Here is a 55,650-nt window from a genome sequence, read left to right on the forward strand (position 1 = left end):
GCTGAGTTACCGGATCAGGCTGGAGCAGGGGCCTCGGTAAAGTTCCTGCAGGCCGGACAGGGGCCGTATTCGATCTCATTCGAGTTTCAAACCTGCCGGACCACGGCGCCGATCACATTGACGAGGAGGCGCGCGGCGGTCAGCGCCGACAGGCCGTCAATGTCGGCTGGCGGATAGAACTCCACAAGATCGAATCCGGCGATCCTCGCCCACTTGCCCAAGCCGGCAATGAGATTGATGACCTGGGTGTAGGTGAGGCCGCCGGGAGTACGCGGTGCTACGCCCGGCATGATGCTGGGATCGAGGCTGTCAAGGTCCAGGGTGACGACGACCCGCGCTCCCTCCGGGATGTGCCTGAGCGCCGCTTCGACACCCAGGGTGTGGACCTCGCGCGCGGTGACGAAACGGCTGCCATAGTGCCGCGCCGCTTCGATCTCCGTGAGGCGTGCGCTGCCGACGCTGCGCAGTCCGACCTGCACCATGCCGGCGACGTGCGCCATCTCGCTCGCCCGGCGCATCGGGCTGGAGTAGCCGTAGCGTTCGCCATGCACCTCGTCGCGCCAGTCGATATGGGCGTCGATCTGCAGGATCCAGACAGGCCCGTGATCCACGAAGCCGGCGAGGAAGGGAATGACCACGGAATCGTCCCCGCCGAGCAGGATGGGGACGGCCGGCAATGACAGGACCTCGCGCGTCTTCGCCTCGATCCGGGCGCGGTTGCCGGCATTGTCATGCATGGTGGTCAGGATGTCGCCGGCGTCGACGCAGCAGATCGGCCTGCCGTCGAACAGCGGGCCGCCGAGATCGAAATCCCAATGCTCAATGAGCGCGGCATCACCCTGGCTTGCAACACGGATGGCATCGGCGGCCAAGGCATGGCTGGCACTGTCTTTGTCGGGATAGGTGCTGCCGTGACCAGCTCCGAAGATCACTGCGCGGGGCGCCGTGCCATCGGCGAGGCGATCGGGCAAGCCCAGAAAGGAAGATCGAGTGGTCATTTCTGATCGCCTTCAGTCCCGCCGACGCATGATGAGCGGATTGGGGCAGGGTAGTTGCTTTGTATGCCGGATTCCATCGTCGAAATCTTGATCCCATGCTGGGCCTGCATTGGGTTCATTCCCGGCGTTCCGCGCCGGGTGACCCTTTCGATCTTCCCTTGACCGCCGTTTGCCACGGAACCTTCCAGCGCGAGCATCGTAAACGACGAGAGGTATTGGAAGCCCAATGCGCTCGTCTTCGAACGCTCTATCGAGGAGGCAAAGTTGCGACACCGCCAAGTGAAAGTTGACGGAAATGCCATTTTCTATCGCGAGGATGGTCCGACCGACGCACCTACATGCCGGCCGCATCGGCCCGAGCCTACAAACGCGACCTGCCGGGAGCAGAACTCCATCTCGTGGAGGGCGCCGGCCACTGGCTTCTGGAAACCCATTTCGATGACGTGCTTCCGCTGGTGCGTGACTTCCTCGCGCGCGTCCATCGCTCAGCACAAGATTTGTGAAGAGGTGCAAAGGAGAAAGATCGATGACGACAACGCCGACAGTCGCGCGCATTTGGCGCGGCCGCACCCGGCCTGATGTGGGCGACGCTTACGAAGTCTATTTGAGGGCCGAGGGCATTCCGCCGCTTGAGAAGACCGCGCTGGGCGTCCAGCTGTTTCGCGAGGATCGCGAAGGGGAAAGCTGGTTCACCACCATCTCGTACTGGCCCGACCACGAATCGATGACGGCTTTCACCAAGGGCGAGCCAACCAAGGTCCATCATCTCGACCGCGATCCGGAGTTCCTGATCGAGCTGCCGGAGCGCATCCAGATCCATCGCATCCTGCTCGACCGGCGGAGGCTCCGCTGATCCATCCGGCCGCGGATATCGGAACACACAGTGAGCGTTGTGCGGCACCGCCGCGTCATCTACAATGATATGTTGTGTGCGGGCGGTTCGCCAAACCGGATGCGTTTGTCTCGATCGACGTGTCTGTATCGGGGGCGCCGTTCGAAATCCGCTGCGAGGCCGAATACACTAAATTGCTGCTACAGGCGAAAGTCGCATAAGATAGATTATGGAACTAGCGCATGGGGCGCAGCCCGGGAATTGGTGCGGTTTCGGCCATTGACGAGCAACATCGTGAACAGCACCACGCCGGCACTTTACGACCTCGAACTCATGATCGAACATTCGAACGGCGGGTTGAAAGCCGACTGAGCTGCTGTCTCTATCGTTCTGACTCGTAAGGGATTTCGATCACCATGCCATCGTAGGCCGGTTCGACATTGTCGGGCGTCTCAGTCATCACGGCGGTGTAATCGAGCGGCACGTGCATGTGCGTCAGCACGGCGTTGCAAGGCGAGAGCGCCTCGATCCAGTCCAGCGCCTGGCCAAGCGAAAGATGGCTTGGATGCGTGTTGTACTGCAGCGCATCGATGACCAGCATGTCGAGGCCTCGCAGCCGCTCGGCGGTGGTCTTGGGAAAGTCGCTGATATCGGGACAGTAGGCGAGCCCGCCAATACGGAAACCCAGCGAAATGATGTCGCCATGGATCTGGGGCAGCGGCTCGAAGGTGAGGGCACCCCCCTCTCCTTCGATCACAACCGGCTTGGCATGGTTGATGAGGTGGGCGTCGACGATCGGCGGATAGGAACTGCCTGGCGGCGTCTCGAAGCAATAGCCGAACGCCTGGCGCAGCCGTAGCATGGTCGGCTCGTCGGCATGGATGTCGATGCGATGCCCTTGCTCCTGCACATAGCCGCGCAAATCGTCGATGCCGTGGATGTGGTCGGCATGCGGGTGCGTGTAGAGCACACCATGGATGCGCCTGACTGAAGCCATCAGCATCTGCTCGCGGAAATCCGGACCGGTGTCGATGACGACCGTGGTGCGGCCGCCATTGGCGGCGATGCGCTCGACAAGCGCGGCCGTGCGCATGCGCCGGTTCCTGGGATTGGCGGGGTCGCAATTGCCCCAGTCGCCGGTGATGCGCGGCGTGCCTGGCGACGACCCGCAGCCGAGAATGGTGAGGCGCAGCCGGTCGCTCATACTTCGGGCGCCCGCTGGTCCGGGTGTGGCATTTTTCCAAACAGCCGAAAGAAATTGTCGGTGGTCAACGCTGCGATTTCAGCCTCGCTGACGCCGATCGTCTCGGCCAGCACCTTGGCGGTTTGCGCTACATAGGCCGGCTCGTTGCGCTTGCCGCGAAACGGCACCGGCGCCAGATATGGAGCATCGGTTTCGACCAGCAGCCGGTCGTGCGGCACATCGGCGGCGATGGCGCGCAATTCGACCGAGTTCTTGAAAGTCAGGATGCCCGAGAACGACACATAGCCGCCTAATGATACGCCGACCTCTGCGAGCCGCCGTCCCGACGAAAAACAATGCAGGATGAACGGGAAGGCGCCCTTCCCTGTCTCGTCCTCGAGGATGGCGGCCATATCGTCGTCGGCATCGCGCGAATGAATGACGAGAGGCAGCCCGGTCTCGCGGGCGGCGGCGATATGGGCGCGAAAGCCCTGCGCCTGCGCATCGCGTGGTGCCTTGTCGTAGAAGAAATCGAGCCCCGCTTCACCGATCGCCACCACTTTCGGATGAGTGGAGAGGCGGACAAGGTCGGCGGTGGTGACGTCGAGCTCCTCGGCAGCATTGTGCGGATGGGTGCCGACCGAGCAATAGACTTCGTCGAAAGTCTCTGCTATCTCAACGACTTGCTGAAACCGCTTCACGCGCGTGGAGATCGTCACCATTCGGCCGATACCGGCCGCCTTGGCGCGGGCGACAATGGCCGCCCGCTCCTCGGCGAAGTCTGGAAAGTCCAGATGACAATGGCTGTCGACGAGCATCAGGCGTTCGCGTCCGTCTGTTCGACATAACGCGGAAACACGCCCTCTGGCGCTGGCAGCGCCGTGCCGGACACAAGTGCATGGTCGGCGTGGACATGCATGAAATCGCGATTGTCCGCCGGCACAGCCAGGAGGTCGAGCAGCTTGGCGGCCGAGCCCGGAACGAAGGGCTGGCACATGACCGCCACGCGACGCACCACTTCGGCCGTCGTCCACAGCACCGTTTCCATGCGCTCGGGATTGGTTTTCTTGAGCGCCCAGGGTTCCTGTCCGGCGAAATACCGGTCGGCTTCCGCAATCACGCCGAAGATCGCCGCCAGTGCCAGATGGATGCCCTGTTCGGCCATTGCCTTGCGCGCGGTGGCGAGAGCGTCGACCGCCTGATCCAGGATCACCTTGTCGGATTCCGCCAGATCGCCGCGCTTCGGCACCACGCCGCCGCAATTCTTGGCGATCATTGACAGCGAGCGCTGTGCCAGATTGCCGAGACCATTGGCCAGATCCGCATTGGTACGGTTGACGATCGCTTCATGGCTGTAGCTGCCGTCCTGCCCGAACGGCACCTCGCGCAGGAAGAAGTACCGCACCTGGTCGAGGCCGTAATGCTCGATCATGGTGAACGGGTCGATGACGTTGCCGACCGATTTCGACATCTTCTCGCCGCGGTTGAACAGGAAGCCGTGGCCGAAGACGCGCTTCGGCAGCGGGATGCCGGCCGACATCAGGAAAGCGGGCCAATAAACCGCGTGGAAGCGTACAATGTCCTTGCCGATGATGTGTGCATCAGCCGGCCAAAACCGCCAATTGTCGGCCTTTTCATCGGGATATCCGACGCCGGTAATGTAGTTGGTCAGCGCGTCGACCCAGACATACATGACGTGCTTTTCATCGCCAGGTACCGGCACGCCCCAGTCGAATGTGGTGCGCGAGATCGACAGGTCCTTCAGTCCCGACTTGACGAAGCTCATCACCTCGTTGCGGCGCTCGGCCGGACCGATGAAGTCGAGTTGGTTTTCATAAAGCGCGACGAGCTTGTCCTGATAGGCCGACAACCGAAAGAAATAGCTCTCTTCCTCGACCCATTCGACCGGCGTTCCCTGTGGCCCGTAGCGAATATTGTCGGGACGGACCTCGGTCTCTTCCTCGCCATAATAGGCTTCGTCGCGCACCGAATACCAGCCGGCATAGCCGCCCTTGTAGACGTCGCCATTAGCGGCCATCGCCTTCCAGATCGCCTGCGAAGCCGCGTAATGCCGCTCCTCGGTGGTGCGGATGAAATCGTCGTTCGAGGCGTTGAGCGCGGTCGCCATGCGCTTGAATTCGGCCGAGTTGCGGTCGGCCAGGTCGCGCGCCGAAATGCCTTCCTTCTTTGCCGTCTGCAGCATCTTGATGCCGTGCTCGTCGGTGCCGGTGAGGAAGAAGACCTGCTTGCCGTCGAGCCGCTGAAAACGGGCAAGCGCGTCGGTGGCGATCAGCTCATAGGCATGGCCGATATGTGGCTTGCCGTTCGGATAGGAAATGGCGGTAGTGATGTAGAATGTGTCGCGTGACATGAATGAACCGTCATGAATGTCTGAATGGAAGCTGTGGCGGTGGATATCGCATCGGAATGGCGATTGCCATCCCGAGACCAATGCATGCCGCCCAAAAGTGGCTCCTGTTTGGGGGGCCAACGGCATGCACCAAAAAGGCCGTCACATTCGCATTGCAGAATTCAGGCGGTCGATCATGGTCAGGGCGTGCTGCTTCTTGTCGAGATTGTAGGTGTCCGTTTCAGATATAGCGTCCAAGGCCTCGTGCCAAGTATCGGAGAGCGTTTTGGCCCGCTTGAGATCGCCAGCCCGCGCCGCCTGGCTTGCCGCGTCCGACAGAAGGTCCAACGCCTGGCGGTTGAAGATGTCGAACTGGATCGCCTGGTCTTTGCCCGCGAGGGCCTCGGCCAGGCGGTAGGCACCGGCAATATCGCTTTTTCCCTTCGCCACCAGGCCATCGAGCGTCTGCGCGATCTCCAGCCCGCCATACTGCGTCAACAGGATTGCGCTGCGGGCGCTCCCCCCTGCCCGCTCGACCAGTGCGGCCCTCGCGACCGGATCGTCCGGTGGTGGCGGCTCCGCTGTCTTCAGCACCGCCATCAGTTCGTTGGCGTCGAGCGGTGTCAGCCGCACCACCTGGCAGCGCGAACGGATCGTCGGCAGCAGACTGCCCGGCGCATGGACGATGAGAATGAACAGGGTCCGTGCCGGTGGCTCCTCGAGATTCTTCAGCAGGGCATTGGCCGCATTGGCATTCATGTCGTCGGCCGGGTCGACGATCACCACCCGGTAGCTGCCGTCATGCGAAGTCAGCGACAGAAAGCGGCTGACCTTGCGGATTTCGTCGACGGTGACGACGGTTTTGAAGCTCTTGGTCTTGTCGTTCAAGGGGCGGGTAAGATGCAGCACCCCCGGATGCGCACCGGTGGCGATTTGGCGAAACAGCGGCGAGGCCGGATCGGGGACCGCAAGGTTGCCGGGCGCCTGCTCGAAGGCCGGATGCTTCAAAAGGTGGTGGGCAAGATGGAAGGCGAGCGTCGCCTTGCCGATGCCGACCGGTCCAGCGAAGATCAGCGCGTGCGGCAGCTTTCCCGCGCGATAGGCGGCGGCAAGCATGGTGGCGGCCTGCCCGTGCCCGACCAGACGTGGCGTTTCGGAAGGTTCCGGCACACCGTCCAGCGTGTCATGCTGTTCCGGCGCGATGCGTTCGAAGATCATACCGGTGCGACCTGCCTGTTGCGCTCGGGCGCCCTTGCCTCCAGTGCCGCGAACACGGTCGCCGTGACGACATCCTCCACCATGTCCGGATCGGCGGAGGCATCGACGACGATGCAGCGTTCCGGCTCTGCCGCCGCGATCGCCAGGAACGCTTCGCGGCGGGCCTGGTGGATAGTCAGCGTCTCCTTTTCGAAGCGGTCGGCGACGGCATCGCTGCCACGCCGCAACGTCGCCCGCTTCAAGCCCTCGGCCGGGTCGATATCGAAGATCAGCGTCATGTCGGGCATCATGCCGTTGATGGCGACCTGTTCCAGCATGGCCATGAATGCCGGATCGATCCCGCCTGTAACGCCCTGATAGACACGCGAGGAATCCAGGAAGCGGTCACAAAGCACGATGGAGCCGCGCTCGACCGCCGGCCGGATGACCTGCTCGACATGGTCGGAACGCGCGGCAGCGAAGAGCAGCGCTTCCATCTTCGGCCCGAACGGTTCGGCGGCACCCGAAAGCAGCACATGCCGGACCGCTTCGGCGCCCGGCGAGCCGCCCGGTTCACGCGTGCGCAGGACATCATACTTCTTTGCGCGCATCTTTGTGGCCAGCCGCTCGATCTGTGTCGACTTGCCTGCGCCTTCGCCGCCTTCGAAGGTGATGAAAAATCCGCGCGCCAACCGAAAGGCCCTTGTTCGTGTTCGAGTGGGTTGTTGCGCTCTAGATAGTCCGCGACAGGGAAAACGTCCATGCCGTCGGTACTATCGAAGCCAGCCGACCGCCAGTTCCTTGACGGCGTCGAGCGCGCGTTGCGGCAACGTGCCGACGCCGATCGACTCGGCGGCGAACAACGGTGTCTCCTGGCTCAGCGTGTCGCCGATCCAAACCCGCAGTGCGCCCACCGGTTGCCCCTCCTCCACCGGTGCGGCGACCGGGCCGAAGTAGATGATCCTGGCCGTCAGCTTGTCGCGGTTGGTGATCGGCAGGAAAATGTCGATCGGACCTTTTGCCTTCAGCGTCACGCCGGATTTCGCACCGCCAAAGACCTGGGCCTCCCCGACCACCTCGTCCTTGGCGAAGATCTCGGTCTTCGCGAACGAACGAACGCCCCAATCGAGCAGTTTGCGCGCTTCTTCGGCACGCTCCTTGTCACTGGCCAGCCCGCTCATTGCCGCGATCACCCGCGTGCCGCCGTGGCTGACCGAAGCGACGATGCCGAAGCCGGATGTCTCGCTTGCACCGACAGCCAGGCCGTCAGCGCCAATGTCCATCGCCAGCAACGGGTTGCGGTTCCTCTGCGAGATCTTGTTCCAGGTGAAATCCTTCAGGCCATAGTAGCGATAGAAATCCGGGTATTCGCGCCACAGATGCAGGGCGAGCTGCGCCAGCTCGCGCACGCTTGTCTCCTGGCCATCGGCCGGCAGGCCGGTCGAATTGACGAACGTCGATGTCTTGAGGCCGATCTGGCGCGCGCGTTCGGTCATCTCTGCGGCAAAATTGTCCTCGGATCCGGCCATGCCTTCGGCGATAACGATGCAGCCGTCATTCGCGGCCTGCACGGTCACTCCCTGGATCAGGTCCTCGATCCGGATCGCCGATTTGAGCTTGGCGAACATCGTAGAGGTTCCCGACGGCGCGCCGCCTTTGCGCCAGGCGTTCTCGCTGACCACGAACGTATCGTCGAGTTTGAGGCGCCCGGACCTGAGGGCGTTGAAAACCACCTCCATCGTCATCAGCTTGGCCATCGAGGCCGGCGGAATGGGTTTGTCGGCATCTTTCGAAAACAGCACCGTGCCGGTGTCGGCATCGATCATGAAGGCTTGTGCGGCCTTGGTCTCGAAAAGCTGCGCTTGGGCCGGCGAAAGCGTGAGCAGGAGGCCGAGGAGAAAGAACCCGGCAAAAGGCTGTAGCAAGCGAAACTGCATGAAATTCGACCCGTTGGCCGGCCCCTCCGGCGTGCCGAAACTATCAGGCTTTTTCGCTGAGGGATCAACAGCCGGGCGGAAAGCCGGCTGTTGGATCAGTCGCGCACGACCAGCGCATCGGGCGCACCGTGGGACCATGCCGCCTTCAGCAACTCGTCCAGGCCGCCATGGCCGTCCGGATAGAGGTTGACGGCATACCAGTCATTGCCGTCGAGATCGGAGCGCTGGATTTCTATTCTGCCGAAGGGCTTTAGTGCCGAGGCCACGCGTTTGGCTTCGGTAGCATCGTCGAACGTGCCGGCGGCGACATAATCTGGGCTGGACGGTGCCGCTTGGCGGCCGTTCTTTTTCCACGACCGCAGGATATCGGCGGGCGACATGCCGCTGTCATCCAGAGCGGCAAAGACATCTGCGTGATGGACGCGTTCATTCGCATAGGACAGCGAGGCCATGGCGAACGGCGATTGCGGCGGCAGGCTGATCTCCGGCCGTTCCGGCACGATCGGTCCGAAATCGGGCAGCGCCAGATCGCCGAAGGCCGCCGACTGCGCGGACATCTGCCCCTGCACCGGGGTTGCGGTATCGGTCAGCTGACCTGGAAACGGCACTGCGGCCGCGCCGACCGGAAGGCTCGGCGAAGGTCCGTTCATGGCCACCATGACGCCGGTCGGCAGGCCATCCGACGGATCCGGTATGCGGTTGCCTGGATGGTAAGAGGCCATCAGGTACTGGTCGTCATTGCCGTCGAGCGGCGCGCGGCCGACATATTCGACCTTCACCTTCGCGGTGCCGACCTTGTCGTAGTCCAGCATCTGCGCGGCTCGCTCAGAGACGTCGATGATGCGGCCCTCATGGTATGGGCCGCGGTCATTGACGCGCACGATCACCGAACTGCCGGTTTCGAGGTTGGTGACGCGGGCATAGCTGGGCAGCGGCATGGTCGGATGCGCCGCCGTCAGATGCGCCGTGTCGTAGACTTCGCCGTTGGCGGTCAGCCGGCCATGGAAGGCGTCGCCATACCACGAGGCCAGACCCACCTTGGCGTACTTCTTGTCTTCTTTGGGATAATACCACTTGCCGCGCACCTGATAGGGCTTGCCGAGCTGGTCGCGGCCGCCGCCGCGCCGCATGAAGGCAGCGCGCGGACTGGCCTTCACGCCATATTCGGTCTCGGCGAAATATTCCTTGGAGCGGGTCTTCTTGTAGACCATGCCTTTCGGCTCAGGCTGCGATGCGCAAGCGGCAAGCAATACAGCAGACGCTGCAAGCAACGCAACCGTGGCAACGCGACGAAGACGCGGGTGCGTCACAGCCTGCATTCTTAATTGTCCCCTAAAGTCTAAACCAAAGACGTCGTATCCGACCATCAGAGGAGCCAAGCACTCACTCGACAATGCCAACGACGCCTCGGAACCCCCGATCCTTTGTGGCAGGAATTGTTTATCACGGTATTAACCGATTGTGGCCGGAACCGGGCAAGATTGTGACACTGCTCGTCCTGTCGTTGGCTAGGGAGAGGTATGCCTTTGCGGCGCCTGCTTGCAGGAAGCGATCAGGCGGTTGATCTCCGCTTCGTCGGCAAGTTGCCGGCGTCGGAAAGCCGCTCCAAGGCCAGAACAACGGTGATCGCGCCCGCGAGCGCGGAGCGTCGCGTTTCTGCGTATGCATTTGGTAGTTCTCATCAGGAAGGGCTGTTCAGTCGCCGCCCTCGGGAGGCTTCTCCCGAGGGCGGGCAACGACGGCTTACCGAATGATAGGCTCAATCCAGAACTCAACAACGCAACGCTTACGCAACTGCCAATTCAATAGATTTTGAACGTTTTGGTTCCGTTAGCTATGGCTAAAAAGTAGAAAAAACCCACCTTCTTCATGCATGGCACCGGCGGGACCGGCGCGGGCGGAATCCTCTTCTAAGAATTCTACTTCTTTCATACACCTATCTAAGCCCATTAGCTTGCTGGCGGCCGATGCCGCGAATGGTACGATAGTGTTGAATTGGAGGCTTTATACATGTCGACCCAGAACACAAACGGCTCGAAACTCGACCAGGGCCTTGTATCGGAATCTCAAGCGCGCCGGGACTTTCTTAAGAAGGCGGGGCGTTTCGCCGCGGTTACGCCGCCGGCTGTAACTCTCCTGCTCGGCACCAGCTTGAATTCCAAGGCGATTGCCAAATCAGGCGGATCACGCCCCGGCAACGGAGGGGGAGACAAGAACCACCCCCACGCCGGCCCTCCCGGTCATCCTCAAGCCGGCCCTCCCGGTCAGGTCCATACTCAGTTCCTGATCGAGCGAGGCCACTCTGACAACGCCGGCGGCGGATCCCACGGAGGATCGAGGTCAGGCGATCCTAACTAGCAACCAAGCCCTCTGGATAAAGCCTAAGCGCTGGCGGTATCAATCGTCGCCACGGTCGAGAAGCTGAGGGATAACGGCTGATGCCCGCCTGGCCTGCGAGATCGCAAAAATTAACGGATCGTTGACCGCGCTGTCCTATTCTGAGACAGCGCGGTCTAGTCCCATCCGGACTGCGCAGGCGGCTCCGGCAACACAGCCCCCGCCGCACTGTCGGAGCCGCCACCATACTAGCCTGAAGATACCAGCAATGGTTGAATCAACTGTTACTGCAGTTGTTGCAAATAGAGCGAGCTGCGTCGGCCGCCGTCCCGCCACCAGATGCAAAAAAGCCCGCCGGGCGTCCCCAGGGATGAATCAAGGGACATTGCCGGAGCGTTGGAAATCCAAGCTATCTTAACACGTGAGAAGTGGTTTCACGGCGTGAGGAACGGTAGCGGGCTGTTCGAGGCCAGCATAGGTCAACGATGAGCGGCGGGGTCGGCTATTTCGACTCCACGCCCAGCTCAGGCCGCATGTCTATCGTATCGCCATCTCCATGCACGGCGTCATGGTCCCAATTGTTCGTCTTCTCGGGCGTTTTGACGACAGCCTCTCGGGTGTCTCTGTCTTTGTCCTTGCGGGGCTTTGGACCTGGCACGTCGCGTGATGACTTCGGTTCCATATGCGCCTCCTTTAGTTCTCTCCAGAAACAAGGACGGGAGGCTCGGGTTCCAAAAACAAGAAAGCCCGTTGCCTCGGGCAGCGGACTTTCGCTAGGAGTTGAGGGGACATCTCCACGCTGCGGAGACAACAGACCACAGTGGATTGGTTCCAATGTTGGTCTCTGTTTGGCGGCGCGTGCTGTGAGCGCCTGGGGTATTCGAACATCGGAATCACGCTGGACGTTTATTCCCATGGATGCCGGGAATGCAGGCCGACGTAGCGGAGCAAGTTGACGTCGCGTTGCAGGCGGCTATAAGCAGCGATCGAAAACGCAAATAGTTGCAAAGTGCGTAGCAGCCGGCATTTCTCGACCGGACGCAGAATCTAAAAAGCGCAGCGTTTGTAACTACTTGGAGGGATGGCCGAGCGGTTTAAGGCACCGGTCTTGAAAACCGGCGTGGGCGCAAGTTCACCGTGGGTTCGAATCCCACTCCCTCCGCCAAGTCACGCCCTGAAAAGCCCGGAAACCATAGGGTTTGGCGATTTTTGGTTAGTGACCAACTAACCAACCTACCAACCAGATCGGTTCGGTTCTGGGTCCGAATTCCCCCAGCCGGCAAAGGCATTGCAGGATTTCAGGGGCGGAAAATAGGCTGCAATGGTTGTAGCCCTTCGATCAGCATTTCATAGGTCGCCAAAATAACCTGATACGTCGAAGACGTTATATCCAGCCGGAGGATTTCTCCCGACATGAGGTGCATCAGCTTATGCGCTGCTTGCTGCACATCAGATGCACCAAACCAAAGTGGCGGAAAGTCTTTAGGCCTTGTCATTGGCGCTTCCGCGATTCGGACAACGTATCGAGCCGCTGTTGCAGATGCCCATTGAGCACGGTCATTTCCTTTAGCGCCTTCACGGGATCACCCTTGTGGAGCGCTATAAATTTGTCGGCGGTGGCTTGAAGCACTGCCTCTTGACGGCTGTCGAGCTGACAATGTGGAAGCCGAACCCGCCGCTCCTTGACGCCCTGAATCAAGAAAACGCCCGCCACGTTTTGCGTAGCGGGCGCTAGTTCATGGGAGGAAATGAACGCGTGCGGTCAAGGGTGGCCCCCTTTTACCCTCGATGACGATACGCCTCGCCTGGTTGCATAATAAGCGCGCACCAGTTGAAGCACCGCATTATTCGGGTTGCGTGACTTTTCCGCCACAGCCCGGGCACCTGAGCAGCCGAGCTAAACTTGCAAATATGCAGTTTTGATGTGGGGGGATCGTGGTTCCTTTCAGTGCAGCAGCGGGGCGCCGACGACGGCCAGCGCTGCGGTGAGGGCCAGGAGCAGCAGCAAAGGCAGGGAGGCGGGTTAACCATGCCGAATCTAGATGCGGTTGGCCTTCAGCAGGCGTACGATGGACTCGCGGGAGGGCATCTGGGAGGAGCCCTTTATGTTTGAAGTGCGGAGCTTTGTCGCCAAGATGGTGAAACGCGAGCGCGTAGCTGCCAAGCAGCGCGTGATGCCGCCGATAGTGAAAACACTCGCCGATCGGCCGGTTCACATCAAACCCCGGCCCGCCAAGAACAGACCGGCTCCGCCGCAGCATCACGCCGCCAGCAACATGTAGGCTTTCAGACGCCTGCACTTTCCGCACAGGACCGACGCTTAAGGATTGAGCGCCGACGCTCGATCCTTTCCCTCTTTCTCCAGAACCATCGTGCGGTGCCGGTGACGTTTGCGACGTTCCGCTTGGCGGGCCATATCACCAGGGGACGGTGCGGCCGAGATAGTCGACATAGGTCAACCCCGAGGTTCCCCGCATGGCAATCAGGACGTTCACAAGGCTGGGCACGCTTTCCTCGATGCTCAGCCGTGCATCTGGTCCGCCCAACTCAGTACGGACCCATCCAGGCGCCATCAGCACCATGGCACGCGATGTTGCGGCATGGCGGGCCGCGAAGCTTCGCATGAGCATGTTCAGCGCCGCCTTGCTGCCGCGGTAGACCTCACGTTGACCTGTTTCGTTGTTGGAAATGCTGCCCTGCCCGGACGACATCACGCCGATCAGACCGGTCGCCGGGACAAATGGCTCCAGACCCTCAAGGACACGCATCGGGCTGAGTGCATTTGTGACCATCACGCGAACGAACTCGTCGGTCGTCACATCAGCGATCGTTTCAGCCGGGTTGTTTGTCACGCCGGCATTGACGAACACTATGTCGAATGCCCTGCCCGACAGCCGGTCGCGCAAGGCCGCGACCTGATCGGGCTCGCAGATGTCGACCGTCTCGATTTCGAGCCGGCCGTCGAACTCATCCGCGAGATCGTGCAGCTTGGTCCGGCCGCCGCTTTCCCGGATCGTGCCAACGACGTGCCAGCCTTTCCTGAGGAACTCGGCCGCCATTGCGTGGCCGAGGCCGCGCGATGCGCCGATAAGAAGGGCTGTACCTGATGGGGTGTTCAGAACGTCTGCGGACATTGGGCAATCTCTTTCGTTTGCTGGGTGACCGCAGATATGGGCAAGCGGAAGCCACGCGCCAGACGCGCCAAATTCAAACTATGATTGCATCCGGCGCTATGTCTGCCAGAACAGCTGCGATAAGGCTGTGCCATGGACAATGTGGACTTGAACCTTCTCGTGGCGCTGGACGTCTTGCTTGCCGAAGGCAGCGTGACGGGGGCGGCCCGCCGGCTCGGCTTGAGCACCTCGGCGATGAGCCGGACGCTCACGCGACTTCGCGCTGCCACCGGCGACCCGCTGCTCGTCCGGGCCGGACGCGGGCTTGTGCCCACGCCCCGCGCCACGGAATTGCGCGATCGCGTCCATGAGCTCAGCCGGGATGTGCGAGCTGTTCTACGGCCGCAAAACATGCGCCTGGACCTGGCCAAGCTCGAATTGACATTCACCATTCGCGCCAGCGAAGCATTCCTGGAATTCCTTTCCGGCCCGGTCGTGATTGCGGTCACCCGTGCGGCGCCCCGTGTTCGCCTGCGCTTCACACCCAAGCCCGACAAGGACGCGCGTCCGCTTCGGGAAGGTCTCATCGATCTGGAGATCGGTTTGCTTGGAACGTCCGCGCCCGAGATACGCACCCAGTTCCTGTTCCACGACAAATATGTCGGCGTGGCCCGGGCCGGACACCCGCTTCTGACGGGCGCCTGTGTGACGCCCGAACGCTACGCCGCCTGCAAGCATGTGGTGGCATCACGGGAAGGAAATGTCGTCGAGCCGATCGATGGAACCTTGGTGAAGCTTGGCCTTGGACGCACCGTCGTGGTTGTCGTGCCCGGCTACCCCGATGCAATGCGGATCGTGCGCCAATCGGATCTGGTCGCGACCGTGCCGCGCTCGTGTTTCGGCAACGCCGGCACAAGCGACCATGCCGTCACGGCGGGTCTCGAGAGCTTCGAGCTCCCGCTTCCCATTCCGGAGTTCAAGATATCGGCGATGTGGCATCCTCGCATGGATGCCGACCCGGCGCATGGTTGGCTGCGCGATACCGTCATGTCGGTTTGCCGGGCGGCTTATCCCCGGCGATGAAGTGTGATCGCGCAGCGATAGTAAGTCCAACGCCAAGGCGCCGACTTGCTCAGTCTGATTGCTGTGTGCGCTCCGCGATGGCAAATGCCTGCAGGTTCCTGGCCTTGCCGATGTCCTGGTCCGCGTTCGCGATGATCGAGAAGAAGGCTGCTCTCGCAATGTCCTTCTTGGAGGCCTTGGGGTGCGCTTTCCGGGCAGCTTTGACAAGCTGCTTGGGAGACATGTCGGGCGTGACGATCCTCATGAGGGTGTCGCCGATCGCACTCATTTCGCTTGCATCCATGATGGGCGTCCCTGTGCTGACCGCAATGCCACAATAGCAAGGACAACTCGCGACCGACAATATGGTTCTGGAAAATGAAAAACCCCGCCGGCAGGGACCGGAGGGGTTAGTCCTAGGAGGACGCGCGTTGCGCTGCGTTCGACAAGCGCGCGCCGACCAAGTAGCGCCAGCTTGCGACGCGGATGTGACACACGGCGAGTGCGTGACAAGCCGTGAGCATGACACAGGCGGCCGGCATCAAGCCTTTCGAAAGGAGAAATGTGGTTCTGTCGGAAACTGAAGCGCGGGTGGCGCTGGCCAAGGCAAGGCGATAGCGGTCGAATGGATATCTTTGGCATCAAGGGGCTGTTGATCTGCGCGCTGATCTTCATTCCGTTCGAGCATCTGTTTGCAGAGCGACCGCAGAAGATCCTGCGCGACGGCTTGGGTGTCGACCTGATCTATATGCTGTTCAACGGCCTCGTAATAAAGGCAGTAGTAGTCCTGATCGCGGCGAACACGCTCGAAGCCGCTGCAATACTGGTTCCGCAATCGGTAACGCACGCGATCGGCGGCCAGCCAATCTGGCTGCAGGTCGCCGAAATCATCGTGATTACCGATACAGGTGTCTACTGGGCGCACCGTGCGTTTCACGAAATCCCCGCGCTTTGGAAGTTCCATGCGGTCCATCACGGCATCGAGGAACTGGACTGGCTCGGTGCATTCCACTCTCACCCCGTCGACTCCATAATCACGAAGGCAATTTCGCTGACTCCGATCTTTTTTCTCGGATTTTCCGAAGCTTCGATCGCGGTCTTTTCCGTCATCTACTTCTGGCACACGCTGCTCGTTCATTCGAACTTGCGAATTCCGTTCGGCCCCTTGAAGTGGCTTATCGCCAGCCCGCAGTTCCATCGCTGGCACCATGCCAACCAACGCGAAGCCTATGACAAGAACTTCGCCGGACAGTTGCCCTTCCTCGACGTGGTGTTCGGCACCTACAATGCGACTGGCAACAAAGTGCCTGAGAAGTATGGCGTCGATGATCCGGTCCCCTCCAGCTACTTCGGACAGATTGGCTATCCACTGCTGCGCCGCAGGAAACGATCGAATCGGGCAATGCCGGAGAGCAACACCTGACGGCAGATATTGACCGCGGCTGTTGCCGCCCGATGCTGGCTGCTTCGCGCCGAACGGCGTTCAGGGCGGCAACACAACCCCACTTGTCGTGTCGCCTGATGGCAGCAGAAATTCCTTCGTGGGTTGGTGTCGGCGGGTGCCGGCGATTAATGTAAGTCCTGCGCAATTTGCCACGAGGCTGGTTTCGGCATGGATTATCGCGACGACGACCTCACGAAATTCGAAGCGCATGGCGCCGCTCCTTTGCCGGCCGCGGCGGACGAAGGTCAGGTGGAGCACGAGGGCGCAAAGATCTGGTACGCGACGTTTGGGACGGGTTATCCCGTGATCCTGTTGCATGGCGGCCTTGGCCATAGCGGCAATTGGGGATTTCAGGTCCCGTCATTGGTCAAGCACGGCTATCAGGTCGTCACCATCGACAGCCGCGGCCATGGACGCAGCACCCGCGACGAACGGCCGTACAAATACGAACTGATGGCCTCGGATGTCCTGGCGGTGATGGACCGCCTGCAATTGAACAAGGCTATCGCAGTGGGTTGGAGCGATGGCGCCTGCGTTGCCCTGATCCTTGGGATGAAGGCCGCCGATCGCATCGCGGGTGTGTTCTTCTTCGGCTGCAATATGGATCCCAGCGGCACGAAGGAGTTCGAGGCCAGTCCGGTCATCGAGCGGTGTTTCAGCCGGCACAAAAAGGACTATGCCGAGCTGTCGGCCACGCCAGGTCAATTCGATGCGTTTGTCAAAGCTGTCGGCCTGATGATGAAGAGCGAACCCAATTACGGCGCCGCCGAACTGGGAGACATCGGCGTGCCCGTGGCGATCGTCCAAAGCGAGCACGACGAGTTTATCAAGGACGAGCACGCGATCTATCTGGCCCACAGCATACCGGGATCGGAATTGGTCATGCTGCCCGAGGTCAGTCATTTCGCGCCCTTGCAGCGTCCCGATCAGTTCAACCACGTGCTGCTGGCTTTCCTCAAAAAAATTCATCCTTGAGCCCTGCCGCACCGCTTCCGGAGTCCCAGCTCCGGGCCATGCACGCGAGACATCATTTCGCCTGCGAGGCTTTTCACGTCGAATCGGCTAAGCCTTGCGGCATGAACGAGACCTCACTTTATGCGCCGGTGAAGCGTTTCCTCGAAAACCTCGACTTCGTCGTGAAAGGCGAAATTGGCGGCTGCGATATCGTCGCGCTCCGCGAGGGAGAGCCCCCGATCGTCGTCATCTGCGAGTTGAAACTGCAGTTCAATCTCGAGTTGGTTCTGCAGGGCGTCGACCGCGCGGCTGCTTGCGATGAAGTGTGGCTGGCGGCGCGCATGTCGGCGCGTGGCAAGGGGCGCGAAAGCGATGCCAGGTTCCGCAACCTTTGCCGTCGGCTCGGCTTCGGCCTGATTGGCGTAACCGCCAATGATCGGGTCGAAGTGCTTCTCAGTCCGATCGCCGTGGCGCCGCGCAAGAATGCGCGACGGCGTTCTCGCCTTGTCGACGAGCACCAGCGCCGCCGCGGCGATCCTGTCGCCGGCGGAGGATCGCGCACTCCGATCATGACCGCCTACCGGCAGAGCGCCCTCGCCTGCGCCGCGGCGTTGGCGGACGGGCCCAAGCGCCCACGCGACCTGAAGGCGCTGACGCCGCTTGCGCCAAAGATCCTGCTGCATAATGTCTATGGCTGGTTCGCGCGCGTCGACCGCGGCGTCTACGATCTCACGGACGCTGGCCGTGCCTCGCTGATCCGTTGGCCGCAGGCCCCGGACAGTTCGCCAGGATGATCGTGAACGTGCTCTATGCCGTCGGTCATTTTGAGCGGGATTTGCCGATCGAACCAGGGGATGCATGGTGATGGTGCGCATCCAGGACATGCGAAACCTTGGCCCGGCGACGGCGCGGATGTTGGCGGAAATCGACATTGTCTCCGACGACGATTTGCGCAATCTCGGCTCGGTCGAAGCCTATCGTCGCCTGAAGTTTCGATTTGGCCGGCATGTGACGATCCTCGCGCTCTATGCCATGGAAGCTGCATTGTGCGACTGCGATTGGCGGAATCTCGATCAGGACACCAAGGTGTTTCTCCGACAACAGGTTGGCGCCGGCCAAGTCTTGGGGACGGCGTTACGCACGCCTCGCTGATCCGTTGGCCGCGGTCGTCCGACGATGAAACACGACACGGGATTTTGAACGCGCCGACCGCCTGAACACGGGAACCTGCCAGGCCTGTTGGTTGATTTTTCAGACAAAACATGCTGCTAGTCCCGCCCATGAAGACACTATGTATGACGGCCGTGGCGTCCTTGGCCCTGGCTTTTCCGGCCAGCGCCATGGACAGCGCCCTGCGCGCCGGCCTCCTGAAACTCGATCCGCAAACTCGCCTCGAACAGCGTTGCGACGCCGAAATCCTCGACCGCATCTCTCATGACGACCGCAAGTTCAAGGCCGACCGCGTCGTCGCATACGCCTTCGCGACGCCAGAGATGAGCGCCGACGCGATCCGGAGCCCTGGTGCGGCGTTCCGCAGCAAGGGACAATGGTACCGGCTGAAATTCAAATGCCAGACGGGACCGGACCATATGGACGTTCTCCAGCTCCGCTATCGGATCGGGGATGAGATCCCGGAAGCCGACTGGGCGAAGTACAATCTCTACGATTAGGTTCTCGCGGGCTCGCGCCGGCATCTGGCTGCAGTCGGCGGCTGTTGAGAATCTCGCGTGGTTCCACCGCCACGAAAATGGTTTTCCAGCGTTGTCCGGTGCTGCGACTTGACGCCAGCGGACCATGCCTTTAGGCCCGTTGCGACGATCGACGACGAACACTCGACGAAGGGCTTCCAGGTCGATGGAAATTTTTACCACCGCGGGCTTTTCGGCTCTTCTTCAGGTCATCGCTATCGATCTTGCCCTCGCGGGTGACAATGCCATTGTCATCGGCCTTGCGGCGGCCGGCCTGCCGGTCAGCCAACGCAAGCGAGCCATTCTTGTCGGCATCGCGGCTGCCACCGTTCTTCGCATTTTCTTCGCCTTGATCACGCAATGGCTGCTGACCATTGGTCCCATGCTGCTTATCGGTGGCGGCCTGCTTCTGCTGTGGGTTTGCTGGAAGATGTGGCGCGAATTGCGTGTCAGCCACGACGACGAGCGCGACGCCACCGAAGCGCTGTCGAACGGCGACTTCGACAAGGATGGCGTCGTCGGCGGCAAGGGGCCAAGCAAGACCTTCTCGCAAGCCGCCTGGCAGATCGTCATTGCCGACGTGTCGATGTCGCTCGACAATGTCCTTGCCGTGGCGGGAGCGGCCATGAACCATCCGACTGTGCTGATTGTCGGACTGGCGCTGTCGATCGCGTTGATGGGCTTTGCCGCGTCGTTCGTCGCGCGTCTGCTGCACAAATACCGCTGGATTGCCTATGTCGGCCTGGTCATCATCCTCTATGTCGCGGTCAAGATGCTGCTTGATGGGGCCGTGCAGCAATTCCCCGATCATTTCGCTTTTTTAGCACCCTGGTTCGGATCAGGAGGCCACTGAGCCACCCTGATGGCGTGGACCAGCCCATCGACAGGTTTGCTTGATTGCTGAACCCGTGCTATTGCGCCGCGCGTATTGGCTCCGGCCATGCGCCACAGACCGACATTTACAGCGACTTGAGGCCGGGGCACCGTTTCGGCCCGTGCCCCCATTGGAAACTTGCCTATGTCCGCCCCTCGCGTCAGTTTCGTCAGCCTTGGATGCCCGAAGGCGCTCGTGGATTCCGAGCGCATCATCACGCGTCTGCGGGCCGAGGGCTACGAGATCGCCCGCAAGCATGACGGCGCCGATCTCGTTGTCGTCAATACCTGTGGTTTCCTTGATTCCGCTCGCGACGAGTCGCTCAACGCCATCGGCTCCGCGCTTTCGGAAAACGGCAGGGTCATCGTCACCGGCTGTCTGGGCGCCGAGCCGGACGTGATCCGCGAGAAGCACCCCAACGTGCTGGCGATCACGGGGCCGCAGGCCTATGAGAGCGTGATGGCCGCCGTCCATGAGGCTGCCCCTCCCTCGCACGATCCCTACATCGACCTCCTGCCGCCGCAGGGCGTCAAGCTGACGCCGCGCCACTATGCCTATTTGAAGATTTCGGAAGGCTGCAACAACCGTTGCACCTTCTGCATCATCCCGGCACTTCGCGGAGACCTCGTTTCGCGGCCTGCGGCCGATGTGCTGCGCGAAGCCGAAAAATTGGCCAAGGCCGGCGTCAAGGAACTCCTCGTCATCTCGCAGGATACCAGCGCCTACGGCATCGACATCAAGTACCAGACGTCCATGTTCGGCGACCGCGAAGTGCGGGCGAAATTCCTCGATCTCTCGGAGGAGTTGGGCAAGCTCGGCATCTGGGTGCGCATGCACTATGTCTACCCTTATCCGCATGTCGCCGACGTCATTCCGCTGATGGCCGAGGGAAAAATCCTTCCCTATCTGGATATCCCCTTCCAGCATGCCTCGCCGCAGGTGCTGAAGAACATGCGCCGGCCCGCCCATGGCGAAAAGACGCTTGAGCGCATTCGCGGCTGGCGCGACGTGTGCCCGGATATCGCCATCCGCTCGACCTTCATCGTCGGCTTCCCCGGCGAAACTGACGACGATTTCGAGATGCTGCTCGATTGGCTGGATGAAGCGAAGATCGATCGCGCCGGCTGCTTCAAATACGAGCCGGTCAGGGGCGCCCGTTCCAACGACCTTGGGCTCGAGCAGGTGCCTCAGGAGATCAAGGAGGCGCGCTGGCATCGCTTCATGCAGCGCCAGCAGAAGATCTCAGCGACGCAGCTGGCCAGGAAGGTCGGCAAACGGCTGCCGGTGCTGATCGACGAAGCGCATGGGAACTCGGCAAAGGGCCGCACCAAATATGACGCGCCTGAGATCGACGGCTCGGTCCACATCCAGTCGCGCCGGCCGTTGCGCGCCGGTGATATCGTCACCGTCAAGGTCGAGCGCGCCGACGCCTATGATCTCTACGGTTCGGCCGTCTGACCCTTCCTCGCTTTCCCGACAAATGAAAAGGGCGCCTCGCGGCGCCCTCTCAGTATCCGAGGTGATCCGCTGCTTATTGCGGCAGCTTGTCGTCGACGCCCTTGACGTAGAAATTCATGCCGAGCAGCGTGCCGTCGTCGGCGACCTCGCCGTCCTTCAGCCAAGCCGAGCCGTCCTGCTTGGCGATCGGCCCGGTGAAGGGGTTCCAGCCGCCGGCGATCTTCTTTTCGGTCGCTTCGGCCATCGCCTTCACGTCGTCGGGCATGTTGGTGTAGGGCGCGAGCTTGACCGCGCCGTCCTTGATGCCGAGCCAGACATTGTCCGGCTTCCAGCTGCCGTCGATGGCTGCCTGCACGCGGCTGATGTAATAAGGACCCCACTCGTCGGTCAGCGAGGTCAGCTGCGCGTTCGGCGCGAACTTGATCATGTCGGACGACTGGCCGAAGCCGTGCAGCTTGCGCTCTTCGGCCACCTGCAGGGCAGCGGTCGAGTCGGTGTGCTGGACAATGATGTCGGCGCCCTGGTCGAACAGTGCCTTGGCGGCGTCGGCTTCCTTGCCCGGATCGAACCACGAGTTCACCCAGACGATCTTGGCCTTGAAGTTCGGATTGATCGATTGCGCGCCGAGCATGAAGGAGTTGATGCCCATCACCACTTCGGGGATCGGGAAGGAGACGATGTAGCCGGCGACGCCGGACTTCGATTCCTTTGCGGCGATCTGGCCGAGCACGTAGCGGCCTTCATAGAAGCGCGCATTGTAGATGCCGAGATTGTCCCCGGTCTTGTATCCGGTGGCGTGCTCGAACATCACCTTGGGAAACTTCTTGGCGACCTTCACTTCGGCGTCCATGAAACCGAACGAGGTGCCGAAGATGATCTTGCAGCCTTCGCGCGCCAGACGCTCGAAAGCCCGGTCGGCGTCGGGGCCTTCGGAGACGTTCTCCAGATAGGCGGTTTCGACCTTGTCGCCGAGCGCTTTCTCGACCTCGAGGCGGCCCTGGTCGTGCTGGTAGGAATAGCCGAAATCGCCGATCGGGCCGGTATAGACCCAGCAGGCCTTCAACTTGTCAGCGGCCTCTGCGGACGCCGCCAGCGACAAAGCCGCTGTCGTCGTCATCAGGGCAATAAGCAGTTTTTTCATTGTGTTACCTCTCTGTGTTAAGCCTTGGAGCTTCCCGTCTTTTTGTTGTTGTCAACGATCCGGAACGAATGGCTGCCCGAGGGAGGCCGGCGTGTTCATCATCGTCAGACGCTTGTTGCGCGAGATTAGAACGAGAACCACGACGGTTGCCAGATAGGGCAGAGAAGAAAGCATCTGCGAGGGCACCGGAATGCCAAAAGCCTGTGCATGAAGCTGGCCGATCCAGACCGCGCCGAAGATGTAGGCGCCGGCCAGCACCCGCCATGGCCGCCAGGATGCGAACACCACCAGTGCGAGCGCGATCCAGCCGCGGCCAGCGGACATGTTCTCGACCCACTGCGGCGTATAGACCAGCGACAGATGCCCGCCGGCAAGACCGGCGCAAGCGCCGCCGAAGATGACCGCCAGGTAGCGGAAGCGGATGACCTTGATGCCGAGCGCATGCGCCGATGTGTGGCTGTCGCCGATCGAACGCAGCGTCAGCCCGGTACGCGTCTTGAACAGAAACCACATTACCGCGGCCGTCAGCGCGATCGAAATGTAGAACACAGGATCCTGGCCAAAGAGCAGCCTGCCCACGATTGGAATCGAACTAAGGCCGGGAATGTCGAGATTGGGCAGCCTGACACCAGGCTGGCCGACGAAGCGCGTTCCCATCATGCCGGAGAGCCCGAGACCAAGCAGTGTCAGTGACAGGCCGGTCGCCACCTGGTTGGTGGCCAGCGACAGCGTCATGACCGCAAACAGCAGGGAGAAAAGCGCTCCCACGGCGATCGCCGCCAGGAGGCCGATCCAGGGCGACCCGGTCAGATAGCCGGCTCCGAAGCCGCCGACGGCGCCCATGACCATCATGCCTTCGACACCGAGATTGAGCACGCCGGAGCGCTCGACCACCAATTCGCCGATCGCCGCGATCAAAAGCGGCGTCGCCGCCGTTGCGATGGTCAGGAGGATGTTGACGGTAATGTCCATCAGCGGGCTTCCTTCAACTTTGGCGCGGCCTCGAGCTTCGCGGGGGCTTCCTGTCTGGTCAGCGCAAGGCCGATCAATCGGATGCGGTAATGAATGAGCGTGTCGCAACCGAGCACGAAGAACAGCAGCATGCCCTGGAACACCCTCGCCACCTTGTCGGAAATGCCGAGCGCGCTTTGCACCGCCTCGCCGCCGAGATAGGTCAGCGCCAGAACCAGGCCCGCGGCGACGATGCCGAGCGGATTGAGACGGCCAAGGAAGGCCACGATGATGGCGGTGAAGCCATAGCCGGGCGAAATCACGGGCTGCAGTTGCCCAATGGCACCGGAGACTTCCGAGATGCCGGCAAGCCCGGCCAGCGCGCCCGACAGCAGGAAGGCGAAGAACACCATGCGGTTCAGGCCGAAACCGGCGAACCGCCCTGCCCTCGGACTGGAGCCCAGCACGCGGACCTCGAAACCCTTGAGCATGCGGCCCATCAGGATCCAGATCAGCACCGCCGCAACCAGGGCGAAGACGAAGCCCCAATTGGCTCGCCCGGCATCGGGCATCAGCTCCGGCAGCACGGCCGAGTCGCCGAACTGGATCGTCTGCGGAAAGCCGTGTCCCTGCGGATCGCGCCAGGGACCGCGCACCAGCCAGTCGAGGAACAGCTGCGCGACATAGACCAGCATCAGGCTGGTCAGAATCTCGTTGGTATTGAACCGGGTCTTCAGCAAGGCCGGGATCGCCGCGTAGGCCGCACCGCCGACCATGCCGAGCAGAAGCATCAGCGGCAGCACCAGCGGGCCCTCGAATTGCGGAAACAGCACGGGAATGATGGAGCCGAAGATTGCGCCGAAGATGAACTGGCCTTCGGCGCCGATGTTCCAGATATTGGCCTTGTAGCAGACCGACAAGCCGACAGCGATCAGGATCAGCGGAGCGGCCTTGATTGCCAGCTCATGCAATTGCCAGACCTGGCTGATCGGCTCGATGAAATAGATCTTGAATGCGTTGAGCGGGTTGACGCCGAGCAGCGCGAACATGATGGCTCCGGCGATGATGGTCAGCGCGAAGGCGATGAACGGCGACAGCATCGAAAACAGCGCCGAGCGCTGCGGGCGTTTGACGAGTTCGAGGCGCATCATGCCGTCTCCAGCGTGTGTTCGGCGTGGCCGGGTTCGGCGCCGCCCATCAACAGGCCGACCTTCTCGAAAGTCGCCTCGGCGATCGGCATCGGCTTGGACAATTCGCCATTGTGCATGACCGCGATCGCGTCCGATATCTCGAACAGCTCGTCCAGATCCTGGCTGATCACCAGTACGGCCGATCCGCTGCGAGAGAGCTCGATCAGGGCCTGGCGGATGTGGGCGGCGGCACCGGCGTCGACGCCCCATGTCGGCTGGTTCACCACCATGACGCTTGGCCGGCGGTCGAGTTCGCGGCCGACGATGAATTTCTGCAGATTGCCGCCCGAAAGTGCCGCTGCTTCGGGATCCGGCGCGCTTTTGCGCACATCCATCGCCTCGACGATGCGTTGCGAAGCGGCGTAGACGGCGCCGCTCCTGACCATGCCACCGGCGCCGACAAAGGCCTTGCCGTCCGTGGCGTGGCGCGACAGCAGGAGGTTTTCCGAGAGTTTCATGCGCGGTGCGGCACCATGGCCGAGACGCTCCTCCGGCACGAAGGCACCCCCCAGCAAGCGCCGCCCGGTAATGGTGAGGCCGCCGGCGTCCTTGCCACGGATGCGCACCGAGGCGGTATCCTGCTGCAAAACCTCGCCGGAGACGGATTCGAAGAACTCGCCCTGGCCATTGCCGGCGACGCCAGCAATGCCGATCACCTCGCCGGCGCGGACATTGAGGCTGATGTTCTTGAGCGGAATGGAAAACGGCGTTGCCGGCTTGCGGTTGAGGCCGCGGATTTCGAGCAGCGGCTGCGCGGTTTCGATCCCCTCGACCGGCGCCCGCACCACGGCCTGCACCTCGCTGCCGACCATCATGCGGGCGAGCGATGAGGCTGTCTGCTCGCGCGGATTGCAGTGACCGACCACCTTACCATGCCGCAGCACCGTGGCGCGGTCGCAGATGCGTTTGACCTCTTCGAGCCGGTGCGAAATGTAGAGGATCGATTTGCCTTCCGAGCGCAACCGTTCCAACGTCTCGAACAGTTTGTCGGCCTCCTGTGGCGTCAGTACCGATGTCGGCTCGTCCAGGATGATGAGTTGTGGCGTCTGCAGCAGGCAGCGGATGATCTCGATGCGCTGGCGCTCACCGACCGAAAGATCGCCGACCAGCGATTCCGGATCGAGCGGCAAGCCGTAACTGTAGGAAAGCGCCCTCGCCTTGGCCGCGATGCTGCTGATCGGCGAGCCGTCATCCAGCGACAGCGCGATGTTCTCGGCAGCCGTCAGCGCCTCGAACAGCGAAAAATGCTGGAACACCATGCCGATGCCGAGCTTCTTGGCGGCGCCAGGGTCGGTGATCCGCACCGCCTGGCCATTCCAGAAAATCTCGCCCGAATTGGGCTCCAGCGAGCCGAACAGCATCTTGACCAGCGTCGACTTGCCGGCGCCGTTTTCGCCGAGCAAAGCGTGGATTTCACCTTTGGCGATGTTGAGGTCGATATGGTCGCACGCTGTCAACGTGCCGAATATCTTGGTCAGGCCACGAACCTCAAGCAGGTTCGCCCCATCATGATTTGCACTCACAGTGCCTCCCATCCGGATTACCGGACATGTTCTGTGTTCCCGCAAGCATCGTATGCGCGGCCGGCTCTCGTGCGAAAGCAGCACCCGACTTGAAAGAGCTTCAAGAATTTCAGCGGAAACTCAAGGGTAAAGATTAGCCCTTTTCGCACAAGGATCCGGCTGGCCGGCTTTTCGTGCAAACCATGCCCGCCGCTGCGGCAGGACGCTGAAAACCCAGGCAGACTGTCGTTAGGGAACCAGGACGGTCGTACCTGTCGTTCTACGTCCTTCAAGATCCTGATGTGCCTTGCCCGCGTCCTTCAGCGCATAGCGCTGATTGATCTTAATCTCGACAGCACCACTGAGCACAACCTCGAACAGTGCGGCGGCGGAGGCGTCGAGGTCCTCGCGTTTAGCATTGTAGACGAACAGCGTCGGCCTCGTGGCGAACAGCGAGCCCTTCTGCGCCAGCAGCGACATCGAAAACGGCGGGATGGGTCCGGAAGACTGCCCGAAGCTGACGAACATACCGAGCGGCTTGAGGCAGTCGAGCGAGGCCGGAAATGTGTCGTTGCCCACGGAATCATAGACAACGTCGCATTTCCTGCCGCCGGTGATCGCGGCGACGCCGGCGACGAAATCCTGCTCCTTGTAGTTGATGACGTGATCGAAACCGTGTGCCTTGGCCAGTTCGATCTTGTCGGCAGAGCTGGCGGTGCCGATGACCGTCGCCCCGAGATGCTTCGCCCACTGGCCCAGAATGAGCCCGACGCCGCCGGCCGCTGCATGAAACAGGATCGTGTCGCCTGCCTTCACCTTGAAGGTCCGGCGCAGCAGATATTCCGCGGTCATGCCCTTCAGCATCATGGCGGCCGCCTGTTCGTCGCTGATGCCGTCCGGCACCTTGACGACCTTGCTGGCATCGATGACGCGCTCTTGCGCATAAGCGCCCGTCGTCACGGCATAGGCAATCCGGTCGCCGGGCTTCAGCCAGTCGACGCCCTGGCCGACTTCCAGCACCATGCCGGCGGCTTCGCTGCCCGGAATGAGCGGAAACCCGCCGGGCGGCGGATAGAGGCCCGAGCGATGATAGACATCGATGAAGTTGAGACCGATCGCGGTATGCCTGATCAGGATATGGCCCGAACCCGGCTGGCCGGGATCGGCGTCTTCATAGGTCAGGACTTCCGGGCCGCCATTGGCATGGATGCGGATCGCTTTGGGCATGGACGGGATTCCTTGAAAAGCAGCTGGTCAGGCCTTTTTGGCGCCGAGGTTTGGAAAGAACTGCATGAGGCCACCAATGGTTGCAAGGTAGAGCCCGGTAACGGTAATGCCGATCTTGGTGAAGGTGCCGACCTGCTCGCCCAGCACGCCAATCTGATCGTAGAAAGCGGCGAGCGCCGCCTGCGCAAGCGCAAGCGCGCCAAAGGCGCACCACAACAGTGTCATGCCGAGATTGATCGGCCGCAGCCGCTCCACCCGCACCGGATGGATAAAGTTTATCGGGACAAAAGTCAGAATACCGGCCACCACGACCACCGCGAACGAAACCCATTGTCCCGGTTCGATGACGAATAGAGTGAACACCACCATGTTCCAGACCACGGGGAATCCCTTGAAGAAGTTCTCCTTCGTCTTCATGCCGGTGTCGGCATAGTAGATCGCGCTCGACACGACGATGATGGCGGCCGAAAGGAACGAGAGGCCTTCGCCCATGAAGCCCCGTTGGTAGAGCGCGAAGGCCGGGATCAGCACGTAGGTCACATAGTCGATAATGTTGTCGAGGAGTTCGCCGGACCAGGTCGGCAGGATTTCCTTGACCTCCAGCTTTCGGGCGATCGGCCCATCGATGCCATCGACGAACAGCGCCAGTCCGAGCCACCAGAACATTGCCGTCCAGCGCTCCTCGCTCGCCGCGACCAGCGACAGGAAAGCCAGGAACGAACCGGAGGCGGTCAGCAGATGCACCGAAAACGCGCGCGCCTGCGGCCAGGTGACCTTCTTCTTCGGTCGCGGAATCCGCTCGGTGATCTTCTCGGCGATTTTCCGGGCCTTTGTGTTCTTTCTCACGGGCCCCGCCAATCCAGCTTGCAGATTTCGGCCGAGCGGCCGGCGAAATTCCAGTTGCGGCCAAAGGCGCGCATCTTGCTCTTGTCGGACCTCGCCACGATGATCTCCGGCGCGATCCAGTATTCGGAATTCGTGATCACCGTATCCTTCTCGCGGTCCTTGCCCGCGATTGGCGTGACCGCCCCGTCGATGATCTTCGGTATCTGGAAAATACGCGTCTTGTCCCGCGTCTCGTAGGTAATCGGCACCTGTTCGACGCCCAGGAATTTGCCGACAAGGATTGAGAGCAGCGACGTCGTCCCGCCGGCCTTGCCGGTGAAGATCTTGGTCAATGCCTTGACCACGTAGACCGAGGCTCTGATGTCGATGAACAGGCCCGCGGTCCAGTTGCCGCGGCTCATGTAACCGGGGATTTCCATGATCAGCCCAAGATTGAGGCCGGAAAGGTCGACCTCGCCGAAATGGCCGGCGTCGATACGAAAACCCGCCCAGGTCTGGCAATAGCCCTCGGTCGGAGGATGACTGCCAAGCGACAGCACGCAAGGACAAAAAACCGTGCAATTGCAGGAGAGTACGAGCTCTCCTTTCATTGCCCAGCTTTGATCTGCCATCGAATTTCCCCCCGTCATAGCGAGACTACTAGCAGCGCGGCTGCCCAGACAAGCAGTATCGCACCGGCCAGCCGGGTTGGAAGACTGCCCGTCGTCTGTTTTTCAATCAGAGTGAACACACCGATCAGCGCCATCCAGAAGACATTCATCACGCCCACGGCGAACATCACCAGCATCAATGCCCAGCAACATCCCAGGCACCAGATGCCTTGCGCGGCGCCGAGCCGAAACACGCGGACGGTCTCGGCACTCCAGTTCGAAAACAGGATCGAGAACGGGTTCCGGCATTTCGTCAGGCAGGCCTCCTTGAGGCCGCTGAACTGATAGAGGCCGGCAACCAGCAAGGCGAGCCCACCAGCAACGCCAAGCACCGGATCTAATATCTCTCCGGAGGCGGCGAATGCGTGGACGGCAAGTGTCAGTGCCGCAAACAACATCGAGGCGGCAAGCCAGACGTAGAGATAGCCGGCAACCAGCACCATCGGATGGACGACTGACTCCCCTTTGATCCGCGCCGTATCGGCGATCTCGCAATAAATGCGGATCATTGGTGCCGCGGATGGCAGCATCGCGGCGATCGCCATGAGAAACCACATGAGGATGAGCGCCAGGGTATGCGGGCCGATGCTTGCGTCGAGCGGCGCTGGTGAAAGGCAGAGCGCGAAGAATCGTTCGAAGACGGCCGGTAACGGCAGTTTCGGCAAGTTACGCAACAAAGCATCGCCTGGCGCGCTGATCTGGGCTTCGGCGCTGCGAATCGCCATCGCGGCAAGCAGCAGCCAGGCCAGTGCGATGCTTACACCGACGACGACGTTGACCGTCAAGCGCGGGTTGCGCGCGACGTTTGCCGTGGCGCGGCCGGCACGATCGAGGTGGCTGAAATCATCCTGTTGGCCGGTCATTCCACTCGAATGGGCCGAATCGCCGCGTTGATCAAGCCGCATGATCTGCCCTATATGCGTCTCTTGACTGGTAGGTCTGAAGGCCACCTCGCACAGCAAGCCGGAAACCGATCTTGGAGCATCAGGAAACAGCGCGGATACTGATCGCAGGCACGGGGCCGGCGGGATTGATCGCTGCACTTGCCTTCGCCGATGCCGGCTTTCCGGTGACGATTGCCGGGCCCGAGGTTTCGGCTCCCGACGGCCGCACCACGGCGCTCATGACGCCTGCGCTGAAAGTGCTCGAACGGCTGGGCGTGCTCCAGGACATCGAGCCCGAGGCCGCACCCTTGAAGGTGATGCGCATTGTCGATGCGACCGGCCGGCTGATCCGCAGTCCCGTCGTCACTTTCCGCGCCAGCGAGATCGACGAGGAACAGTTCGGCCTGAATATGCCCAACAGCGTCCTTGGACCCGCGCTTGCCGGCAAGGTGGCCGCGCATTCCGGGATCGAATGGCGCAGATCGATGGTGAAGGCCTGGCATCTTGGCGGCGACAAAGCTCATGCCGCGCTGGCTGACGGCAGCGAGATCGATGCATCGCTTGCGGTCGCTGCCGATGGTCGCCTGTCGCCGGCCCGCGAGGCCGCCGGCATCTCGACGGCGGCGCGCGCCTACCCTCAGGCGGCGCTCGTCCTCAATTTTGGCCACAGCCGCGAACATGGCTTCACCTCGACGGAGTTCCATACCGAGACCGGCCCGTTCACGCAGGTTCCGCTGCCGGGCAATCGCTCCAGCCTTGTCTGGGTGGTCAAGCCCGAGACCGCCAGGGAGCTTGCCGCGTTGGACGACGCAACGCTCTCGCTGCGGATCGAACGAAAGATGCAGTCGATGCTCGGCCGAGTAATCGTGGAGCCGGGCCGCCAGATTTATCCATTATCGACGGTGACCCCTCTGCGTTTCGCGGCGCGACGGGTGGCGCTTGTCGGTGAAGCCGCGCACGTCTTCCCGCCGATCGGTGCGCAAGGCCTCAACCTAGGCATCAGGGATATCGACGATCTAATTGGAATCGCAACGGAAAATCGCGGAGATCCCGGCGCTGCCGAGGCCCTTGCAGCCTACGATTTCAAACGCCGGCCTGACATCCTCGCGCGGAGTAGCGCGGTCAATCTGCTCAACGTGTCGCTTCTTTCCGATATGTTGCCGGCGCAAATGGCGCGTGGCGTCGGTCTCGGCGTGCTTGGTGGTTTTGCACCGCTTCGCGCCTTTTTCATGCGCGAAGGGCTGCGTCCCGGCAGCGGCTTTGCGGCCCTTGCGGGCGGCCTGCGGAAGCCGACGCGGCAGCGGTAGCGATTTTGCGGGCTTTGCCGCGGCATCGCGACGTTCATCCAAAACCTTTGTTGCGCATTCCGCGTATTTTGAAGGCGCTCGGACGCTCGGGATTGAATTGATGCGGAGTCTGCGCCAAATAAAGTCAAGGAATTCAGTGGTGAGTACGATGAAAACGGCCAAATTCGCGATCGGACAGGTGGTTCGCCACCGGCTGTTCCCGTTCCGAGGCATTATTTTCGACGTCGATCCGCAATTCGCCAACACCGACGAATGGTACGAAGCCATCCCCGCCGACGTGCGGCCGCGCAAGGACCAGCCGTTCTACCACCTGCTCGCCGAGAATTCGGAAACCGAATACATCGCCTATGTCTCAGAGCAGAATCTGCTCGAGGATCAGTCGGGAGAACCCGTCCGCCATCCGCAGATCAAGGAAATGTTCGACAAGAAGCCGGATGGGCGCTACGCGCCGAAACGGCAGTCCAGGCACTGACTTCCGGCATACTGAGAGGGACAGAAATGAAAAAGCGGGCATGACCCCGCTTTTTTGACTCGATAATGACACGATGGTGGATCAGTTCGCGGTCTTCGCCTTATCCTGCTCGTCCTTGAGCTTCTTGGCGAAGTCCTGGTTGTTCTTGGCGACGAAGTCCTGGAGCTTCTTCTGCCGGTCCTCGATGTCCGACTGCTGCAGCGGGGGGCCGTCATAGGCGCCGCTGAAGCCCTGCAGCGCGATCTTGATCGGGTTGGCCTGGTTCTGGAAATTGATCGAGGTCAGCGTGATCCCCTGACCCTTCTTGAACGAGGCGACGAGCTGGTCGGTCAGCGGCACTTCGGCCACGCAACGATCCGGGAAGCAGATGACATAGTCGAGCTTCTGCGCCTTGCCGGTGTCGATCTGCAGGCCTATGCCGGGAGGCACGAGGCGACCGGTCGGGACCGTCACCTGGAACACCTTGCGGTTCACCTTGCCCTTGAGCTCGATCAGGCTGACACCGGTGACGAGCTGGCCATTGCCAGCGGTGACGATGTTCTGGACATTGCAGATGTCGACATCTTCCTGCTTGGTGCAGGCCTTGAACCAGCCCTGCGGAATCTGCGGCTGCTGCTGCGCGGAAGCAGAGGGAAGTCCTGCGCCGAGAAAGCCAACCACGCCTGCGGCCATGACCGACAGGCGGTACGCGTTGCTGTTCAGGCTCGTCATGTCGTGTACTTCCTCTCAATGATCCCGGGACCGGCTTCTTCGTGCCGTGTGGTCCAGCTACCTGTTGCCAAAATGAGGCAACAGAATGACTTCGGACGGCGTGTTACACTGCAAGCGGCGTCGAATCCAGCCCGCCCACTTGTAATTCTTGACGACGCCATTGGCCGCCACGCAGTTGCCCCATGCTAGGGTGCGGACCGAATCATCAAGCCGACCTGTTAAGGAGACGGTCATGGGCCGCGTTCTTGTTTGGCTGGTCACCGCACTATCGTTTTTCACCCTGTCATCGCCACCGGCGCTGTCGGAGCCGAAATACGCGATAGCGATGCAGGGCGAACCGGCCCTGCCGCCGGACTACACCCATTTCAGCTACGTCAATCCCGACGCGCCGAAGGGTGGCAGCATCACTTATTGCGTCGTCGGCAGCTTTGACAATCTAAACCCTTTCATCCTGAAAAGCCTGCGCACGACGGCGCGCGGCATGATGGACACGATTTTCGGCAATCTGGTGTTCGAGCCGCTGATGCAGCGCAGTGCAGACGAGGCTTTTACCCTCTATGGGCTTTTGGCCGACACAGCTGACATGGACCCCGAGCGCAAGAGCATCGAGTTCCATCTCAACCCGAACGCCAAATGGTCGGATGGTCAGCCGGTGACGCCGGAAGACGTGCTGTTCACTTACGATGCCTATACGCAGAAAGGCCGCCCGCCCTATAGCGACCGCATGGCCAGGATCGCCAAGCTCGAAAAGACCGGCGGCCATAGCGTGCGCTTCACCTTCAACGACAAGGCCGATCGTGAGTTTCCCCTGATCATCGCGCTGACGCCGATCATCCCCAAGCACGCGTTCGACATCGATACTTTCGACAGAACGACGCTGAAGCCGTTGATCGGAAGCGGTCCCTACAGGATCGCGCAGGTGACGCCCGGCCAACGCATCGTCTTCAAGCGCAACCCCGACTACTGGGGCAAGGACATTCCCGCCAAGCGCGGTTTCGACAATTACGACCAGATCACCATCGAGTATTTTCTCAACGCCAACGCCAAGCTCGAAGCCTTCAAGAAGGGACTTTGCGCCATCGATGACGACGGCGATCCGGTGAAACGCGAGCGCGATCTCGACTTTCCCGCCTTTCATAGGGGTGACGTGGTTTCTGAAACCTTCGACACCGGCATTCCGCCCGTCGTGACCGGTTTTCTGTTCAACACGAGGCTACCGAAGTTTTCCAACCCGGTGGTTCGGCGCGCGCTCGGCATGCTTTATGATTTCGAATGGGCCAACAAAAATCTGTTCGGCGGCAAGTACACCCGCACGATGAGCTATTGGCAAAATTCGGAACTTTCCGCGCTCGGCCATCCGGCTGACGACAGGGAAAAGGCGCTTCTGGCGCCCTACCCCGGCCGCGTGCCGGCCGACGTAATGGACGGCACCTGGAAACCGCCGGTGACGGACGGTTCGGGCCAGGACCGCAAGGTGCTGAAGACCGCTTTCGACCTTCTGAAAAGCATCGGCTACCAAGTGAACAACGGCACGATGATCGATCCCGATGGCAAACCTTTTGGCTTCGAGATCCTGACCGCCTCGCAGGACGAAGAGCGTCTGGCCGGCATCTACCAGCGCACATTGGAGAAGATTGGCATCAACGTCAGCATCCGCAGCCTCGACGGCGACCAGATCCAGTCGCGCAAGCAGCGTTTCGATTTCGAAGTCCTGATCGGCTCCAGCGGCTTCAACAATTCGTTGTCCCCTGGCATCGAACAGATCGGGCGCTGGTCGTCCGCCGCGGCCAGGACGGAAGGATCGTTCAATCTCGCCGGCGTCGCCGATCCGGCGATCGATGCGGCCATCGACGCAATGCTGCGAGCCCGTTCGAAGGAGGATTATGTCGCGGCGGTTCGCGTTCTTGACCGGCTGCTGATCTCCGGCAATTACATGGTGCCGATGCAATACAACACGCAGCAGTGGCTTGCTTACTGGAATTATCTGGAACATCCGCGAAAGACGCCCATATTCGGTTACCAGTTGCCGACCTGGTGGCGCAAACCGAACTGAAAATCCGGAGATAGAGATGAACGAAGCGAACGCCATAACCGTCGATGTGGTGTCGGACGTCGTCTGCCCGTGGTGCTTCATCGGTCAGAAGCGGCTGGACAAGGCGATCGCCGCGGCCGGAGATGTCGAAGTTCATATACGCTGGCGACCGTTCCAGCTCGATCCCACCATCCCGCCGCAAGGCAAGGATCGCCGCGACTACATGCTGGCCAAGTTCGGCAGCGAGGAGCGCATTCGCGAAATTCATGCCCGCATCGAGCCGCTTGGCGAGGCCGAGGGCATCTCCTTTGCCTTCGATGCCATAAAGGTGGCACCGAACACGCTCGACGCGCATCGGTTGATCCGCTGGGCCGGTGCCGCCGGCGAGGACGTTCAGAACAGGCTGGTGCGCCGCCTATTCCAGCTGAATTTCGAGGAAGGCGTCAACATCGGCGACCATATGGTACTGGTCGAAGCTGCCCGCGAGGCCGGCATGGACGCCTCGGTTGTTGAAACGCTCTTGCCGAGCGACGCCGATGTCGAAGCGGTTCGCACGGAAATCGCGACCGCGTCGCGCATGGGCATCACAGGCGTCCCGTGCTTCCTGCTCGAGGGTAAATATGCCGTGATGGGCGCGCAGGACGCGGACACGTTGGCTGATGCGATCCGTCAGGTCGCGGCGGCCAAGGCGCGTGGTGAATTGGAAAAGGCCGACTGAGGCCAGCAGACGCCACTTCGCCGCCATTTTGGCCTTGCTGATGAGAGAATCCGCCACCGTTGGCGCGCTGGTGCGGATCAACCCCTTGGTTGATGACGGGACAGGCGAGTTTGGCGACGTCGCTGCGGCAAGGAATCAGACATTGAGGGCGGCGTACTTCGGGAATTCTGGCCAGGCCCAGTAAGAAAATCCCCCGCCCCACACGGCTTTTGAGTCACAAAGCCGTGTAAGAAGCTTCCCTAGGGGAAGATCGGCCGCGGCCATGGCCGTGGCGCCTAAATGCCTGAAATCCACGGAAATTTTCTGGTCATCATCCACCGTTTTTATGGCAATTCGATCTTCAATCTGTTGCCTCAGGGCAACGGCCGCGGCGGTTTTCTGGTCGGCCCGGTTTAAAATTAATGGAAAATGATCAATTGGTGTTACCATCCGTAACAAAATAAAAAAGGTTTGGGCGGGATCGTGATTCGGATCGGCAGACGATCGCAAGAGTCAGTACCGGATGGACTACACCGCGACGCCGCAGGGCAGTCGCATTTGACGCCGGTATCCTCGATGCGCAATTTCTGGGGGCTCATGCGAGCCTACTGGGTCTCGGACCGCTGGAAGGAAGCCTGGACGCTGACTCTGGTGATCGCGCTGCTCACCGCGCTGTCCAGCAAGGCCAGCGTCTGGTTCGCCATGGCTTCGGGCGAATTGGTGAACTCAATTGCCTTCCTGCACGACGCCGCCAACACCCGTCCGCTGGAGACAATCCTGACCAACGCCGGCGTGCTGGTGCTGCTCGTCCTGCTCAAGGATGCCGGCTTCACTGGTATTCGCAATCTCGTCTCGGCAACCTTGCACCGCAAATGGCGTGGCTGGCTGAATGACAAATTCAACCAGGCCTTGCTCGACGGCAACCATACCCATTTCCATGCTCAACATGGTTCCGCGGACGGCGGCATCGTTGCGCCCGACAACGTCGACCAGCGCATCCAGGAATCGATCAAGGACATGACCGGCGGTGCGATCGGCCTCGCCATGGGCGTGCTGGGGCTGGCGACTTCGCTCTACTTTATCGGCCAGAACCTGCTGCAGTCGTCAGTGGAGGTCAAAGGTCTGGAGTTCCTTGGCAGCTATGGCAGCGCCGTTCTTGCCCTTCTCGCGGTCGCCACTTACGTGCCCCTCAACACCTGGATCGCGGTCAAGCTCGGCAGCCTGCTCGAACGTCTCAATATTCGCATGCAGAAGGCTGAGGGAAGCTATCGTAGCGAACTGACGACATTCCTGCGCCGCAGCTTCCATGTCGCCGCCTCACATGGCGAGGGCGTGCAGAAAATGATGCACGACCGGCTCTATGTCGACATCGATCGCACCTGGGGACGGCTGAATGTCGTCAACACGAGCTATATGTCGTTCGAGTTGATCTACAATTTCATCGGCGCCCGTATTGTGGCCTATGCTCCTGGCCTGTTGCCGTTCATCCACAGCCGCCTGGACTATAAAGGCTACATCACCGGCTCCGAAATGGTGGGCCAACTCATCAGCCAGTGTTCGTGGTTCATCCATGTCATGCCCGCCATCGCCACGCTTCGCGCCAATAGCCAGCGTGTGACGGAGCTCGCCAACGCGATCGAGAACGTCCAGCACCCACAGGAATTCTACAGCCAGAGCGGCCGTTCCGACTTCCACTACGCCAGCCAAAATCCGGTTTTCGGCCTGACCATCCAGAAGCTGGAGCTGGCGCACCAGGGCGAGGACGCGACGCCATTCCTCAGTTCCGCCAACCTGCGCTTCCGGCGCGGTGAATGGACCTTCCTGAAAGGCGAATCCGGTTGCGGTAAGACCTCGCTGATCAAGGCGATCAACGGCTTGTGGCCCTACGGCCGCGGCACCATCGTCTTCCCGGAGGGCGTGAAGAGTTTTTATGCCGCCCAGGAGGTCAAGCTGCCGCAGGTGTCGCTGAAGCAGCTTGTCTGCCTGCCCGGCTCCGAACGCGATCATGGCGATGCCCAGGTTGCGTCGGCGCTGCACAAGGCTGGCCTTGGCGATTTCATCGAACACATGGCCAATGAAAGTCGCGAGGGCAAAAGCTGGGATCAGGTCCTGTCGGGCGGCCAGAAACAGAAGCTGGTGGTGGCTCGTATCATACTGCAGCAGCCGGGACTGTTGTTCCTCGACGAAGCGACCGGTGCTCTCGACCCTGACGGCAAGATCGCCTTCCACCAGGCCATCAAGGACAACTGCCCCGATGTGACGGTGATCAGTGTCATGCACGAAGCCGTGGCGCCGAGATCGGCTGCCGGCACCGAGTTCTACCACTCGATGGTCCTGATTGCCGACGGTGTCGCCACGAAGAAACCGCTCGCCCCGAGCCTGCCCCTCGAACTCACCACGATCCTGGCCCAGCCAAGGCCGGTCGAGGACAAATGGACGCGGTTCTCGCGCCGGCTGAAGCAGAAATAACGATGACGTCACCGGGACTTGCCGCGTCAAACGGCGGACGGTGATCACAGTCTCGCGATCGGCGCCGCTCGGCACTGTTTTACTTCCTCACTGCGATTGACTCGGCAAGGCGCGCTCCTATGTTGCGCCGGCTTGCAGACAGTCAAAAGCGAACCCGCAAGCGGAAAGGTCACCGCGCCATGCCTGGCGACAGTCACAGTCGAACGCAACCGCCGTCCGCCTAGACGTGACCTGAATGGTTCATGTCCTGCCGGACGGCAAGGAGTGAACCATGAACGATTTTTCCCCCGTAGCGGACGACGAGGCCGTCGCCATCGCCCGCATCCTTGCCAATGACCACGTCGCCGACGTCGTCGAGGCGCTCAATCATGAATCGCGCGAAACCGCGACGGAGCTGCTTTGCGCCGTACCCTTCGAACGGCTGGTCGAGATTTTCGATCAGCCGGAGCTTGAGGGCGCGCCCGAACTGGCGGAGGCCCTGCCCCGTCCCAAGGCGAGCAAGCTGCTCACCGCCATGTCCGTCGACCGCGCGGCCGACATTCTGCGCGAGCTCGAAGAGCCGGCACGCTCCGAACTGCTCGGCGCATTGGCGCCGCCGCTGCGCGCGACCCTGCTTTCCATTCTGGGCTATCCCGAAGGCAGCGCCGCCTCGATCATGACGACGGAGTTCGTCAGCGTTCCCTCCGACTGGACCGTCGGGCGCACGCTCGATTACATCCGCAAGGTCGAGCGGACGCGCGAGACCGTCTATGCAATCTACATCGTCGATCCGCAAACACACCTCCTGGTGCGGTCGACCGGCTTGCGTCGGCTCATCACCGGTGAGCCGGACGACTCGATCCTGTCGGTGGCGCCCGACCGCATGCCGGTGACGGTCAGCCCGCTGACCGATCGCGAAAACCTGGCGCAGACGATCTCCAAATACGATCTGCTCGCCGTTCCGGTGGTGGACCACGGCAAGATCCTCGGCATCGTCACCATCGACGACATCATCGACACGATGATCGAGGAGACCACGGAGGACGTACATCGCTTCGGCGGCATGGAGGCTCTGGACGAGCCGTATATGAAGATGAGCTTCCTCGCCATGATCAAGAAGCGTGGCGGCTGGCTCTGCGCGCTGTTCATCAGCGAGATGCTGACGGCCAATGCGATGCAAAGCTATGAGGGCGAGCTGGAGAAAGCGATCGTGCTGACGCTGTTCATTCCGCTGATCATGAGCTCGGGCGGCAATTCCGGCTCGCAGGCGACATCGCTGGTCATCCGTGCGCTGGCGCTGCGCGAGATCGGCCTTCGCGACTGGTGGCGGGTGGCGTTGCGCGAATTGCCCACCGGTCTCGTGCTCGGCGCCATGCTCGGCGTGGTCGGCGTCTGCCGCATCGCGCTCTGGCAATATATGGGCTTCTACGACTATGGCCCGCACTGGCCGCTGATCGCCACGACTGTCGGCGCCGCACTGGTCGGCATCGTCACCTTCGGTTCGCTGTCGGGGTCGATGCTGCCTTTCGCCCTGAAACGGGTCGGTTTCGACCCCGCCAGCGCATCCGCGCCGTTTGTCGCCACGCTGGTCGATGTCACCGGACTGGTAATCTATTTCTCGGTGGCGCTGGTCATCCTGCGCGGCACGTTGCTGTAGCGGTTTGACCGCCGCCGCCGGCCAAGGCTGGCGGCGGCGCGATAGCCGAGGCGTCAGATGCGCTCGCCGTCCTTCACGCGGTAGGTCGGCTTGTACATGGTGACGAGCTCTTCTGCCGCGGTCGGATGAACGGCCATTGTGCGGTCGAAATCATCCTTGGTCAGCCCCGCCTTCAGGGGGATGCCGAGCAGCTGTGCCATTTCGCCGGCGTCCGGCCCTAGTATGTGGGCGCCGAGAACCTTGCGCGAAGCGCCGTCGACGACCAGCTTGATCAGCATCTTTTCGTCACGGCCCGACAGCGTGTGCCGCATCGGCCGGAAGCTGGCGCGGTAGATCTCGATGTCGGCGAAGCGTTTGACGGCTTCGTCCTCCGATAGGCCGACCGTGCCGATTTCCGGTTGCGAGAAGACGGCGGTCGCGATTGTATCGTGGTCGGGCGCCGTCGGATTGTCCTTGAACGCCGTCTCGACGAAGCACATCGCTTCGTGGATCGCCACCGGCGTAAGCTGCACGCGGTTCGTGACATCGCCGATTGCCCAGATATTGTCGATGTTGGTGCGGGAATAATCATCGACTTTGATCGCACCGGTCGCGGTGGCCATCTCGATGCCTATACCTTCCAGGCCCATATTCTCGCTGTTGGGGATGCGGCCGATGGCCAGCATCACCTGGTCGACCGTCAGCACCTGCCCGCTGATGAGCTGCGCGTCGAGCCGCCCGTCCGGCCGCTTGCTGACCGATTCGGAGACGGAATGGCAAAGGATTTTGATCCCCTTCTTTTCCATCGTCTCATGCAGCGTGCGCCGCAGGTCCATGTCGAAGCGGCCAAGAATTTCCTTGCCGCGATAGACCAGCGTGGTGTCGACGCCGAGCCCGTGAAAGATGTTGGCGAACTCGACCGCGATATAGCCGCCGCCCTCGATCATGATCGCCTTCGGCAGTTCCTTGAGGTCGAAAGCCTCATTGGAAAAGATGCAGTGTTCGTGGCCGGGCAGTGCCGGATGCGCCGCCGGACGGCCGCCGGTGGCGATCAGGATCTGATCGGCGGTGACGGTGCGGTCCTCGCTCAGGAGATGGATCACGTGCGGGTCGACGATCATCGCCCGCGAATGAAAGGTCTCGCCGCCCGAACCCTCGACGTTTTTCTTGTAGATCGACTCCAGGCGGCTGATCTCGCGGTCCTTGTTGGCGACCAGCATCTGCCAGTCGAAACTGGCTTCCGGCACCGTCCAGCCGTAGCCGGCGGCGTCGGCGAAATGCTCGGGAAATTGCGAGGCATAGACATAGAGCTTTTTCGGCACGCAGCCCCTGATGACGCAGGTGCCGCCAAAACGGTATTCTTCGGCGATGCCGACGCGCTTGCCGAGCGCTGCCGCGACCCGTGCCGCCCTCACCCCGCCGGAGCCTCCGCCGATGACGAAGAGGTCGTAATCATAACCGGCCATGAAGCGGCTCCTTGAACGCCAAAATGTGAGTGACAGGTAGGCCGCAAACCACCAAAAGAAAAGCCCGGACAGGCCGGGCTTTACAGATGGCCGCAAAGGCCGCGCTTGAAATGCGGATCAGTTCTGCGTGTCGTCGGCAGGAGCCGAACCGTCGGCGGGTGCGGCGCCATCCGCCGGGGCCGCATTGTCGGCCGGAGCGGCGCCATCGGCGGGCGCAGGCGCAGCCGGCGCCTTCGCTTTTGCCGCCGCCGCCAGCGTTTCGCCGACCTGCTGGGCAAGATCGCGAGCTACGCCGTTCTGCCAGATGTCGGCGGCCTTGACGAGGTCGCGTGTCACGGTCGGGCCGCTGTCGAGCAGCTTCTTGCCGGACTCGGAGCTGTAGAAGGCCGCGATGTCGGTGAGTTCCTTTTCGGAAAACACTTTCGCATAGGCAAGAGCCGCTTCCTTCTCGAGATCCGCGCGGCGCGAGGCCATCGCCAGTGCCTTCTCGTTGATCGTCTTGCCGATCAGCTCCTGCATGTCAGGGTTCTTCTGGATGAGCTGCGATTCGAGCGCCGCGGCGGCCTGCGGCAGGATGTTGTCGAACGGGTCGGTCGCGTGGATCGCGGCAACCGCGGCGCGTGCGGCCTTCAGATGCGATTCCGTGACATCCTGCGCGAAGACAGGCGAGGAGAACGCGAAGACGGCCGAAGCCGCCACAAGGACGGAAAGACGGCGAACCCGGTTATGCAACATCATGATCGGTAGAACTCCCTGGTTTTCGGGCGGCATGGACAGTTTGGATACCGTCGCCGCCGGCGATTATGGCCGCTGACGCCAGCCCGATGAAAAGACCGTGCTCGACCACGCCAGGAATGGCGTGGAGAGCATTCGAAAGCGCTCTTGTATCCGGAATGCGGCCAAAAGATGCATCGAGGATAAAATGGCCGCCGTCTGTAACAAAAGGCTGGCCTCCCGTCATCCTCAATGTCACCGGACCGGAAAGGCCGAGATTTTCAGCCGCCATGGCCACGGCGATCTCGGTCGCGCGCAGGCCGAACCGGTTGACTTCGACGGGAAGAGGAAACCGGCCGAGCGTCTCGACCATCTTCGAACGGTCGGCGATGACGATCATGCGCTGCGAGGCCGCGGCCACGATCTTCTCACGCAGCAGCGCACCGCCGCCGCCCTTGATCAATGTCAGCTCTGGGTCGACTTCGTCGGCGCCGTCAACGGTGAGATCGAGTTCGGGCGTTTCCTCCAGCGTCGACAGCGGCACGCCGAGTTCGCGGCACAGCGCAGCGGTGCGTTCCGAGGTTGGCACCCCTGTTATGGTCATGCCGGAGGCAACTTTGTCGGCGAGCAGCCGCACGAACTCGTCGGCAGTGGTGCCGGTACCGATGCCGAGCCGCATGCCGTCGGTGACATGGGCAAGCGCGGCCCGCGCGGCCTCGACCTTCAATTGCCTCGCATCCATGCCGTTTGCTGCCCCGAAACCTAATGCATGGCGCCCAAAAGTGACCTCGGTTTTGGGAAACGACATGCATGAAACAAAGACCCAAAGCGCGCCGCAGGGAGTCCGTTTCGACGCAACGCGCTTTAGCGTTTCGGGCTCCTAGCACTTTTGCCGGCCGGGTCAAAGCCTTTGGCGGCGGCCTCACCAGTCTGCTTGCCTTAAAGCGTCGCAGCCGCTATCGCGTGCCGATGCACAAACCTGCGCAGGATGGATCATGAGTCGCCCGATCATCGTGTTCGACCTCGATGGAACGCTGATTGACACGGCGCCGGACCTGCTCGACAGCCTCAACCACAGCCTGGCGGCCAGCCAACTGGCGGCCGTCGACGAAGCCGGCTTCAGACGCTTCGTCGGCCATGGCGGCCGGGTGATGATCGAACGGGCGCATGCCGCGCAGCAACGATCTCTCAAGGTTGAGGAGCACGACCGGCTGCTGAAACTATTCCTCGATCACTACACTGACAATATTCCTGGCAAATCCCGCCCCTACCCCGGCGTGATCGAGGCGATTGCCCGCTTTGAGAAGGCCGGCTATCTGCTGGCCATCTGCACGAACAAATACGAAGCCAACTCGCTGGCGCTGATCGAAGCGCTTGGCTTTACCAGGCATTTCGCGGCAATTGCCGGGCAGGACACGTTCGCGTTCCGCAAGCCCGATCCGCGTCACCTGATCGAAACCATCAAACGGGCCGGCGGCGATCCGCACTGCGCCTTGATGGTGGGCGATTCGCAAACAGATATCGACACCGCCAAGGCCGCCGGCATTCCTGTCGTCGCCGTCGACTTCGGCTACACCGACCGTCATGTGCGCGAGTTCGAGCCCTCGGCGGTGATATCGCATTTTGATGCCTTGACGCTCGATCTGGCGCAAGGGCTGATCGGCGCCGCCGCACACTGAGCGCCGGCGATGAAAATGTCTCCGGAACGGCCCTGGCGGGACCGCAAATCCGATCTGTGTGAGAACACCAGACACTGCCTTGACTTAACGGGCCGGCCTCCCTTATATCGCGGCTCGCTTGGCCTTCGGGCAACGAGCGGGCGATTAGCTCAGCGGGAGAGCACACCCTTCACACGGGTGGGGTCGCAGGTTCAATCCCTGCATCGCCCACCATCTATTTGCTGGCATCACATCGGCAGCTACAGTCCGCCCCTTCAGCGTTCTGCCTTTTTGCGCAGGCATTGAAACGTCGGGACGACGACGTGACGCCAACGTTGTATGGCCATGAGTATTGAAGCGGCCATCGTGGTTTTTGGCATAGGACGCTTGTCTTGCCGCAACTGCAAATCCTTGGATCGGATGACCCGGCATGCCCACATGCGGAACAAACCTGCATGGCAGCGAGTTTCCCTCCGTCGAAACTTGAGGGAAAACCATGTCCAGATTTCTGCTTGCGACCTCCGTCGCCGTTCTTCTCGCCGCCGGGCCTGCCTTTGCCGCGGATGAAACTCCGCTGCCGCCACCCAATGCCAAGAAGCTGTCGGAGATCATCGCCAAGGTCGAGCAGCGTGACGGGTTTCGCTACGTGAAAGAGGTCGACTGGGACAAGGACGGCTACACCGTCACCTACTACACCTCGGACAAGGCAAAGGTCGAAATCGACTTCGATCCTGTGACGGCCGAACCAAAATAGGATTCGTAGGGATATCCTCGTCGCGAATGCGCTGCCTACGAGCATTCTCAACGACGAAACGGGAGCCCAAATTGTCCATCCTTGGGGTATGTTATGCGCCGGCGCGGGCCGCGCCTTGGGCAAACCTGTTGGCTTGGGGGCCGTGATGCGATGTTTCGTTAGAACTTATTTGCTGTCTGTGCTCGCCATCGTCCCAGCCGGCAGTTTCCTTGCCGTTTCTCCGGCGCAGGCCGATGGGCCGTCCTTCGACTGCGCCAAGGCAAGCCTGCCGGCGGAAAAGGCGATCTGCGCCGACCCGCAACTGTCGGCGATCGATCTACTGGTTTCGAAGGCGTACAAGGGTTTCGAGCCGGCGTTCGGCGGCGACAAGCGCAAGATTGCCCGCGGGCTGATCGCCGACCGCAATGCCTGCAAGAGCGATACGGCCTGTGTCGTCAGCGCGCTCAACAACGCCTTGCAGACCTATGGGAATGCGCCATCCTGGGTGCAGGACTACAACGTCGCGCTGATTGGCAAGAAGGCGCTCGAAGCCGCCGGGCGAAACCCCGGGCGTAACGATCAGCCCTTGCCCTTAGCAATCGGCCAATGCGCATCGACGCACATCAAGACGCTTACCACGCGCCTCGGCGACGATCCGCTGGAAACGGCCAGTCCCGACGCGGGCAGCGCGGCCACGTTCACCAATGGTGGCGGGGCTGTCTCCTATGATCGCGAGCCTGGATTGGCCGCCTCGAAAGTTGGAGAACCGGTCATCATGTGCTTGATCGCGATTCCCAGGGACTGCCCCAAGGACGACGACCGTGGCCGGGTCTATTATTCCGTCGACTCGTCGCGAAAGGCTCCTGGGCTCTGCCGGATTCGCAGCATATGTGCGGCGGCGCCTGAGTGGCTGGTCCGCCTGCGTCGGGCCTCGACGCTGGCCAGGTCTTCCGTCTCCCCTTGCGTCAATTCGCCATTGATGGCTGACTGTAGGATGAACGGGCTTCACGGGGGTGGGCATGTCGACTGCGAAGCACTTGATGAAGCGCGTCCTGATGATGCTGGCCGGTTATCTTGTCGCCATACTGGTTGGGCTGATCGCCGTAGTGGCGATTTATGCGGCGCTCAGTTCCCTGCCCAACGCGCCCGCCTATTTCGACCTCATGGGCGTCTCACCGATCGCTGCCTTGGTGGTGCCGCCGCTCGGCATGTTCATCTATTTCCTGACGGTTGTGCTGACCGCGCCACAGACGCTGATTTTCGCGCTGATCGCCGAGTTTTTCTCCCTGCGCAGCGCGCTGCTGCACATGCTCTTCGGCGCCGCCGCAGCGGCCGGCGGCTTCTTCCTGATCTGGCCGAGCGCGGCGGAGGACGTCGATCCGGAGCGCTGGGTCGATATCGGCATCATCGCCGTCGCCGGTCTTGTGGCCGGGCTGGTCTATTGGCTGATCGCCGGGCGCGACGCCGGCTTCCGGCGCCCGCTGTCAGAGAGTTAGCGATTAGCTCGAGGGTGAGCGCGCCGCCTCGGTCGCATCCAGGGCCTGCTTTAGCCGGGAATCGCGGTCATAGACGTCGCTGAAATACTCGACCTTGCCGGACATGTCTGGCCAGGCGGTGAAATAGGCGACATAGACCGGGATTTTGCGCGTTACATCCTCGGTCGAGTGTCCGTGCTTCAGCTTCTCCGCGATATAATCGACCGTGGTGCCGAGCACCGCCGCCGCCATGCCGCGCGGATCTTGCAGGCGTACACAGCCATGGCTGAGCGCGCGCATATCCTGCTTGAAGAACGATTTCTGCGGCGTGTCATGCATGTAGATCGCATGCTTATTGGGGAACAGGATCTTCAGTTCGCCCAACGCATTGGCCTCGCTCGGCTGCTGGCGCACATTGTAGGGAATGTTGGCGCCATAAGCGCCCCAGTCCACTGCCGACGAAGGAATGCGCTTGCCGCGTGAATCCGTCACCTCGTAGCCGGCACGGTCGAGATAGCCGGGGTCGCCGCGCAACCTCGGCAGCATTTCGTTGACGATTATCGACTGCGGCACGCCCCAGTAAGGGTGGAAATCGACCTGCTTGATCTGATCGTAGAAGAAGGCCGTCTGGTTGGTAACCCGACCGACGACGGCACGCGTCTTCAGCTTTTCCTGGCCGTCGTCAATGTAACTTGCGGTGAAGGCGGGCTGGTTGATGAAAACGCGCGGACTGCCGAGATCGGAAGGCAGCCAGCGCAGTTCTTCCAGCGCCACCTCGACCTTCAGCAGCCTGTCGGCCTTTGACGTCCCAGCCAGTGTGGCGACGGTACGCGGTCCGATGACGCCGTCACCCTTCATGCCCTCCTTCTGCTGCACCGCCTTGATGAGCGGGACCAGTTCGGGAACATAGACTTCGCTGGTCGCCAAACGCGACAGGACCTCGCCATAGCTGCCGCCCATCTCGTCGTCGAGATTACGCGCGATCAGCGACAGGAGCTTTGGCAGTTCGGGGCTGGTTTCGCCTGGCTTCAGCAGCAGCTTGGGATCGACGACGATCTCGTTCTCGGCACTCGCCTGCAGCGATTCCAGTTCGACGCGCAGCGCCTGATACTCCGCATTCTGCGGATGGCGCGATTCCAGATATGTGCGAACTTCTTGTGTATGCGCCAGTGTCTTCAGCACGCCTGTCATATCGAGCGGCTTGGCCGGGAAATCGTAGTAGCCGGTCATACGATTGGGCTCGACACGGCCGCTCTGGGCGTCATGGGCGTAACGCAGGACGCGTGCCGACAGCGCCATCTCGAAACGGACGAGTTCCTTTAGCTTGGCTGCGTCGTCTGTCGAGGTCGAACTGGTGGCCGGCACGTCGACGGTGTAGTCGGCAGGCGTGAGGCCGTAGCTGGCAGCCTCGCCGAGCACCCGCACGGCATCTTGCGCACGGTTGTTGGGGCTGGTTCCGCTCACCCAGATGAAATCCGGGTTGGCCGAGTAATAGGCGATCAGCGCCTTGGCGATGTCGGGCTCTGCGTAGAGTTCATAGTCGCTGAGGCCGGCAATGGCATCGTGGAAGGCAGCACCGGTGGCCGAAGGAACGAAAGCGGCATCCTGCGGTGTCGCCGGCTGCGGCGCGGTCGCTAGCGTCGAGAAGTCGACACGCACCAGCCTGTCGGCCTTGTAAGTATAGTATGACGGACCGCTGATCCTCACGCTACCGCCGCCGCTGCCGGCCGGCGCCTTCGGCTTGTACTTTGGCGGAGGAGGCGGAAATTCGCCCTTCGGCTCATGCCTGATCCCCCCGCCGAACAGCATGTCGAAAAGCCCTTGGGCCCCTGCCTGAGGCATGCCGAAGGCCAGCGTCGCCGTAATCGCCACCAGCGGCATCACGGTTGCTTTTTTACCGAGGAATTTCATGGATCACCCGCTCCGGTCGCAACCGGTTCCCGTTCCGCACGATAAACCGTCCCGCTCACCGCATGGCGGATGTAAGGCGCGACTATACCGATTCATACCGATTTCGTTAAGCTTTCATAAATTTCGGCAGGGCTGTTGCAGAACGGTTTCACAACGTCGTGACGGCCGGCGCGACCGAACCGTCGCCCCGGCCACGGGAAGCCTCGCGCCTCAAGCGTTTGCGCCGCCGTCGATGGTCAGCGCGGCTCCGGTGACGAAACGGCCCTCCGGTCCGGCGAGCCAGGCAACCATGCCGGCGATATCCTCCGCCTTGCCGAATCGCGGGGTCGCCATCTTCTGGCGCTGATGGTCGGCATGCGGGCCGTCGGCCGGGTTCATGTCGGTATCCGTCGAGCCGGGATGGACGACATTGGCGGTGATGCCGCGTGCCCCGAGGTCGCGGGCCAATGCCTTGGTCAGGCCGACCAGCGCCGCCTTGCTGGCCGAGTAGGCTCCCAGGCTGGTGTCGGTGACCCGCTCGGCCAGATTGCTGCCGATCGAGATGATCCTGCCGCCCTCGCCCATGTGTCTTGCCGCCGCTTTCGAGGCGATGAACGGCGCCCTCAGATTGACCGACATGGTTTCGTCGAATTCGGCAAGCGACAGCGTATCGATCGGCGCTGCGCGCCAGATGCCGGCACTGTTGACCAGAATGTCGAGCCGGCCGAAGGCGGTCACCGCATCGGCAACCGCTTGGTCTATGGCGTCGGCATCACGGTTGTCGGCCTTGATCGCGATGGCGCGACCGCCCTTGGTCTCTATCTCGGCGACGACGGACCGAGCCAGTTCCTCTCCATGCACGTAGGTCAGCGCGACATCGGCCCCGTCTGCCGCGAGCCTTCGCGCGATTGCCGCGCCGATACCGCGGCTGCCTCCGGTGACGAGTGCCGCCTTGCCGTTCAAACTTCCTGATGACATCGATTTCTCCATTTATGTAGCGATTGATACATAAATATCTGCCAACCTTGCCCAGTCGCGTCAACTCATTTATGTATCGATCAACACAGAAAAGGGCGTCATGTCGGAAAGAGGCCGTCCCCGCACGTTCGACCGAACCGCGGCCCTGCGGCGCGCGATGGATGTGTTTTGGGCCAAGGGCTATGAAGGCGCGTCGATCAGCGATCTCGCCGCCGCGATGGGCATCAATTCGCCGAGCCTCTATGCCGCCTACGGTAGCAAGGAGGCCCTGTTCCTCGAGGCGACCGATCTCTATTCCCGCGTGGAGGGCGCCGACATCTGGCTCGCGCTGGAAGAGGCGCCAACGGCGCGCCTTGCGATCGAGCGGTTTCTGCGCCTCACTGCAAAGGCCTATTCGCAGACGGATCGCCCGCAGGGCTGCCTGATTGCCCTGGGTGCGCTGCATGAAGACTCGAGCCGAGGCGCGATCTGCACGGATTTGCGGCGCCGCCGCGCCGAGAATCTTGCCGCCTTGAAGAAGCGTCTCGAGCGCGGCGTGGCCGAGGGTGAACTGCCCGCCGGCTTCGATTGCCGTGCCGCGGCGACCTTTTTCGCAACGGTCCAGCACGGCATGTCCATCCAGGCGCGCGACGGCGCTTCCCGGGCCGCCCTGCTGGCGACGGTGGCCGGGGCAATGGCTGCCTGGAAGACCATGGCCGGCACCGTCGAGGCGTGACAAACATCGTTCATTGTGCTCGAAATCCGCCTTGCCAGCAAACCTGCGGCCGGGAGGGACGACAGTGAAAAAAGGGTATCGCGAACTGCTGGATGAGGCCAACGCCGAGATCGAAGTGGTCTCGCCCGAGGAAGCGGCAGGACTGCTTGAAGACGAAGACACCATTTTCGTCGATCTGCGCGATCCTCGAGAGATCGAGCGTGACGGCAGAATTCCCGGCGCCAAGCATGTCACCCGTGGCATGCTGGAATTCTGGATCGATCCCGAAAGTCCCTACCACAAGCCGTTCTTTGCTTCCGGAAAAAGCTTCGTCTTCTTCTGCGCCGGCGGCTGGCGTTCGGCGCTGGCCACCAAGACCGCACAGGACATGGGGCTTTCGCCGGTCAAGCACATTCTCGGCGGCTACACGGCCTGGAAAGCGGCCGGGTTGCCCGTAGAGCCTGGGGAAAAGAAGAAATAGCCTGAATGCCGCTCAGTGGAGCAGAGACGACCCGCGCTGCGTGGTCACGAAGCCGACGGCGCGTTCAACCACACCCTTGTCGGCCAGAATGCGGCGATGGCCAAGCCCGTCGGCCCAGTGCAGCCGCACATGGTCACCGGCGGCGGCATAGCGTCGTGCGTGTTCAGCCGATACCTCCCGGTCGTCAGGCGCGTGGATGACCAGCGTCGGCACGAGCGCCTGGGCAAGCTGGCGGTCACCGGTGAATTCATGCAGCGGCCGGCCGGAGAGATATTCGACGCGGTCAGCCATCGCGACTTGCGAGCGCGGACCGACATTGAGCATGCGGCTGAAGTCGTCGAAAATTGCCGGCAGTGAGCTTGGCGCCGCGATCAGCACAAGACGTGCGGCCGCCAGTGGTAGGATGTCCTTGACGGAGCCGGCGATGGCATTGGCAGCAACAGCGCCTCCGAAGGAATGGCCGACGGCGGCCACAAATGGCCCGAACCATTCGCCGGCCACTCTTGCGGCTTCGACGGCGTTGACCATGTTGAGGTGCCTGCCCTGCGAATGGCCATGACCCGGAAGATCGAGCGAGACGACCTTGTAGCCGGCAGCGCGAAACCCTTCGATCAGCACGCGCATATATTCGGTACGCGAGCGCCAGCCATGGATGACGAGAACGGTGCCGGCAGGCTCGCGGCCCTGCTCGGGGCGGAATTCATGCACCATGACGCAGCCGGTCGCGGTCTTCAGCCGGTGATGCCGCGCCTCGGCCATGAACTCCGCGGCACGGTCGATAGCGCGGCGCTCGCCGTCGGTCAGCGTCCTGGTGCTTGGCGTACGGCAGAACAATTCGAAAGCCGCGCGTCCGGTGATGCGCGGCGCGACATGTTCGGCCGCACCAAACACACCTCGGATGACCTTCAGCCCGAATGATGCCATAGTCAGAATCCATCCATACGTTCAAGCATGAACATAATAGTTCAAAGATGAACAATAAACAAGAGCTACCCTGGGACAACCCGCGTTTTCGCAACTGGGTCGCGGTGGCGCGCGCCTGCCATGTGCTGGAGCGCACACTGGCGGTGAAACTCGCGCCACTCGATCTGAAGCCGGCGCAGCTCGACGTGCTGATGAATCTCTACCGCCATCCCGGCATGTCGCAGCACGACCTTGCCCGCAAGCTGCTCGTGGGCCGCTCCAACATCACCATGTTGTTGCCGCAGCTCGAGACACGTGGCCTGCTGCGGCGCGAAGGCGACGAGAAGGACAAGCGCGTTTTGCGGCTTACGCTGACCGAAGCCGGCGAGGCGCTGCTGATGCAGGCGCTGAAAGTGCACATGGCGCTGATCGAGAAGGCGATGAGCCAGTCGACGCCGGAGCAATGCGACATGATCGGCGACCAGATGCGCAAGATCTATGACGTGCTGAACGAGACGTGACCGCCCTTTCAGAAGATCACCACATCGATTTTTTCGCTCGTTCCGGCCATTCCCTATCGTAGGTTTCGCCGTCGATATTCTTGCGGCTGGTGATTTCCAGGATCTTTCCGGGTGTCGGCAGCGACTTCGGGTCGACATGTCTCTCCGGATTCCACAGCTCCGACCGCACGATCGCCCGGGCGCACTGGAAATAAACCGAATCAACATCGATCACAGTGACCGAACGCGCCGGCTTGCCGTCGACCATGAACGACGCGCACAGCGCTGCATCCGTGGTGATATGCGCCCGGCCGTTGATGCGCAGCGTCGTGCCGGAGCCCGGCACCAGGAACAGCAGGCCGACGCGCGGGTCGCGGATGATGTTCTTTAGCGAATCGGCACGGTTGTTGCCCCGCCGGTCCGGCATCATCAGCTTTTTCGCATCGACGATGCGGATGAAGCCCGCGAGATCGCCGCGCGGCGAACAGTCCAGCCCCTCCGGACCGCTGGTCGCGAGCGCGACGAAGGGCGAGGCTTCGATAAAGGCGGCGTATTCGGGAATGACATGGTCGAGTTCCTTGACCACGGAGGCTTCGCCGGGCAATCCGTAGAGCGCTTCGAGTTGTTCGACTGTGATAATCACCGACATTTTCCGTCTCCCGATCCGCCGCCCCTACTCCCGGCACATGACGTTTTGACGACGCAACGGCGGCTAACGATCGCGGCTCAAGCCCTTCTCGGCAAGCTCCGCGAGATAGGCGTTCCATCGTGCGTCCTTCTCGTGGCCGAGGGTGTGCAGGTAATTCCAGGTGAAGATGCCGGTGTCATGGAAATCGTCGAAGGTGATACGCACGGCGTAATTGCCCACCGGTTCGATCTTTAGGATGGCCACATCGCGTTTGCCGGGAACCGTCACTCTCTGTTCCGGCGAATGGCCCTGCACTTCCGCGGAAGGCGATGCCACGCGCAGCAATTCCGCCGGCAACTCGAACGGCTGATGGCCGGGAAACGTCACGGTGAGCAGCTTGCGGTCCCTGGAGACCCTCAGTTCTTTTGGCGCTGTCATGGTCGATCCTGCCTGAATGCCCTTCCCTACGCTGCTTCGCCCCGTACGCAAAGGCGTCAACGGTGTCCGACACGCAATGTCGGTCGCGGAATGTTACCAAGGATCGAGGCACGCTATCTTGAATGGCGGGCTGGATCGTATCACATAGCTATATATAACGATGCCGATAACGGCCACGGAAACGTTCGAACATGAACATGATCGACCCCTTCGGTCGCACGATCAGCTATCTCAGAGTGTCGGTCACCGACCGTTGCGATTTCCGCTGCACCTATTGCATGGCGGAGGACATGGCCTTCTTGCCCAAGAAGGACCTGCTGTCGCTGGAAGAACTTGACCGGCTCTGCTCCGTCTTCATCGAAAAGGGTGTCAGACGGTTACGCCTCACCGGCGGTGAGCCGCTGGTGCGCAAGAACATCATGCATCTGGTGCGCCAGCTTTCGCGGCACCTCGAAAGCGGCGCACTGGAAGAACTGACGTTGACCACCAACGGCTCGCAGCTTTCGCGCTTCGCCGCCGAACTCGCCGATTGTGGTGTCAAGCGCATTAACGTTTCGCTCGATACGCTCGATGCCGACAAATTCCACGCCATCACACGCTGGGGTCATCTCGACAAGGTCATGGCCGGCATCGACGCGGCTCAGGCGGCGGGACTCAGAGTCAAGCTCAACGCGGTGGCGTTGAAGGATTTCAACGACGCCGAGCTGCCCGAGATGATGCGCTGGGCGCATGGCCGGGGCATGGACCTGACCGTCATCGAAACCATGCCTATGGGTGAGATCGATGCCGACCGCACCGACCAGTATTTGCCGCTGTCGCTGCTGCGCGCTTCGCTCGAGCGCCAGTTCACGCTGACCGACATCCCGTTCAAGACCGGTGGCCCGGCACGCTATGTCCATGTCAGCGAGACCGGCGGGAAACTCGGCTTCATCACGCCGATGACGCATAATTTCTGCGAAAGCTGCAATCGGGTCAGGCTGACCTGCACGGGCACGCTTTACATGTGCCTTGGCCAGGAGGATGCGGCCGATTTGCGCGCGCCGCTGCGCGCGTCCGAAGGCAACGAACTTGTCGCCGACGCTATAGACGAAGCAATCGGCCGCAAGCCGAAAGGCCATGACTTCATCATCGACCGCCGCACCAGCCGTCCGTCGGTGTCACGGCATATGAGTGTCACGGGCGGCTGACCTTCTCGTCTTTTTATGCGAGAATTGCCCTGCAATCTCGGCTTCGGGGCAGACATGCGGTGGCTCTTTTCGATCGTGACATCTCTCGCCGCGGGCTCGGCGAGCACTGCGTTTGCCGCGCAATCCACCTACGTGAACGAGCGCTTCGGCACCGTCTGCACTTTTCCCGACGATGTCTTTACCGATCGCCAGCCCGAGCCTGAGAATGGCGACGGGCAGGTGTGGCTGAGTGCGGACAGCGCCAGCCTGACATGCTCCGGCATATTCAATGTCGATGACGACACGCCGAAGGGATTCATTGCCGGCGAAAGAGCGAGCAACGAGCCGGGCTACGAGGTCACCTACAGCAAGGCCGGCAAGGACTGGGCGGTGCTGTCGGGCGTGAAGGATGGAAAGATCTTTTACGAGCGGCGGCTGTTTGGCAGGGATGGCGTCATCCGCACGGTCTGGATCGATTACCCACCGGCGCTGAAATCGAAATATGACCCGATGGTCGGCGTCATCGCCGGCAGCCTAAAGGGTCCATAGCCATAGCTGGTCACGAGCATTTTAGCCACACCGCAAGCAAATCTTTGTCCGCAAATGCCGGTCCGATTTACTGGTGACGGTTTCCCGCCTAGCCTCCGTTCCCTAGCGGCTCATCGCTTTCTCGGGGGATAACATTATGCGCCAACTTCTTCTTTCTTTCGCCTTGCTCGGCTTGGCCACCCTGCCCGCGGCTGCCCAGTCGATCGGCGGCACTTACACCGTCGCCGGCACCAATTTCGACGGTTCGTCCTATGATGGCGAGGCCACCATCACGCTGACCAGCGGGACCACCTGCGCGATCCATTGGGAAACGGGCGGCTCATCTTCCGATGGCATCTGCATGCGCAACGACAACGCATTCTCCGCCGGCTACGCAATGGGCAAAGATATCGGCCTCGTCGTCTACAAGGTTGAGGATGACGGGTCGCTGCATGGCCTGTGGACCATCGCCGGCAAGGAGGGGAATGGCACCGAGGTGCTGACGCCGAAGAAATAGGGATCGCCTCGGCTGTACAGGTGTCGGGAGGCAATGCCGCCTTCCGACAGAATTCGTGTCTGGTCCAGGATGATTTCACGCCGGCGACGATGGGTATCCGGTCCTGGCCCAGCCCTTTGCTGTTGCTGTTTCGTTGCGGGCTGTTACAGGCTTGCATGCCAAAGCAACCGGTAGATGTCTTGCCCCTTTCCCCAAATCTTCGCGGCGCGTTGTTCATGGTGGTGGCGATGGTTGGCTTCACGCTCAACGACGCCATTACAAAATACTCTTCCCAGTCGATGAACATGGCGCAGGTCATGCTGATCAGAGGGGCGTTCGCCTCGCTCTTCGTCGGCCTGCTGGCCTGGCAACGCGGAGCGCTTGTCCAGCCTCGCCTGATGCTGCAGCCGCTGGTGGCGATCCGTGTGCTGAGTGAAGCGGGCGCCACTGTGTCCTTCCTGGTCGCCCTCGCCCATTTGCCGATCGGCAGCGTTTCGGCCGTCTTGCAAGCACTGCCGCTGGCGGTGACGATGGGCGCGGCGCTGTTTTTCGCCGAAGCGGTCGGCTGGCGGCGCTGGTTGGCGATCGCTATCGGTTTTGCCGGGGTAATGATCATCGTGCGGCCGGGTTTCGAGGGCTTCAGCGTCTATTCGCTGGTGGCGCTGGCCAGCGTCGCGTGCTGCACGGTGCGGGACCTCGCCACCAAGCGCATCCCCCAGGCCATCCCGACGATGCTGGTATCAACCGCCACCGCGCTTGCCATGACCGTCGTCGGCGCGTTTCTGTTGACGCCGCTGGGCGGCTGGACACCGATGACAGGCAAAAGCACGGCGCTGCTGGCGCTGGCGGCAGTGCTGGTGCTGATCGGCTATCAATTCATCATCATGGCGATGCGTTCGGGCGAGATCTCCTTCATCGCGCCGTTCCGCTATACCGCGCTCCTCTGGTCGATACTGCTTGGCCTGATCATCTTCGGTGACATACCGGACATGCCGATGATCGCCGGCGCGGCAATAGTCGTCGGCTCGGGCCTCTATGCGCTTTATCGCGAGCGCATCGTCGGCCGGCGAAGGATCGTCGCCGAAAGCACCAGCCCGGCCACGGCACCGGAAGGACTCTAGCACTCCCTTGAAGCCGCTTGCGATTTCCGGCGGCTGGCGTACAGGCTGGATGGCATGAAGCGCGATGTCGCGGGGATCATTCTGGCCGGTGGCCAGTCGAGACGAATGGGCGGTGGTGACAAGGCGTTGTTGCCGCTGGGCGGCGGCTGCTTGCTTGACCAGGTCCTGTCGCGGTTTGGCCCGCAGTTCGAGACCCTGGCGCTTAGTGCCAACGGCGACCCGGCACGGTTTGCCCGTTTCGGGCTGCCGGTGCTGGCCGATACCATCGAAGGCTTTGCCGGGCCCCTTGCCGGTATCCTCACCGGCCTGGAATGGGCCGCTGCCGGCAGGCCTTGCAAGGCGGTCGTCACTGCTGCCGGCGACACGCCTTTCCTGCCGCTGGATCTCGTCGATCGCCTGGCGGCGGCAGTCGATGAGCGTCCCGGTTCGATCGCCGTCGCTTTCTCGTCAGGCAGGCGGCATCCAACCTTCGCGCTATGGCCGACCGGATGCCGCGAAGCCTTGCGGCATTTCCTGGTCGACGAGGACAACAAGCGGGTTTCGGCCTTTATCGAGCGGCACGACTATGTCGAAGTGGAATTCCCATTCCTGCAATCCGCCGGACAAGCAATCGATCCTTTCTTCAACATCAACGTGCCGGACGATCTTGCCCTGGCCGAA

The 55,650-nt window shown here is 61.7% G+C and carries 57 protein-coding genes, 2 tRNA genes and 1 pseudogene (2 of these 60 cut by a window edge); 31 read left to right on the forward strand and 29 right to left on the reverse strand.

Features of this window, described 5'->3' with window-relative positions; all coding sequences use genetic code 11:
• Positions 1-40, forward strand: the final stretch of a protein-coding gene (locus tag FJ492_RS01705; protein WP_140768173.1) for an aldose 1-epimerase family protein. It extends 845 nt beyond the left edge of the window; only the last 40 of its 885 coding nucleotides appear in the window; its start codon lies beyond the left edge, outside the window; it ends in the stop codon at positions 38-40.
• 46 nt (positions 41-86) lie between these two features.
• Here the strand turns inward: FJ492_RS01705 and FJ492_RS01710 are convergent, their stop codons facing one another.
• A complete protein-coding gene (locus FJ492_RS01710) occupies positions 87-998 on the reverse strand; it encodes an agmatinase (RefSeq protein ID WP_140768175.1) in 912 nt (303 codons plus the stop codon).
• 335 nt (positions 999-1,333) lie between these two features.
• Between FJ492_RS01710 and FJ492_RS29045 the strand changes: the two are divergent.
• Together FJ492_RS29045 and FJ492_RS01720 are read left to right on the forward strand one after the other, a co-directional pair.
• Positions 1,334-1,501: pseudogene (locus FJ492_RS29045) on the forward strand (alpha/beta hydrolase); the annotation flags it as partial.
• Between the two features lie 23 nt (positions 1,502-1,524).
• Complete coding sequence (locus tag FJ492_RS01720; protein ID WP_140711535.1) at positions 1,525-1,851, forward strand: hypothetical protein; 327 nt, start codon at positions 1,525-1,527, stop codon at positions 1,849-1,851.
• 361 nt (positions 1,852-2,212) lie between these two features.
• Here FJ492_RS01720 and FJ492_RS01725 read toward each other — a convergent pair whose 3' ends face one another.
• The 7 genes from FJ492_RS01725 to FJ492_RS01755 all read right to left on the reverse strand — a co-directional run bounded on the left by FJ492_RS01725 (position 2,213) and on the right by FJ492_RS01755 (position 9,816).
• A complete protein-coding gene (locus FJ492_RS01725) occupies positions 2,213-3,034 on the reverse strand; it encodes an MBL fold metallo-hydrolase (protein ID WP_140768177.1) in 822 nt (273 codons plus the stop codon).
• Positions 3,031-3,831 carry a TatD family hydrolase gene (locus FJ492_RS01730; protein WP_140750381.1) on the reverse strand — a complete coding sequence of 267 codons (801 nt, stop codon included), beginning with the start codon at positions 3,829-3,831 and terminating at the stop codon, positions 3,031-3,033. Before FJ492_RS01730 ends, FJ492_RS01725 begins: the two co-directional genes overlap by 4 nt.
• On the reverse strand, positions 3,831-5,384 hold the full coding sequence (gene metG, locus FJ492_RS01735) for a methionine--tRNA ligase (protein WP_140768179.1): 1,554 nt from the start codon (positions 5,382-5,384) through the stop codon (positions 3,831-3,833). Before metG ends, FJ492_RS01730 begins: the two co-directional genes overlap by 1 nt.
• A 141-nt stretch (positions 5,385-5,525) precedes the next feature.
• On the reverse strand, positions 5,526-6,581 hold the full coding sequence (locus FJ492_RS01740; protein ID WP_140768181.1) for a DNA polymerase III subunit delta': 1,056 nt from the start codon (positions 6,579-6,581) through the stop codon (positions 5,526-5,528).
• Positions 6,578-7,252 (reverse strand): dTMP kinase, encoded by a 675-nt coding sequence (tmk, locus tag FJ492_RS01745; protein WP_140768183.1) that lies wholly within the window; start codon positions 7,250-7,252, stop codon positions 6,578-6,580. Before tmk ends, FJ492_RS01740 begins: the two co-directional genes overlap by 4 nt.
• Positions 7,253-7,333: 81 nt before the next feature.
• Positions 7,334-8,497, reverse strand: a complete 1,164-nt coding sequence (locus tag FJ492_RS01750; protein WP_140768185.1) for a D-alanyl-D-alanine carboxypeptidase family protein — start codon at positions 8,495-8,497, stop codon at positions 7,334-7,336.
• A gap of 95 nt (positions 8,498-8,592) precedes the next feature.
• On the reverse strand, positions 8,593-9,816 hold the full coding sequence (locus tag FJ492_RS01755) for a septal ring lytic transglycosylase RlpA family protein (RefSeq protein WP_140768187.1): 1,224 nt from the start codon (positions 9,814-9,816) through the stop codon (positions 8,593-8,595).
• Between the two features lie 2,093 nt (positions 9,817-11,909).
• Between FJ492_RS01755 and FJ492_RS01775 the strand changes: the two genes are divergently transcribed.
• Positions 11,910-11,999 (forward strand) — tRNA-Ser (locus FJ492_RS01775).
• 133 nt (positions 12,000-12,132) lie between these two features.
• Here the strand turns inward: FJ492_RS01775 and FJ492_RS01780 are convergent.
• Positions 12,133-12,330 carry a hypothetical protein gene (locus FJ492_RS01780; protein ID WP_140768189.1) on the reverse strand — a complete coding sequence of 66 codons (198 nt, stop codon included), beginning with the start codon at positions 12,328-12,330 and terminating at the stop codon, positions 12,133-12,135.
• Between the two features lie 573 nt (positions 12,331-12,903).
• Here FJ492_RS01780 and FJ492_RS01790 point away from each other — a divergent pair.
• The gene (locus FJ492_RS01790) at positions 12,904-13,116 is read left to right on the forward strand and encodes a hypothetical protein (protein WP_140711572.1); all 213 of its coding nucleotides are present in this window, start codon (positions 12,904-12,906) and stop codon (positions 13,114-13,116) included.
• Positions 13,117-13,251: 135 nt separating this feature from the next.
• On the opposite strand, the gene FJ492_RS01795 is transcribed toward FJ492_RS01790, so the two are convergent.
• Positions 13,252-13,968: an SDR family oxidoreductase gene (locus FJ492_RS01795; RefSeq protein ID WP_140711573.1), complete on the reverse strand. Its 717-nt coding sequence runs from the start codon at positions 13,966-13,968 to the stop codon at positions 13,252-13,254.
• 132 nt (positions 13,969-14,100) lie between these two features.
• Between FJ492_RS01795 and FJ492_RS01800 the strand changes: the two genes are divergently transcribed.
• The gene (locus FJ492_RS01800; RefSeq protein ID WP_140768191.1) at positions 14,101-15,030 is read left to right on the forward strand and encodes a LysR family transcriptional regulator; all 930 of its coding nucleotides are present in this window, start codon (positions 14,101-14,103) and stop codon (positions 15,028-15,030) included.
• Between the two features lie 49 nt (positions 15,031-15,079).
• Here the strand turns inward: FJ492_RS01800 and FJ492_RS01805 are convergent, their stop codons facing one another.
• Positions 15,080-15,313, reverse strand: coding sequence for a hypothetical protein (locus tag FJ492_RS01805; protein WP_135880345.1), 234 nt, complete (start codon positions 15,311-15,313; stop codon positions 15,080-15,082).
• Between the two features lie 321 nt (positions 15,314-15,634).
• On the opposite strand from FJ492_RS01805, the gene FJ492_RS01810 reads away from it, so the two are divergent.
• From FJ492_RS01810 to rimO, 7 genes are all read left to right on the forward strand, one after another.
• Positions 15,635-16,432, forward strand: coding sequence for a sterol desaturase family protein (locus FJ492_RS01810; RefSeq protein WP_140750365.1), 798 nt, complete (start codon positions 15,635-15,637; stop codon positions 16,430-16,432).
• 189 nt (positions 16,433-16,621) lie between these two features.
• Entirely contained in the window at positions 16,622-17,428 is an 807-nt protein-coding gene (locus FJ492_RS01815) for an alpha/beta hydrolase (RefSeq protein ID WP_140768193.1), read from the forward strand.
• Positions 17,429-17,529: 101 nt separating this feature from the next.
• A complete protein-coding gene (locus FJ492_RS01820) occupies positions 17,530-18,201 on the forward strand; it encodes a DUF2161 family putative PD-(D/E)XK-type phosphodiesterase (protein ID WP_140711578.1) in 672 nt (223 codons plus the stop codon).
• A gap of 70 nt (positions 18,202-18,271) precedes the next feature.
• A complete protein-coding gene (locus tag FJ492_RS01825; protein WP_181166012.1) occupies positions 18,272-18,559 on the forward strand; it encodes a TfoX/Sxy family protein in 288 nt (95 codons plus the stop codon).
• 110 nt (positions 18,560-18,669) lie between these two features.
• Complete coding sequence (locus FJ492_RS01830) at positions 18,670-19,077, forward strand: DUF930 domain-containing protein (protein ID WP_032935075.1); 408 nt, start codon at positions 18,670-18,672, stop codon at positions 19,075-19,077.
• Between the two features lie 184 nt (positions 19,078-19,261).
• The gene (locus FJ492_RS01835; RefSeq protein WP_140505329.1) at positions 19,262-19,948 is read left to right on the forward strand and encodes a TerC family protein; all 687 of its coding nucleotides are present in this window, start codon (positions 19,262-19,264) and stop codon (positions 19,946-19,948) included.
• A gap of 165 nt (positions 19,949-20,113) precedes the next feature.
• Positions 20,114-21,427: a 30S ribosomal protein S12 methylthiotransferase RimO gene (rimO, locus tag FJ492_RS01840; RefSeq protein WP_140711580.1), complete on the forward strand. Its 1,314-nt coding sequence runs from the start codon at positions 20,114-20,116 to the stop codon at positions 21,425-21,427.
• A 73-nt stretch (positions 21,428-21,500) separates the two neighbouring features.
• Here rimO and FJ492_RS01845 read toward each other — a convergent pair whose 3' ends face one another.
• From FJ492_RS01845 to FJ492_RS01880, 8 genes are all read right to left on the reverse strand, one after another.
• Positions 21,501-22,568: a BMP family ABC transporter substrate-binding protein gene (locus FJ492_RS01845; protein ID WP_027142704.1), complete on the reverse strand. Its 1,068-nt coding sequence runs from the start codon at positions 22,566-22,568 to the stop codon at positions 21,501-21,503.
• Positions 22,569-22,619: 51 nt separating this feature from the next.
• Entirely contained in the window at positions 22,620-23,540 is a 921-nt protein-coding gene (locus FJ492_RS01850; protein WP_140505335.1) for an ABC transporter permease, read from the reverse strand.
• Positions 23,540-24,670 carry an ABC transporter permease gene (locus FJ492_RS01855; protein ID WP_140711581.1) on the reverse strand — a complete coding sequence of 377 codons (1,131 nt, stop codon included), beginning with the start codon at positions 24,668-24,670 and terminating at the stop codon, positions 23,540-23,542. The genes FJ492_RS01850 and FJ492_RS01855 overlap by 1 nt, the downstream gene beginning before the upstream one ends.
• The gene (locus tag FJ492_RS01860; RefSeq protein ID WP_181166557.1) at positions 24,667-26,244 is read right to left on the reverse strand and encodes an ABC transporter ATP-binding protein; all 1,578 of its coding nucleotides are present in this window, start codon (positions 26,242-26,244) and stop codon (positions 24,667-24,669) included. The genes FJ492_RS01855 and FJ492_RS01860 overlap by 4 nt, the downstream gene beginning before the upstream one ends.
• 216 nt (positions 26,245-26,460) lie before the next feature.
• Entirely contained in the window at positions 26,461-27,438 is a 978-nt protein-coding gene (locus tag FJ492_RS01865) for a quinone oxidoreductase (RefSeq protein WP_140768197.1), read from the reverse strand.
• 27 nt (positions 27,439-27,465) lie between these two features.
• Positions 27,466-28,284 (reverse strand): phosphatidylcholine synthase, encoded by an 819-nt coding sequence (gene pcsA / locus FJ492_RS01870; RefSeq protein ID WP_027142699.1) that lies wholly within the window; start codon positions 28,282-28,284, stop codon positions 27,466-27,468.
• On the reverse strand, positions 28,281-28,895 hold the full coding sequence (locus FJ492_RS01875) for a DUF1326 domain-containing protein (protein WP_140505343.1): 615 nt from the start codon (positions 28,893-28,895) through the stop codon (positions 28,281-28,283). Before FJ492_RS01875 ends, pcsA begins: the two co-directional genes overlap by 4 nt.
• A 14-nt stretch (positions 28,896-28,909) precedes the next feature.
• A complete protein-coding gene (locus tag FJ492_RS01880) occupies positions 28,910-29,839 on the reverse strand; it encodes a DUF2182 domain-containing protein (protein ID WP_140768199.1) in 930 nt (309 codons plus the stop codon).
• A 71-nt stretch (positions 29,840-29,910) separates the two neighbouring features.
• Between FJ492_RS01880 and FJ492_RS01885 the strand changes: the two genes are divergently transcribed.
• Together FJ492_RS01885 and hspQ are read left to right on the forward strand one after the other, a co-directional pair.
• Positions 29,911-31,125 carry a UbiH/UbiF family hydroxylase gene (locus tag FJ492_RS01885; protein WP_140768201.1) on the forward strand — a complete coding sequence of 405 codons (1,215 nt, stop codon included), beginning with the start codon at positions 29,911-29,913 and terminating at the stop codon, positions 31,123-31,125.
• A gap of 148 nt (positions 31,126-31,273) precedes the next feature.
• Complete coding sequence (gene hspQ, locus FJ492_RS01890; protein ID WP_027142695.1) at positions 31,274-31,597, forward strand: heat shock protein HspQ; 324 nt, start codon at positions 31,274-31,276, stop codon at positions 31,595-31,597.
• Positions 31,598-31,678: 81 nt separating this feature from the next.
• Here hspQ and FJ492_RS01895 read toward each other — a convergent pair whose 3' ends face one another.
• Complete coding sequence (locus tag FJ492_RS01895) at positions 31,679-32,308, reverse strand: invasion associated locus B family protein (RefSeq protein ID WP_015317881.1); 630 nt, start codon at positions 32,306-32,308, stop codon at positions 31,679-31,681.
• A 232-nt stretch (positions 32,309-32,540) separates the two neighbouring features.
• Between FJ492_RS01895 and FJ492_RS01900 the strand changes: the two genes are divergently transcribed.
• Together FJ492_RS01900 and FJ492_RS01905 are read left to right on the forward strand one after the other, a co-directional pair.
• Entirely contained in the window at positions 32,541-34,361 is a 1,821-nt protein-coding gene (locus tag FJ492_RS01900; protein ID WP_140768202.1) for an extracellular solute-binding protein, read from the forward strand.
• 16 nt (positions 34,362-34,377) lie between these two features.
• Complete coding sequence (locus FJ492_RS01905; protein ID WP_140768204.1) at positions 34,378-35,058, forward strand: DsbA family protein; 681 nt, start codon at positions 34,378-34,380, stop codon at positions 35,056-35,058.
• A 135-nt stretch (positions 35,059-35,193) separates the two neighbouring features.
• On the opposite strand, the gene FJ492_RS01910 is transcribed toward FJ492_RS01905, so the two are convergent.
• A complete protein-coding gene (locus FJ492_RS01910; RefSeq protein WP_140768206.1) occupies positions 35,194-35,547 on the reverse strand; it encodes a hypothetical protein in 354 nt (117 codons plus the stop codon).
• Positions 35,548-35,613: 66 nt separating this feature from the next.
• Between FJ492_RS01910 and FJ492_RS01915 the strand changes: the two genes are divergently transcribed.
• Together FJ492_RS01915 and mgtE are read left to right on the forward strand one after the other, a co-directional pair.
• Complete coding sequence (locus FJ492_RS01915) at positions 35,614-37,506, forward strand: ABC transporter ATP-binding protein/permease (protein ID WP_181166564.1); 1,893 nt, start codon at positions 35,614-35,616, stop codon at positions 37,504-37,506.
• 271 nt (positions 37,507-37,777) lie between these two features.
• Positions 37,778-39,142 (forward strand): magnesium transporter, encoded by a 1,365-nt coding sequence (gene mgtE, locus FJ492_RS01920; protein ID WP_140505357.1) that lies wholly within the window; start codon positions 37,778-37,780, stop codon positions 39,140-39,142.
• 53 nt (positions 39,143-39,195) lie between these two features.
• Here mgtE and gor read toward each other — a convergent pair whose 3' ends face one another.
• The 3 genes from gor to rpiA form a co-directional block, all read right to left on the reverse strand.
• Positions 39,196-40,587: a glutathione-disulfide reductase gene (gene gor, locus FJ492_RS01925; RefSeq protein WP_140505359.1), complete on the reverse strand. Its 1,392-nt coding sequence runs from the start codon at positions 40,585-40,587 to the stop codon at positions 39,196-39,198.
• A gap of 117 nt (positions 40,588-40,704) precedes the next feature.
• Entirely contained in the window at positions 40,705-41,325 is a 621-nt protein-coding gene (locus FJ492_RS01930) for a DUF2059 domain-containing protein (protein WP_140505361.1), read from the reverse strand.
• Positions 41,312-42,043 (reverse strand): ribose-5-phosphate isomerase RpiA, encoded by a 732-nt coding sequence (gene rpiA, locus FJ492_RS01935; RefSeq protein WP_140505363.1) that lies wholly within the window; start codon positions 42,041-42,043, stop codon positions 41,312-41,314. The genes FJ492_RS01930 and rpiA overlap by 14 nt, the downstream gene beginning before the upstream one ends.
• Before the next feature lie 253 nt (positions 42,044-42,296).
• On the opposite strand from rpiA, the gene FJ492_RS01940 reads away from it, so the two are divergent.
• The 4 genes from FJ492_RS01940 to FJ492_RS01960 all read left to right on the forward strand — a co-directional run bounded on the left by FJ492_RS01940 (position 42,297) and on the right by FJ492_RS01960 (position 45,188).
• Complete coding sequence (locus tag FJ492_RS01940) at positions 42,297-42,980, forward strand: phosphoglycolate phosphatase (protein WP_140711593.1); 684 nt, start codon at positions 42,297-42,299, stop codon at positions 42,978-42,980.
• 138 nt (positions 42,981-43,118) lie between these two features.
• Positions 43,119-43,193: transfer RNA gene (locus FJ492_RS01945), tRNA-Val, on the forward strand.
• Positions 43,194-43,455: 262 nt separating this feature from the next.
• Positions 43,456-43,713: a PepSY domain-containing protein gene (locus FJ492_RS01950; protein ID WP_027142686.1), complete on the forward strand. Its 258-nt coding sequence runs from the start codon at positions 43,456-43,458 to the stop codon at positions 43,711-43,713.
• 998 nt (positions 43,714-44,711) lie between these two features.
• Positions 44,712-45,188 (forward strand): hypothetical protein, encoded by a 477-nt coding sequence (locus tag FJ492_RS01960; RefSeq protein ID WP_140505369.1) that lies wholly within the window; start codon positions 44,712-44,714, stop codon positions 45,186-45,188.
• A gap of 3 nt (positions 45,189-45,191) precedes the next feature.
• Here FJ492_RS01960 and FJ492_RS01965 read toward each other — a convergent pair whose 3' ends face one another.
• Together FJ492_RS01965 and FJ492_RS01970 are read right to left on the reverse strand one after the other, a co-directional pair.
• Positions 45,192-47,078 (reverse strand): murein L,D-transpeptidase, encoded by a 1,887-nt coding sequence (locus FJ492_RS01965; RefSeq protein WP_140768210.1) that lies wholly within the window; start codon positions 47,076-47,078, stop codon positions 45,192-45,194.
• 210 nt (positions 47,079-47,288) lie between these two features.
• Positions 47,289-48,035, reverse strand: coding sequence for a 3-oxoacyl-ACP reductase family protein (locus FJ492_RS01970; protein ID WP_140505373.1), 747 nt, complete (start codon positions 48,033-48,035; stop codon positions 47,289-47,291).
• Between the two features lie 100 nt (positions 48,036-48,135).
• Here FJ492_RS01970 and FJ492_RS01975 point away from each other — a divergent pair, with 100 nt between their 5' ends.
• Both FJ492_RS01975 and FJ492_RS01980 read left to right on the forward strand, forming a co-directional pair.
• Positions 48,136-48,750 (forward strand): TetR/AcrR family transcriptional regulator, encoded by a 615-nt coding sequence (locus FJ492_RS01975; protein ID WP_140768212.1) that lies wholly within the window; start codon positions 48,136-48,138, stop codon positions 48,748-48,750.
• Between the two features lie 64 nt (positions 48,751-48,814).
• Positions 48,815-49,210, forward strand: coding sequence for a rhodanese-like domain-containing protein (locus FJ492_RS01980; protein WP_027142680.1), 396 nt, complete (start codon positions 48,815-48,817; stop codon positions 49,208-49,210).
• Between the two features lie 12 nt (positions 49,211-49,222).
• Here FJ492_RS01980 and FJ492_RS01985 read toward each other — a convergent pair whose 3' ends face one another.
• On the reverse strand, positions 49,223-50,134 hold the full coding sequence (locus FJ492_RS01985) for an alpha/beta fold hydrolase (protein WP_140768214.1): 912 nt from the start codon (positions 50,132-50,134) through the stop codon (positions 49,223-49,225).
• 47 nt (positions 50,135-50,181) lie between these two features.
• Here FJ492_RS01985 and FJ492_RS01990 point away from each other — a divergent pair, with 47 nt between their 5' ends.
• Entirely contained in the window at positions 50,182-50,634 is a 453-nt protein-coding gene (locus tag FJ492_RS01990; RefSeq protein ID WP_140768216.1) for a MarR family transcriptional regulator, read from the forward strand.
• A 16-nt stretch (positions 50,635-50,650) separates the two neighbouring features.
• Here FJ492_RS01990 and FJ492_RS01995 read toward each other — a convergent pair whose 3' ends face one another.
• Entirely contained in the window at positions 50,651-51,262 is a 612-nt protein-coding gene (locus FJ492_RS01995; RefSeq protein WP_140768218.1) for a pyridoxamine 5'-phosphate oxidase family protein, read from the reverse strand.
• A gap of 63 nt (positions 51,263-51,325) precedes the next feature.
• Positions 51,326-51,679 carry a DUF971 domain-containing protein gene (locus FJ492_RS02000; RefSeq protein WP_027142676.1) on the reverse strand — a complete coding sequence of 118 codons (354 nt, stop codon included), beginning with the start codon at positions 51,677-51,679 and terminating at the stop codon, positions 51,326-51,328.
• Between the two features lie 191 nt (positions 51,680-51,870).
• On the opposite strand from FJ492_RS02000, the gene moaA reads away from it, so the two are divergent.
• From moaA to mobA, 5 genes are all read left to right on the forward strand, one after another.
• Positions 51,871-52,866 carry a GTP 3',8-cyclase MoaA gene (gene moaA, locus FJ492_RS02005; RefSeq protein WP_140750332.1) on the forward strand — a complete coding sequence of 332 codons (996 nt, stop codon included), beginning with the start codon at positions 51,871-51,873 and terminating at the stop codon, positions 52,864-52,866.
• Positions 52,867-52,941: 75 nt separating this feature from the next.
• Entirely contained in the window at positions 52,942-53,394 is a 453-nt protein-coding gene (locus FJ492_RS02010; protein ID WP_246675853.1) for a hypothetical protein, read from the forward strand.
• A 136-nt stretch (positions 53,395-53,530) separates the two neighbouring features.
• On the forward strand, positions 53,531-53,890 hold the full coding sequence (locus FJ492_RS02015) for a hypothetical protein (protein ID WP_140505387.1): 360 nt from the start codon (positions 53,531-53,533) through the stop codon (positions 53,888-53,890).
• A 179-nt stretch (positions 53,891-54,069) separates the two neighbouring features.
• Positions 54,070-54,990, forward strand: a complete 921-nt coding sequence (locus tag FJ492_RS02020; RefSeq protein WP_140768221.1) for a DMT family transporter — start codon at positions 54,070-54,072, stop codon at positions 54,988-54,990.
• A gap of 54 nt (positions 54,991-55,044) precedes the next feature.
• Positions 55,045-55,650, forward strand: the 5' portion of a protein-coding gene (gene mobA / locus FJ492_RS02025) for a molybdenum cofactor guanylyltransferase MobA (protein ID WP_140768223.1). The gene runs 27 nt beyond the window's last position; only the first 606 of its 633 coding nucleotides appear in the window; the start codon lies at positions 55,045-55,047; its stop codon lies off the right edge, out of view.

Source organism: Mesorhizobium sp. B2-5-4 (assembly GCF_006441095.1).
GTDB classification, from domain to species: Bacteria; Pseudomonadota; Alphaproteobacteria; order Rhizobiales; family Rhizobiaceae; genus Mesorhizobium; species Mesorhizobium salmacidum.

Bases quoted from the DNA above. Each gene is read 5' to 3' on its own strand.
- FJ492_RS01710 (WP_140768175.1), bottom strand. From the start codon at position 998: ATGACCACTCGATCTTCCTTTCTGGGCTTGCCCGATCGCCTCGCCGAT.
- FJ492_RS01720 (WP_140711535.1), top strand. From the start codon at position 1,525: ATGACGACAACGCCGACAGTCGCGCGCATTTGGCGCGGCCGCACCCGG.
- FJ492_RS01725 (WP_140768177.1), bottom strand. From the start codon at position 3,034: ATGAGCGACCGGCTGCGCCTCACCATTCTCGGCTGCGGGTCGTCGCCA.
- FJ492_RS01730 (WP_140750381.1), bottom strand. From the start codon at position 3,831: ATGCTCGTCGACAGCCATTGTCATCTGGACTTTCCAGACTTCGCCGAG.
- metG (WP_140768179.1), bottom strand. From the start codon at position 5,384: ATGTCACGCGACACATTCTACATCACTACCGCCATTTCCTATCCGAAC.
- FJ492_RS01740 (WP_140768181.1), bottom strand. From the start codon at position 6,581: ATGATCTTCGAACGCATCGCGCCGGAACAGCATGACACGCTGGACGGT.
- FJ492_RS01750 (WP_140768185.1), bottom strand. From the start codon at position 8,497: ATGCAGTTTCGCTTGCTACAGCCTTTTGCCGGGTTCTTTCTCCTCGGC.
- FJ492_RS01755 (WP_140768187.1), bottom strand. From the start codon at position 9,816: ATGCAGGCTGTGACGCACCCGCGTCTTCGTCGCGTTGCCACGGTTGCG.
- FJ492_RS01780 (WP_140768189.1), bottom strand. From the start codon at position 12,330: ATGACAAGGCCTAAAGACTTTCCGCCACTTTGGTTTGGTGCATCTGAT.
- FJ492_RS01790 (WP_140711572.1), top strand. From the start codon at position 12,904: ATGGACTCGCGGGAGGGCATCTGGGAGGAGCCCTTTATGTTTGAAGTG.
- FJ492_RS01795 (WP_140711573.1), bottom strand. From the start codon at position 13,968: ATGTCCGCAGACGTTCTGAACACCCCATCAGGTACAGCCCTTCTTATC.
- FJ492_RS01800 (WP_140768191.1), top strand. From the start codon at position 14,101: ATGGACAATGTGGACTTGAACCTTCTCGTGGCGCTGGACGTCTTGCTT.
- FJ492_RS01805 (WP_135880345.1), bottom strand. From the start codon at position 15,313: ATGGATGCAAGCGAAATGAGTGCGATCGGCGACACCCTCATGAGGATC.
- FJ492_RS01810 (WP_140750365.1), top strand. From the start codon at position 15,635: ATGGATATCTTTGGCATCAAGGGGCTGTTGATCTGCGCGCTGATCTTC.
- FJ492_RS01815 (WP_140768193.1), top strand. From the start codon at position 16,622: ATGGATTATCGCGACGACGACCTCACGAAATTCGAAGCGCATGGCGCC.
- FJ492_RS01820 (WP_140711578.1), top strand. From the start codon at position 17,530: ATGAACGAGACCTCACTTTATGCGCCGGTGAAGCGTTTCCTCGAAAAC.
- FJ492_RS01825 (WP_181166012.1), top strand. From the start codon at position 18,272: ATGGTGCGCATCCAGGACATGCGAAACCTTGGCCCGGCGACGGCGCGG.
- FJ492_RS01830 (WP_032935075.1), top strand. From the start codon at position 18,670: ATGCTGCTAGTCCCGCCCATGAAGACACTATGTATGACGGCCGTGGCG.
- FJ492_RS01835 (WP_140505329.1), top strand. From the start codon at position 19,262: ATGGAAATTTTTACCACCGCGGGCTTTTCGGCTCTTCTTCAGGTCATC.
- rimO (WP_140711580.1), top strand. From the start codon at position 20,114: ATGTCCGCCCCTCGCGTCAGTTTCGTCAGCCTTGGATGCCCGAAGGCG.
- FJ492_RS01845 (WP_027142704.1), bottom strand. From the start codon at position 22,568: ATGAAAAAACTGCTTATTGCCCTGATGACGACGACAGCGGCTTTGTCG.
- FJ492_RS01850 (WP_140505335.1), bottom strand. From the start codon at position 23,540: ATGGACATTACCGTCAACATCCTCCTGACCATCGCAACGGCGGCGACG.
- FJ492_RS01855 (WP_140711581.1), bottom strand. From the start codon at position 24,670: ATGATGCGCCTCGAACTCGTCAAACGCCCGCAGCGCTCGGCGCTGTTT.
- FJ492_RS01860 (WP_181166557.1), bottom strand. From the start codon at position 26,244: ATGGGAGGCACTGTGAGTGCAAATCATGATGGGGCGAACCTGCTTGAG.
- FJ492_RS01865 (WP_140768197.1), bottom strand. From the start codon at position 27,438: ATGCCCAAAGCGATCCGCATCCATGCCAATGGCGGCCCGGAAGTCCTG.
- FJ492_RS01875 (WP_140505343.1), bottom strand. From the start codon at position 28,895: ATGGCAGATCAAAGCTGGGCAATGAAAGGAGAGCTCGTACTCTCCTGC.
- FJ492_RS01880 (WP_140768199.1), bottom strand. From the start codon at position 29,839: ATGCGGCTTGATCAACGCGGCGATTCGGCCCATTCGAGTGGAATGACC.
- hspQ (WP_027142695.1), top strand. From the start codon at position 31,274: ATGAAAACGGCCAAATTCGCGATCGGACAGGTGGTTCGCCACCGGCTG.
- FJ492_RS01895 (WP_015317881.1), bottom strand. From the start codon at position 32,308: ATGACGAGCCTGAACAGCAACGCGTACCGCCTGTCGGTCATGGCCGCA.
- FJ492_RS01900 (WP_140768202.1), top strand. From the start codon at position 32,541: ATGGGCCGCGTTCTTGTTTGGCTGGTCACCGCACTATCGTTTTTCACC.
- FJ492_RS01905 (WP_140768204.1), top strand. From the start codon at position 34,378: ATGAACGAAGCGAACGCCATAACCGTCGATGTGGTGTCGGACGTCGTC.
- FJ492_RS01915 (WP_181166564.1), top strand. From the start codon at position 35,614: ATGCGCAATTTCTGGGGGCTCATGCGAGCCTACTGGGTCTCGGACCGC.
- mgtE (WP_140505357.1), top strand. From the start codon at position 37,778: ATGAACGATTTTTCCCCCGTAGCGGACGACGAGGCCGTCGCCATCGCC.
- gor (WP_140505359.1), bottom strand. From the start codon at position 40,587: ATGGCCGGTTATGATTACGACCTCTTCGTCATCGGCGGAGGCTCCGGC.
- FJ492_RS01930 (WP_140505361.1), bottom strand. From the start codon at position 41,325: ATGATGTTGCATAACCGGGTTCGCCGTCTTTCCGTCCTTGTGGCGGCT.
- rpiA (WP_140505363.1), bottom strand. From the start codon at position 42,043: ATGGATGCGAGGCAATTGAAGGTCGAGGCCGCGCGGGCCGCGCTTGCC.
- FJ492_RS01940 (WP_140711593.1), top strand. From the start codon at position 42,297: ATGAGTCGCCCGATCATCGTGTTCGACCTCGATGGAACGCTGATTGAC.
- FJ492_RS01950 (WP_027142686.1), top strand. From the start codon at position 43,456: ATGTCCAGATTTCTGCTTGCGACCTCCGTCGCCGTTCTTCTCGCCGCC.
- FJ492_RS01960 (WP_140505369.1), top strand. From the start codon at position 44,712: ATGTCGACTGCGAAGCACTTGATGAAGCGCGTCCTGATGATGCTGGCC.
- FJ492_RS01965 (WP_140768210.1), bottom strand. From the start codon at position 47,078: ATGAAATTCCTCGGTAAAAAAGCAACCGTGATGCCGCTGGTGGCGATT.
- FJ492_RS01970 (WP_140505373.1), bottom strand. From the start codon at position 48,035: ATGTCATCAGGAAGTTTGAACGGCAAGGCGGCACTCGTCACCGGAGGC.
- FJ492_RS01975 (WP_140768212.1), top strand. From the start codon at position 48,136: ATGTCGGAAAGAGGCCGTCCCCGCACGTTCGACCGAACCGCGGCCCTG.
- FJ492_RS01985 (WP_140768214.1), bottom strand. From the start codon at position 50,134: ATGGCATCATTCGGGCTGAAGGTCATCCGAGGTGTGTTTGGTGCGGCC.
- FJ492_RS01990 (WP_140768216.1), top strand. From the start codon at position 50,182: ATGAACAATAAACAAGAGCTACCCTGGGACAACCCGCGTTTTCGCAAC.
- FJ492_RS01995 (WP_140768218.1), bottom strand. From the start codon at position 51,262: ATGTCGGTGATTATCACAGTCGAACAACTCGAAGCGCTCTACGGATTG.
- FJ492_RS02000 (WP_027142676.1), bottom strand. From the start codon at position 51,679: ATGACAGCGCCAAAAGAACTGAGGGTCTCCAGGGACCGCAAGCTGCTC.
- moaA (WP_140750332.1), top strand. From the start codon at position 51,871: ATGAACATGATCGACCCCTTCGGTCGCACGATCAGCTATCTCAGAGTG.
- FJ492_RS02015 (WP_140505387.1), top strand. From the start codon at position 53,531: ATGCGCCAACTTCTTCTTTCTTTCGCCTTGCTCGGCTTGGCCACCCTG.